Here is a 52,553-nt window from a genome sequence, read left to right as displayed (position 1 = left end):
ATCTTCAATTAACCAGGAGCTAAAACATGAACCAGCTTAAACAGCAGGAGCTGCGCTACGTCTTAAATAGTGACAGCTTCGCCCAAAAGACAGCTTAAAATTATCCCCACCGTGCTAATCATTGCGTTGGCAAGCCTCGTTTTATTGTTAGCAAGATAGGAATAACTCATGACTTTATTTGAATTAACTCAGTTGGTTAAGAAGCAAAGAAAAAGCAATGAGCTTAAGGAACATAACAAATATGAACATCAACGTGAGGTACTGGGGCAACAAAATGTTCCTGTTAGCTGGCAGGATTTTCGAGGAGATTTTACATGAAAATGCCGAGGCTAACGGATAAAAGGAGATGCCAATCAAAAGAAGACGCTATTGCCTATGCAATACAACAGATGGAGGCAACCAGGCAAGGAAAAGAACCATTGTCGCCATCGATGAAAGAAAAGCGTCAGGCAATGGAAATGTACGATAAAGAAGCAAAGGAGCTAGAAAAATTAATAATTCAATCCTCGCCAAATACTTACAATCCTATATATGTTCAAAATAAAGAATACAATCCTTTCCTTGATCAAGAACTAAGAGATGGACCGTTAGGTGGAAAAATAAGAGGTGATTAGATATGGCGACCGCAACACTAATACTGGGTGAGTCAGGGACAGGAAAATCCGCTAGCCTTAGACATCTAAGCCCTGAAGAAACTTTATTAATCCAAACTTTAAAAAACCTTTGCCGTTTAAATCAACTCAATGGCGAAATTGGGATCAAAAAGATGCCACAACCTCAATATTTGTCAGTGACTGTTGGCAATACATCATGAAAGCTATCGAAAAAGCCTCTAGTTACAGGAAGAAGATAGTTGTTATTGATGATTTTCAATATCTGATGGCAAATGAATTCATGCGCAGATCAGATGAAAAATCTTTCGATAAATTTACAGAAATAGGCGCTCACACATGGAATGTGATCAATGCGGCAGTAAAATCATCATCAGATGATCTAAGGATATATTTTCTCTCGCATACCGAAGAAACACCATTAGGTAAAGTCAAGATGAAAACAATTGGCAAAATGCTTGATGAAAAAATAACCGTTGAGGGCATGTTTACTATTGTACTGAAAACGGTAGTTAAGGATGGTCAATACTTATTTTCAACACAAAACAGCGGTTATGATACCGTCAAATCCCCAATGGGAATGTTTGAAACACCCGAAATTGAAAACGACATAAACGCAGTTGATACAGCGATTTGTGACTATTACAGCTTAAAAAAAACTAACATAACGGAGAAAACAGCATGAACCACAACATTATCTTTACCTACAGCGAGGAGTCAGCCTTATTAACCTATCAAGGGGGGTTCATTAATGAATCAGGCGCGTATGTGATCACAATTGCAGAGGCAAAATTAAGCAAAAGTGATAAAGGCGCTGAGTTTATTGAATTCTCAGGTGAATCGGAGGATGGCAGAAAAGTTAACTATCTGAGTATTTGTTGTAAGAAAAATGACGGCACGGTAAACCCTTTCGGTCAAAATATGGTCAATGCCATGATGGGATGCATTGGAATTCAGCGAGTAACCTCGGTTGCCCACAACAATAACCTGGTTGCGCCAGAATTCCATGGCAAAAAAGTAGGACTTGTTTTGCAAAAAGTTCTAAGAACGAAGAAAAATGGCGATGAAAGTTACAGCTTTGATATCCGTATGCCATTTGTAGCAAACACTGGACAAACGCTTTTAGAAAAAGTTGAAAACAAACCCGCACAAGCAGTTAAAAACTTGTTGCGCACTCTAAAAGATAGAGACGAGCGTAGACCAACCCATACGCCAGTAAATAATGAGTTTAATCCTTTCTAGACAAGGAGTTCCTACCATGTGGGTTTTAATCCTATCCATGTACGCCAGCCCTTACGCGTCAAATGACTTTGCAAGTGTTCATACTCAGGAATTTGACACTGAGAATATGTGCCAATTCGCCGCTAAACAGTTTGAGCGTGAATTTGAAACTTTCAAGGATATCAACGCAAAAGCAATTTGCATTAAGAAATAATCCAATGTTAAAAGGTTCAATCATGAAACTTAACATCATTAATTTACTAATCACAACATTTTTGTTTATCGGTGCAGCGTTTGCCTTTGAACTCATTGTTGGACATCTCGCGCACGCCGATGCCGTCATTGACCCGCAAATCAGGTTTAAACGTGGTGAATTAGGCAATATTCATTTAGGCGGACAAGAGCTACTGGTTATTGGTGTCATGCTGGTGCCAGCACTTATGATCATTTTGGGGGTGTTCCTTGATACCTTGAAGAAGTAGTTGCAACACAAGAAATCTTTACCCACCTAACCTATTCCACTTAATCAACTAAGTATGCATTCATCAATTAACTTTGAGGAATCATTATATGCAAAATTTAATCAACATCGAAACAAAAAATATCAATGGTGAATTAATACAGACGGTTAATGCGCGAGATTTACATTCATTTTTGGAGATAAAAAACCATTTTAAAGATTGGATAAAAGACCGCATTGAAAAGTATGGATTCATTGAAAACGAAGACTTTGTGACTTTTGCGGAAAAAACCGCAAAAGGTAGACCTTCGATAGAATACGCAATCTCTATCAATATGGCGAAAGAGCTATCCATGGTTGAGCGCAACGAAAAAGGGAAACAGGCCAGACAGTATTTTATTGAATGCGAAAGAAAAGCATTGGAAGCTGTCAACCCTGTTGAAATACTAAATAATCCATCAGCAATGCGAGGGCTGCTACTCAATTACACAGAAAAAGTTATTGCACTAGAACACAAAATCGATGAAATGAAACCGCAAGTCGAAGCACTAAAACGAATCAGTTATTCAGAAGGATCGCTTTGTATCACTGATGCGGCAAAATCACTCCAAATGAAACCCAAGGCACTTTTTTCATGGTTACAAGGACATGATTGGATTTATTGGCGTGTTGGTGGAAAAAGTTGGGTTGGCTATCAGGATAAAATCAAGCAGGATTTAATTGAGCACAAAGTGACTGTCGTTGCTAGAAATGACGGTTCGGAAAAGTTAACTGAACAGGTAAGAATTACGCCAAAAGGACTTGGAAAATTATCCATTCTTATTAGTGAATAATGCTACTAAAAAAGACACGCGCAAGGCGAGCCAACACCAGGGAAAATGTTGTGGATACAAACACAACAGCAACAATCTTACCACAGATAATTCATAACTGATCATATTTCAACACATAACAATGTGTGCTTAGGCTATCTGTTTTTGAATGAGGATAAATAAACATGATTACTTTAGCGGAATGGAATGCAAGGAGGGATAGACCAAGAAGAATGGACACAGTCAGGGGTTGGGTTAGAAATGGGCTAATTCAACCTCCCCCCATCAAGGATGGAAGAGAATATTTAGTTGAAGAGTGTGCAATCAAAGTTAACAGCATTAACGAAGTTAGTCATAAAAGTATGTTGCTGCAAAGGATAGGCCATGACCAGAATCAGAAAAACAAAAAATCGGGATTTGCCCCCTAACCTGTACAAAAGAAACGGGTATTATTCCTATAGGGACCCACGTACACGTAAGGAATACGGTTTGGGTAGAAACAAAGCCTATGCAATTAACGAGGCTATTAGTGCAAATCAGTTATTGATGAAAGCAGAGAAAGTAAAGCCACTAACAGAAAGGATCGACGGACAGGGAACTGTCTATTTTCATGAGTTTTTAGATAGATATGAAGAAATATTGAAAACAAGAGGATTAAGAGAGAAAACATTAAAAGACTATAAGCAAAGAATAGGTGTGATCAGAAAAGGATTTGTTAATGCGCCGATTCAAAACATAACCACAGAAACAGATTGCGGATTTTCTTCAGTTATCAATTAATGAAGAAAGAATGACAACTGCGAAACTAATGCGCAGTTTATTAAATGATTGTTTTAGAGAAGCAATATCATTAGGACTAATAGAAATAAATCCAGTGACATCAACAAAGACGCCAAAAATAAAAAATTCAAAGAGCAAGATTATCTTTAGAAGATTTTAATACTATTTTAGGTTTAATAAATAATGACCATCATTGGTTAACTCATGCTATGAAATTAGCGCTAGTTACAGGGCAAAGAGTATCTGATGTCTCTAAAATAAAATATAAAGATATTCATGATGGGAAATTATGGATAATCCAACAAAAAACAGGAGCAAAAATAGCAATCCCTCTTGATATTGAACTTTACGGAATTAAATTATCAAAGACTATTGCAGATTGTGTGAATAATTCAGAGTTTGTCATTAACAATAATGGAAATAAAATTACAGTAGAAAGAATATCAAAAGAATTTAGAAGGTTCAGAGATATTTCTCAATTAAATTGGGTAGGTGAGCCACCCTCTTTTCATGAAATTAGAAGCTTATCTGCTAGACTCTACACTGAAACAATGGGTAGCAATTTTGCGCAAAAGCTGCTAGGACATAAGTCGGCCACAATGACAGCAAAATATCAAGATGATAGAAATAATAGTTGGATTGAGATTTAAATTTTAATGGATGAATAGTGACTTATAGTGATAATTTTGTTTTATCATATTGATTTTTAAGGATAATTAATAATAGCAACTAATAACGCATTAGATGACTTTAAATACAAAAAACCATAAATATCAATCATTTATAAAAATATAGCTCACTTAATATACATATTTACACGTAAAAACAAGCGATTTCACTCACTATAAATCAATTAGTTACGGCTTATAGTGAGTTCTAATTTTAGCTCATTTCGGCTAAAATCTCAGTCTAAATTCACACTCATTTTCAATTCCAAAAACACCCTAACCATTCGTTTAACTACGATTACAAAATACCCATTGACGAAAGAAGAAATCATGCGCTATAGTTTGTGTGCATCTGCAAAATCAGATGTCGGGTTTGACAGCCCAAAAGCTTAGGCGCACGACGCCATTAAGAGGCGTTTTTTTATGCTCAATTATGGTGGATCGTGCGTGGGAGAGTATAATCTCTGCCGGATCCCTAAGCTCCGGTCTGTCAACCCGCGTACGGTCTACCGCCCATCGTTTGACAGCGATTTTGGTAGGCTCCATAAAGCTTAGGAGTCAAAATAATGAAAAATTTCGGTCCTGTTTTATTTAATTTTCATAATAACAATGTTCGTGTTTTATTGATAAACGATCAACCTTGGTTTGTTGCATCTGATATTTCAAATTCCCTTAATTATCTTTCAGCAAAGGATATGGTACGTAACTTAGATGATGACGAAAAGGATAGGCATATTGTGCCCACCCTTGGAGGTCATCAAGAAATGTTAATAATCAATGAGTCTGGACTATATTCATCTATACTGCGTAGCCGTAAGCCAGAAGCTAAGCTTTTTAAAAAATGGGTAACAAATGAAGTCCTTCCATCAATCCGCAAAACGGGTAAATATGAGCACCCAAAATACCAACCCGAAGCTCACGAAAAGTTCAGCAGCAAAGATACCCAAAATCTCGCCCGTATCATTGCACTGATGACACAAAACTTTCGTTTCAAACAAGCATGGAATAATGCTATCTGGTATGCATTGAGAGAAGTCACCGGCATTCCCTCACCTTATCCAATGGAAGTCAGACTGGTCCCTTCTATAGCTACAGAGTGTGAACGTATCTGGCATGTCACGGAAGCGCTTCAAGATGTAATAGCCGATGCAGAGAAGTTAGCAATTAAACGTATTATTCGCAAACGTGAAAATGCAGATAGAGTTATCACTGAGATTGAAAATTTACTATCTCAGACTACACAGGATAACCAGCTAATGCTTAATGGGGCGCTATCAAACTGGCATAAAGCGGAATTGACCCATTTCCTCCAACGCTGCTAATAGGATGCCCCTGTCATGGGGCTATTAGTTTTGCGCATGCTGCCGATTCCAGATTGAATCAACGGGCATTTCTACACGGATATCTAGCCATGTTGAAGGTGGAATATCAACTTGTTCACCGTCAGCGTAATAAACTGGTTTTTCGTTAATAATTTCTTTAACTCGCCAATTCTGAAAATCTTCTGGCAAATGACTGTGCTGACGGTGGAATGTTTGTATTTCAATATTACCGTCAGGTAGGATTTTATCTTTAATATAAATAAGCTCCAAACCATTATTATTTTTAGGTACTGATGCGCCGGAGTTTGTACCCCATCCACCATCCGAGTTATAGCCCATAACACCTGAGATGAAATAGACTCCTAATCCAGTTCGCTGGACATTGACTCCTGCTGATTCTTCGTTAGTTTCAAAGCTTCCGGATGGATGGATTTTGACTATTGGCGATGCTCTTTTTAAAACCCATTTGCATCAAATGTTGTATTTGCTTTAGTTAAAATATTTACCCATGCAGACCATACGTTTTTTTTCTTAATGCGCAACTTCAAGTCATTAGTTAAATTTTCCTTTCCTATTTGAAAACAATAATTATCACCATTGGACTGTATGAAATTTGTTCCGCCTGCGCCACTCGGTACACCAGTAGCATTTCCATTAGCACTATAAAATCCTGCTTCAAGTGTTACATTTATATCTTTAAGGGAGGCTGGATTAACAATACCGATGCCAAAATCTCCGACATGCATCAATGTACCGTTCTTATCTTGAAAAACATGATCAGTAACATTGTTTGCATTCTTTGCTTTTATTTTTCCTGTGTTTAATTGCACATCGCCGGTTATCTGACCGCCAGTTTTATCATACTTTTTATCTAAGTTTTCGCTAATTTCAGTAACACTACTCGCATCAGCTTTTCCTTCTACTGCTGTTTTATCTCTTCAACACTACTCGCATCAGCTTTTCCTTCTACTGCTGTTTTTATCTCTTCAACACTACTCGCATCAGCTTTTCCTTCTACTGCTGTTTTTATCTCTTCAACACTACTCGCATCAGCTTTTCCTTCTACTAACTCTTGTAGTGCTTTAATCGACTCTAACTTGACTGTTTTACCGCTCGGTAACGTTATTTCAACGACACCGTTGTCCCCCATCCAGGTATCCATGTTTTGCAGAAAGTAAAGGATGTAAGTGTTAGCTGCAACTAGTGCTCTTGCCGCATCAGAATTATTATTGGGTTCAGTGAGATTAATGCTGTAAGTGGTATCTGTTGCGCTAAAAGTCGGCTTATCTGCTAACGTTAATTCAGTGTCACTATTAACTGCCAATATCATGTAAGGATAGTTTATATCGCCGTTTTTAATCAGCATTAACATGCCTGGTGATACGAGTGGATTATTACTATTCCATTTCGTGCCTGTGCCTTTGACAACAGAAGACCCTGACGCGGTTGTAATTGTGCCTGTGTTGTATATCATGTTACATATCCAAATATATTTAGAAAAAGGAAAGTCTATGAAATCAGTTTTGATCTTGTTAATAGCGTATTTATACCACTCTTTTTGCACTGCCATTGAAGTTGACTACCCAGATAGAGCATGGCATTTAAACCAGAATGGATATGTTAAGGTTGTTTACGATATTGACGAAAATGGCTCAGTTGAGAACATAAAGATTTTAGAATCTAAACCAGCATTTATGTTTGATCAGGCTGTGAAAAAAGCTTTATACAAACAAAGATTTGAAAAAAACAAACCAAAAAAAATTTGTTAATTTAACTGTTGTTTTTGATAAAAAAGACATTAGTAATCGTAATTACTAGCTTTTATATAGTAGTAATTGTTAGAGTAAAATTGATCATAACCTGAGCTAGATGAATTAATATTGTCAACTATGTATGATGATATAACATTTCCATACGCCTTCCAGGCGTTAGTAATCCATATATAGACTGGGGGTTTACTGGGGATAAATCCTGCTGTGTAGGATGCAGAAAAATAAGGCGCAACTGCACAAGTAAATCCTACATCAACCTTGTAATTACTATCGTTAGGAGCTACTCCAGAATAAACTTCTAAAGGTATCATGTCTCCAGTCCAAGTTAGCTCTCCTTTCGCATTAAAGTATTGAATACCCCAGTCTGAACTTACATCTTTAGGGACAAAATTACTAAATATGTAAAACCTTATTTTCACTGATTCCGTTGTACCTTTTGCATTTCTTGCGGCTCTTATTTCTAAGCTCCATTGCCCATTACTATTGAGTGGCACTGCTGCTACTCCTATTTTGTCAGAGAAGACACGAGTAAAAAAAACAATGGGTCTATTATTTGGTATTTCTGTTTTTATAATTTGACCGAATGTGCCAGTTGTAATAGTCAAATCAACGCGTTTTACTAAATTAAGGGGCGTTACATCAGGCGATATCCACACTGTGCCTTTTTCTGAAATTATCTTTCCTCCATACATAATTTACTCCGCAATAACCAATAATGGTCTTTCTTCTGATGTGTTTCTGTAAGTTATTTTATTTCCTTTTATATCTGCTTCAGTTTTTTTAGCGCTACCATCACTAAAAGTATTTGAATGCAAGACTTTAAGGGATCGATTTTCTGGTATTGTGTATGTCTTTTCGCCATTTCCATTTGTTATAAAGTCTAAAAAGAAAACTGGCACGACTAATGTCTCTATGTTAGCACCATTTTTAAAAAAACTTGGCAACCAAAATTACTCATAACTTACCTATCCTCACTCTTAGCGCACCAGATCCATCAAACACATCAATTTTATTATTATTAATAACCATCCGACCCTGCCCTTCTTCATAACTATTCATCTCCATAATCCCATTAGCAAAATCAATTTTATTCCTTTTTTGTCTTTCTCATAATTATCTGATTCTAACGACTCTACTATTTTGGCTCTTGTGATTGCTCCATTTTTAATTTTTGCATTTGTTATCGTTCCATCACCAATAAAAACTGAACTCATAACAACCTGACCGTTTTGATGGCAAAACCGGCTCCATCTTGCCATTGGCCGGATTGTATACGATGAATGTTTGGGCGCTAAAGCCAATCTGTGTACTAACTTTACCGTTTTGAGCTCAGCGCCAATCACCATTCCTGCATCATAAGAGACGCCGTCATAGTGAATCTTGACTAACGATGTCCAAGTTGCAGAAGCCTCACCCTTTTCATGTCGTACTTAGCTTGTAGTGAATTCTGAGCGGCTGCCCATGACTTATCCGCTGTCGCTCTGACCTGATGGATAGACTCGGCTAAGGCTTTAGTCTCGGTTACCACATAATTATCAACCCTGACAATTTCCGCTTTCATTTTGCCGTTTTGACGCATGAAATACTGCGTATTGCCGTTGAGTCCCTTCGCGTTTTCCAGTATCGCTTCTGTGCTACTGTCTATCCCTTTCTTTAACTGCTTAATCGCTTCCGTATCGTTAATTTTTTTGTCTATTTCATCAATGATACTGCTAGCATCAAATTCTGCCTCACCCCGCACAAATTCTGTCCACGGTGACTGGTTACCGGATTTATCAACCAGTCTTGCGCGAAAATAAAAGTCTGTCCCTGCGGCCAACCCTGACATTTCATGGCTTTTTGAAGGATAAGGTATATCAGCCAGTAACATCAAACCTTCACCGTCATTGGTTTCGCTGTACTGAATCTCTGTTTTAACGTGTCTTCCGTATTTTCGTTAAATCCCCAGTCTAATTTTATCCCAAACACCAATGTGGAAGCCCTGAAGTTAACAGGTGCAGGAGGTTCGCCTTCCTTACCTTTCAGTATTGTCTCAGGAGCATTCGCCCAGATAGATGAGATATCCGATGAGTTTATGGCTCTTACTCTTACCTGATAGCGTCCGGCATATATCCCTTGAACTTCAAAACTCGGTGTTGACGTTCGAGGTATACTTACCCAGTTATTATTCCCTCTTCGCCATTGTGCCTCATAGGCAATCGCATTTTCTGTGGCATCCCAGTCAACTCTTAACGTTGTAACAGCAATCCCTTGATTGATATGGGTATAAGCAGAGATATGTACGTTCTTTGGAGGTAATTGGACACCAGGGGATGACAGTAATGGGTCTTTTATCAATCCTGGCTCCAGCATCAATATGCGCATATTTATCTGGATTATGGAAAGTCCCCGTGATGGTATAGGTATTATCGGCATTGTCCTGAATGCTAATTACGCGATAAAGCTGAATTGCCAGGTCGTTGGCATCTATTGTCCAAACCGCATTTTTTTCAATGGGTTGAGAATAACGGGCTGTTACAGTGATAATATTGTCGTTAACCGTCTGGACTGTTCTTGCTTCTGATTTTCCATCAGGTAAGTTAATGATAAGTCTGTCACCCGATTTAATATCTGCCTTCCTGTCGAGCGTAATTTTTCTCTCATCAACAGATGAAATCCTGCCACCAATAATACGGCCAGCAAGATTTGCGTCTGCCACGCCAATAATCTGCCCAGGCGTTGGGATAGCACCTTCCAGCCCAGTTGAAAAGGTTATCGTCCTGTCATAAGCATTCGTTAATAATATCCAGCGTCCGCGTCGGTTTGCTTCTGATTGTCGAGTGCAACCAATCGCCGAAATATCCGTTTTACGCACACCATAACGACGCTGCAGTTTGCTATCAGAGACCGCCTCAATAGCATCATGACTGTGATTATCGGCATCCGAATAGGAAACCAGTACCTGCGTATAACGGTTTTGCTGACTACCGCCTGAATAGGTCACCTTTCCATCGACGATATTTGCTTGCGTGAAAATCCGAAAGATATCCGATGGCATATCAGCCACCGCTTTGACAGAATTATCCGCCCAAAACGTCATACCCCTAAAAATACCCGCAATATCACGCAATACCTGATAAGCCGATTCCTGAGACTGAATATAAATATCACATAAAAAACGAGGCTCTTTACCTGAACCACCCTGACCGTCAGGGACGTATTCATCGCAATACTGGGCTATCTGGTATAAATCCCACTTATCTATCTGTGTGCTATTAATCCGTTCTCCACAACCGTAACGGTTATTTAAAACCAAGTCATAAAAAAATCCAGGCTGGATTGTTCGTCGCGGCTAGCTTGAAAGTTCCATTCCAGACACCCGAATAAGTTCGGTTTACAGGGTCATAGTTTGAGGGTACTTTTACCAGTAAACCACCTTTGGGACGCAAGCTGACTTTGGGGATGCGATTATTAAATTGTCTTGCGTCAAAGGTGATAAACAATAAAGCGGTATTAGGATATCTTAATTTTGCGTCAATCACCTCAGTAATGGCTGCAACAACCACTTTATCGGCAATTCGCGCCGTATTTTTGTTAGGAGTGAGGCGACGAACACGCAATTGCCAGCCGGTTTTGGCTACAGGCAAATCGATACGGTGCGTCCGCTGATATTCGCTGGTTGTTTTTCCATCAAAGGCAGCCCGCAACACTTCTTTGTAGCCACTCCCATCCGCTGACAGGTCAATGGCATAATCAATACGGTAACCGGAGGTATCGCCATTATCGTGTTGTTCTAGAAGTTGTGGTACAGAGAAACGTAACCGAATAGCTGACAGCTGGATATTATTTATCGACCTGATATACAGTTGTTCATCTTTTAATTCCCTGCTTATGCTAATCTCATTGTCAACTGACGGAATGCCTTTGATGTATTCTTGTTGCTCACTGCCCGGTCGAAACTCCCACGTCACGCCCTCGAAGTTTTTACTGCCGTCAGCATTACCAATAGGCGTACCATCAAGAAAAATACGGGTAGCATCTAGTCCGCCAGCAATTTCTCCCTCAGAGATAGCAAAGAGTAATTTTGCGGTTGATTCTGATAGCAAGCTATCGGGTGACTCTACGGGGTTATGCCCACCGCCATCACCACCTTTTGCCCCAAAAATAAGGTTTGTCATATTTTACCCATAGAAAAAGCCGCCTCAGCGACTCAAAGTTCTTGATTAATGCTATCTTTGGTCTTCGGTGTAAATCCCTGCGGATATAATTGCCCCACCTATCTCTTTTCTATCCAAGGTATACAGCAACGGCACTGGATTACCCTGGGCAGTCGTATTCACTGCACCACCAAACGCATAAGACGGTTTATTATCGGCATCCTGACGAACCGAAGCTCCTGGCGGTTGCGGTGACAACATTTGTGCTATACCGCCTAATGCCATTGATGCCCCACCTAACGCTAAAGCACCGCCCATAAAACCGCCTGCCCCAAAGGCTGCCCACCCAACAGGCCCCAACATCATTGCTGCGCCTATCATGGCTACCCCTAATATAGTTTGGAACAGTCCTCCGTTTTTGCTTCCCTTAATTATCGGGGCAATACGAATATCCTGTGTTGTATCAAGGTGAAACTCATCTTCGCCGATATTATGCTTTCCCTTGAAGACCGCAAACTCGACGCCTCTCAAATGGGCATCAGCCAGATAACGCTCAAAACCTGAGTAAAGCACACATAATGCTTTAATGGCTTCTTTTGGGGAGCTGATGGCCAGTTGATGGACGCGTCCATATTTTGTGCCCAGTTTTCCATATAACCTGACGGTTCTCAGTTCACTCATGCCCATTCTTTCCTTCTGACAATCTTGACGGTTCGGTCACGCCAGTAATCACTGTAGGGCGTGACACGGCTTAATTGCCCGTACAAATGATGCAGTAGCATGCCGTTATCCAGCAAAATACCTGCATGATTGGCGACATCAGACTGAACCTGCATAATGACCACATCACTGACTTTGGATATGTCATTAATTTCAACAAAACCTTCTTTGATGAAATTCTCCATATAACGATTTTCACCTTGCTCCCACCAAGGATAAGTGACACTATAATTATTCAATGTAATACCGTGTTCTTGCCGAAAATAATCAACAATCAGCGTCCAGCAATCGGAGTAACCCAAAACAAACGTTCTTCCCGTTAATTCACGCTCACCTCTTGGTTGAATTATACGCAAATCCCCCTCAGGCCACGACACAATTACCCACGGTAATTCACTAGCATCGCATTGCAGATTATCTATTTCACTTGGGTGTGTTGTCACGCCATCGCCACAATGAGAATGGACGATAGCAACCGGCAGTCCCCAGTCTTCCGCATTGGCATAGTCTTCTGGTGATAATTCGAATTGTTCAGTGGGATTTGCAGCAAGATTACGGCAAGGAAAATAGCGTTTCACACGACTCTTTTGGCAAATTACCCCACAGGCTTCCTGCGGAAATACCTTTTTAACGTGGTTGAATATTGCTTCAGTAAGACTTTTTGTTATCATCTTATCAAACCTGCCGCAGGGAATCCGCCAAAATCCAAGGGCACATTTTCACCAAATCGTTTTTTACAATCGCTCATCAGACCACCACAAACATCTAAGGCGGGGTCATCCACCGAATTGCCTTTCTCATCAAAATAGCGTTTACCATTATAGGCACACCCATTACCTGAACGATACCAACCCCGCATGCACCAGTAACAGAGATTATGAATTTGACGTACTGGCAACATAACGCCTTGTAAATCAAACGGGCAAGCCAGTTCAAACTGAATAATTCCCCCCGCTTCTTCATGACTTTTTCGGTCAACATAAAATACTTGCTTAAAGCATTCATCAGGATTCTCAGTAGGATTATCATCAGGGAAATTTTTCCTATCCAGATAATGCGAAAAGGTCTCATAAATGGTTACTTTTGCCTGAACCATATCATCAAATTCCAGGCACAGTGATGATATCAGACTATCAATATTACCCACTTTCAGTATCGGTCTGGCTTGGCTGCCTTCACTACTTTTTGATAAACCCGAAATTTCATAAGGCCATGCGCCATATTCGTTACCTTGCCACCAGATAGGCTTCGGTTTTAATTTATCTTCTGCCTTTTCAATTTCCTCGGGTGTGTAACGAAGGTTGTAAGCATGAAAACGCAAAACAGGGCCACCAAATGCATTGCCGTCTACTTCCACCAACTGGATTTTTTCACCGGGTTCTAATTTTTGCACATCTGAATGGATTATCATCAATAATGCCCTCTGGAAACCTTGCCCTTCAGGGGGAGGAGGAAAGAGGGAACTAACATTACTTTTACTATATACATTTACAACCTCACATATTTAATGTGATAATGTGAATATGAAGCGCGCCTATAAATATCGGTTTTACCCAACATCTGAACAAGTTGAGCTTTTAGCTAATACGTTCGGCTGCGTGCGTTTTGTCTATAACTCAATTCTTCGCTGGCGCACCGATGCCTACTACGAAAGAAAAGAAAAAATTAGCTATATTCAAGCCAACGCACGATTGACTGCCTTAAAGAAAGAAACGGATGTACAATGGCTTAACAGTGTTTCTTGCGTACCGTTACAGCAGGTTTTACGACACCAACAAGCAGCTTTTTCTAACTTCTTTTCAGGGCGCGCCAAATACCCGACCTTTAAAACCAAACACCACAAACAATCTGCTGAATTTACCGCTAGTGCGTTTAAATACCGTGACGGCAAGCTGTACATAGCGAAAAGTAAAGAACCTTTAGATATTCGCTGGAGTCGAGAACTACCTTCAGCACCTTCAACTGTTACCATCTCTAAAGACGCATCTGGACGATACTTTGCGTCCTGTTTGTGTGAATTTGAACCAATATCACTACCTGTTTCTGAAAAAATGACAGGTATTGATATTGGCTTAAAAGACTTGTTCGTCACCGACACCGGATTAAAAACCGGCAATCCCCGCCACACCACTAAATATTCGAAACGATTAGCTTTACTACAACGCCGTTTGAGCAAAAAGAAAAAAGGTTCAAACAATCGTACTAAAGCACGTTTAAAAGTTGCAAAACTCCATGCGAAAATAACTGATTGCCGACTGGATAACTTGCATAAGCTATCCCATAGACTGATTAACGAAAACCAAGTTGTCTGTGTTGAATCCCTGAAAGTAAAAAACATGATCCGAAATCCTAAGCTATCTAAAGCGATAGCTGACGCAAGTTGGGGCGAATTTGTTCGCCAAATTGAATATAAGGCTAATTGGTACGGGCGCACTATTGTTGCCATCGATCAGTGCTTTCCTTCGTCAAAACGCTGTAGCGATTGCGGATATACACTATCTAAATTAGCGTTAAATATTCGGTCGTGGCGCTGTCCTGAATGTGGCGTTAATCATGACCGAGATATTAACGCTGCTAAAAACATAAAAGCCGCTGGTCTAGCGGTGTTAGCCCTTGGAGAGCCTATAAGCCCTAAATCGCTTAATGCGGCTTAGGTTAGGCTCTGTGAATTGGGAATCCCCTTCCTTTAGGTAGGGGAGCAGTCAAGCTGAGAAAGCCTCCTCAAACGTGGCTGATATTTTCATGACATCACGCGCAACCGGAGTCATCTTGATCGAATCAGCTTTTACCCGATACACTCCCTTGACACCAAAAGGGGGAATCCAGATAAAAGACTTTGAAGTGTGTTGGCGAATAAAATCAAAGATAGGCATCACTTCGGCTTTTTTACCTAAATAAGAAAATGGCCAGGATTGCGATTCGGGATGAATGCCATCGGCTGCTACCTGTTTGTAACCATCACCAAATTCAACTTCTTTGATTCGGTGCCTGTACTCGCCCGTTGGGCTGTCTTGTATCTGGGTTCGCCATCTAAATTCATCCATTAACTTGACTCCATAAAAAAAGGCCACCTGAGCAGTGACCTGTAAATTATACGATGATTGATTTGTTACGTATTACCACTCATTGTGCAGTGACAACAGTTTATCCTTACGAATAATTAAGTACCCTGCACGATGAGCCAACTCCATCTTAACCTCCAAAGGGTACTCCCACCGACATAAGGTGGGAGGGGAATTTGGTCGGGCTTGAAAAGCCCGAAGAATGATCAGCCACGCTGATTTTGAATGTATTGCTTAACAACTTCCAGCGGTGCTCCCCCGCACGAACCTGCAAAGTATGATCGAGACCACAACACTGGCTTGCCGTAAGCCCCACGCAAGTCTAGAAACTCATTACGCAGACGACGAGACGTTACCGCTTTCAGCGAGTTTACTAGTACTGACAACTGCACTGTGGGCGGGTACTCGATCAGCATATGAACGTGATCGGACTCTCCGTTACTTTCCTTTAAATCAGCCCCAAAGTCGCGACACACTTCACCTGCATACTGATGAAATGCTTTGTAGTGCAAGCCACTGAGTACTTTCTTTCGGTACTTAGTCACAAAGACAAGGTGAACATGTAAAAGAAACGCTGCATGTCTTGAACGGTTGATTTTATATTTTTGCATTGAAATTAACCGGATATACGGTAAGATAGTGAGATAATTTACTACACACTGAGTAATAATGCTAATTCTAAAAGCCTACAAATTCAGACTCGAACCAACCGAAAACAGTCGCAACGTTTGCGGCAGTTGTGCGGATGCGCTCGTTTTATCTGGAATTACGGGCTAGCAGAGACGCAACGCATTATTGAATCCGGCGGTAAACTACCGTCAGCGTTTGAACTAAATCGGATGCTCACAGAATGGAAAAAAAAGCCGGAACATTCCTTTTGCAAGAAGCCTACACGGATAATCTTCAGCAGAAACTCAAAGATCTGCACGGGGCATGGAAACGCTGCTTTGATAAAAAACTGGCAGCAAAAGCTCCTGTATTTAAAAGGAAAAATGACGGGCGTGATTCAGTTCGTTTTGTTAATTTTGATAAATATTGTCAGCTCGATAATGGCAGAGTGAGATTACCGTCAGGTTTGGTATGGGTAAAGTTCCGGCAGTCGCAAAAGCTGTACGGTAAGATTAAAAACGCAACCGTTAGCCAACATGCGGGACACTGGTATATATCGTTTCAGGTCGAACTGGAAATGGACATTCAGCCTCATTCGTCAGCAACAATGATTGGTTTGGATGCAGGTGTAACCAGACTCGCCACGCTGTCAGACGGCACAGTGTTTGAACCTGTAAACAGTTTTAAAACCAACCAAAAAAAAGCTGGCGAAATTCCAGCGTCAGTTAAGCTGTAAAGTTAAATTCAGCAATAACTGGAAAAAACAGAAGCGAAAAATCCAACGTCTCCACTCGCATATAACCAATATCCGCAAAGACTACCTTCACAAAGTCACCAGTGAAATCAGCAAAACCACGCGATGATCGTCATTGAGGACTTAAAGGTCAGTAACATGTCGAAATCGGCAAAAGGTACACAAGAGCAGCACGGACGGAATGTCAGGGCAAAATCAGGACTTAACCGTTCGATACTGGATCAGGGTTGGTATGAAATGCGCCGTCAGCTTGAGTACAAGCAGCTATGGCGCGGTGGTCAGGTATTAGCTGTGCCTCCGGCATATACAAGTCAACGGTGTGCATGTTGTGGTCATACAGCGAAAGAAAATCGTCAATCACAAAGTAGATTCGAGTGCCTTGAGTGCGGGTATACAGAGAACGCAGATATCAACGGAGCTCGTAACATTTTAGCGGCAGGACATGCCGTGTTAGCCTGTGAAGTGAACGGTGCAGTAATGCCGTCAGCAGCAGGAACCAGGCTTCTGAGCGATCAGATAGTCTCCGACTAACGGGAATCCCCCTCCTGAGTCACGAAGTGTGAAGGTGGGGGAGGATGTCAATAGCATAAACTGTTGCAATTCCTTCAGGGTCTGGTTTTGTAGTATCCGCTTTCTCAGTTAATTCCTTCTCTCCGCCAGACTTCACATTCAAATAACCAAAAGAGAGCGTACTCTCACCGGCTTTTGCTAATACCGCGCCAGAAAATAGGGTTGGGATTAAAAACAGTAACGTTTTTTTCATTGTTTTTCCTTTGATTTTACGTTTGGCCAATACTGACTTAGTCTAAATTGATGCCAAGCATAACAAAAGTGAAATTTTTTCCTATCAAAAATGCGCTCATCGATTAATACCCCCGCCCATTGACTGCCTTGATAATTTTATGCAAATCACCTCCATCTCGACTCTCTGCCACTAAGACCGATTTGATTTTCTGGGTTAAGGATTGCTCCGCTGCGCGCATATCGACATTGGAAGGGCTGGACTGCTGCGGTTGACCGTCAACATGAATACCGCCTAAATTGACATTAACACCGTTTGTTACGGGTTGCATGCCGTACATGGGCGTTGAAGATGTGCTCACATATCCGCCAGACGCATAACCTCGCTTACTTCCATCCATCAGGCGATACAGGTTAGCGATACCTAACCGCTGAGTCGCTTCTTTGGTAAATACAAATTCCCCACCGTGAACGATACCTTTCGGGTCATATTTACCCCCACCGCCCACATATCCGCCTGATGAAAAACCAAAAATATTAGCAATCGCTCCTCCAACTCCGCCTGTTTGTCCACCAAAAGCCGCTTTCATCGCCTGAAGCATCGCCATTTGCGTCATTAACTTCACAATCATCTCAAGTAATGATTTAGTGAAGTCAGCAAAATTAGCCTTCCCCGTCACTAAAAAATCCGTCAGTGATTGACTCATTCCCTCAAAGGCAAATTTGGTAACATTAGCGACATTGCCATAAGCATCCCTCGCTTGTTGTTCGAAATTTGAAAATCCTTGCTTAATCCCTGCTTCCCAGTTTTTCCGCAATGACTCCTCATTTTTGTATTTCTCATCAATCAGTGAAAGTCCTCGACCATACTCAGGATTTTCTTGCTCAATCCCTTTACGGGCCATTTCTTCACGATATTTCTTTAGTTCTTGCTCCTTCGCTATTTGAATCTCGGTTTTGCCAATGCTCTCCAGCCTGAGTCTTATTTCTTCTTGCAATCCATCATTCGATAACCGCAAGGCATTGAGTTGTTTTTGTTTCTCAATTTTATCGCCTATCTGTGCAGCTTCACGCTTCTCAGAGAGAATGGCTTCTTTTTTTAATAATAATGACCGCTCATCTTCACTCAGACGGCGTTTGTTTGTGCCACTTTTGGCCTCTTCAAGAATGACTAGCTGGTTTTCTGTTTTGAAAAGTTCCCTGCGTTGCTGGCTGATAATCCCAACATATTGACTTTCATCCTGTAATGTTCGTAATTCTGCCTGCAGTGCTCTGTTTCTGGCTTGCGCTTCTTCTTCCCAACGTGTGCCTAAAGATGGGCGGTATGCATCAGCTTTTGAGTCTGAACTTGATTTTTCTTTCGCATAACGGGCATTTTCACGCCTTATCGCTTCATCGATAACGGATTTTGAACCACCCGAATTTCTTATTCTTTCAAGCTCACTTTGATGCTTTTCTTCCGCATTTTCAAATTTGTGTTTGAGCTCCTGGTCAACCCTAAAACGTGCTTTCTCTGCCTCTTGAGCCCTTACCGCCGCTTGTTTTCTCTGATTTTCAATATCCTGTTGATATTTTTTCTCTTTCAGTAAATCAAGTTCACGCCTTAAATCTGTCGCTGTTTTCCCTGAGGCATTATAATAATTTAATCTTGCAACCGGATTTACCTGGAATGCAACTAATTTTTCCTCGTAATCACGTATCTTCTGGTCTAATGTGTGTTCACGACCAATATCTAACATGCTATCCCAAGCGAGTCTTGCTTTATCTTTAACCACTGCCCAGGCTGACTCAAGATAACCTAAATTCGCTTTTATCTGCTGAGTTCTATTTTTCGTTGCAGTCGCATAGGCTTCCATGGCAACTTTAGCGGCTTCATGCTTTCTTCCCTGTTCCTGTAATGTCGATATTTGCGCTAGTTGCGTTGTAGTCAGAAAATGTAGGCTTTTGTCAAGTTCGTTAATCGCTTTAACTGGGTTATCTTTAATGCGCTGGAACTGTTTTATTGTTTCATCAACAGATTGACCCACCAATTTTTCCATTCTGGCAGCGACATTGGCAATATTATCAATTTCATTGCCAGAAAATGAACCTGACCCCACAACTTTAGTTATTACATCCGCCATTCCACCTTGTGTTATGCCATCTGCTGACAACTGTTTGGCCAACATAGCAAGTTGCCCTGCCGTTTTCCCTGCATACCCACCCGTTAAAATGAGTTTATTGTTAAATTCACTAAACTCTTGTGAGCCTTTATAAGCGGCGATGGCAACAGCTGCCGTAACACCTGCCAATCCTCCCATCAACAATCGGGTAGGGGTTAATATTGAGCCTATTGCTTTAAAGGCATTACCAACACCACCAAACGAGTCTTTAATCTGTCCACCTTGCTGCACCAATACCATCCAGGCCGGTATACCGGAAGCCAATGAGGTCACCACATCGGTCATCTGCATAGGTAACATACGCATTGCATGACGATATTGCCCCATCGTTACCGCGCCATTCATAAACGCTTTTTCTTGTTCTTTTAATTTGGCAATCATCGGCGCTGCCTGTTGAGAAATGCCCATCTGCGCCGCTTTTAGTTCAAGAACTTCAGTTCGCGTCTTGCCTATCGTGTCTGATTGCTGTTTTAATGTGTTTAGAAAATTATCAGCGGCTAACTTCGCTCGTTTTGAAGCTTCTTCCTGTGCAAGTAGCGCCCTCCCTTCTGCGGTCAGTGCCAGATTCATCCGGCTTAGCTTATCTCTCGACTCTTCCAGTATCGTGTTGTAATCAACAAACTGGTCAAGGGGGAGTAAACCTTTTTGATGTGAAGCGGCGAGTTTACGGCTAATTTTATCCAGTTCATCAAACGCTTTATTGGTGGGATTAATTCGATTTAACAGGTCGTTAAGTTCACTTTTTTGCGTCTTAATGGTTTCGACATTTCTCAGTGAGGCTAAGCTAACTTTTTTTAATCCACCCTCCAGATTTGAGGAAGCCTTTTCAACCTTTTCCGCTGTTCCCTGAAATGACTTTAACTTCTGTTCACCTCTTTCCAAATCCGCCGTGTTTACTTTTAATGAAATCGTGGCGATATCGGTCATACCGGATTCCTTGCAACAAAAAGCCAGCACAGGGCTGGCGTAGTAATTGATTTATACCTTAAGGTGCTCAATTGATTGATGTATCGTTTTCTCAGTTGATTAATCGCAAGAGATTCTCTTTGACAAAGTTTCGGCGTTCCGTTTCATCAGCAAGCACGACAACCCCGCGTCTTTCTAAATATTCCATTAATGTCTCAATATCCCCGATAAAATAATTAGAAGGGACGACTTCTGTCCGAGTTACACTACCGTTTTCATAGTCAAGAATAATTCTTCCACAAATAGCGGGTAAATTATTTTGCAAAGGAGCTTTGCCGATGAACTCACCCTCAATCGGTACACGAGCAGCAAGAGACAGTGCCTCAGTAAATTTTTCTTCGGCGATTTCTTTGTAGCTGCAACCAAAATGGCTTTTCAATGCTGACCAGAGTGTGATGGTTGCCTTGCCCTGATGTTCATGTGGCACGCTTTTACCACGCGTAAGCACCAGTTGTTTGATGGTCTCTTGCTGTTCTACTGTAATACATCCAGCAATTTGCTTAACTTTTTTACGTGGTTTAGCTTTAACCTCACCCGTAGTCCAATACTCATAGAGAACATCATCACACTCTTCTTGATACTGAATAACTTTATCACGGATTTCTGACTTAACTTTGTTTGGACTAATGGTTGCCAACCATCCAGCAAGTTTACGAAGAGGTAAGCAAACCATTTTGCGCTGATTTGCCATCATCTGCAACCATTGTCGATTTCCGAAATAGTTGAAATAAATCTTTGTTTTAACTTAACAAACTGAGCAGCCCAAATCCATTCCCATCCCTTCTACTATCGGCTTCATCGGGGTAAATGGTTCGCCGTTATAGTTGACGATATAAAGCTCAGCGCCATGGAACGGTACATTTATCGTGCAAACTGCTTTAGTTATTGATATATTATTCATGTTCGTTTCCTTCAGTGGTTCGGACAAACTTGAGGCCTTGACTATCCTAATTAGTCAAGGCTTCGCCTTTTCTACTAGACACAACATCAACCGCTTCTAGATTTAGCTATTAAATAAAATTTGATCAAATGTAAGTCTTTTTTAATCACGAGAGTTAATTAAATAATGTTAATCAACAACATTAGCTTTTTACCAATTATATTACCTTGCTTATTACTACATAAATAGCCATAATAATTCATAAAAAGGATATTAATGAACTTTTATGAATAAATCAAGTGCGAAAAAGATGAACATTAATGAAGAAGAGTTCTCAAGGCTTCCGTTTAGCCAAAAAATAACGATCCTTCGGGCGTATAAATCACTAACTCAAGCCCAACTTGCTTCATTGGTGGGTGTATCACAGAGACAAATAGCAGCTTATGAGTCAGGTAATGCTAAACCAAGAGGAAACACTTTGCTAAAGCTGGGATCTGTTCTTGGTAAATCTCCTATTCAATTAATGCATCCAGTTGATAATGTTAGTCGTCCTAGAATGAATGTGTCATTCATGCCAGTGCTAAAACATAATAGAATAATTGACTGGCTACACTATACTATGGATCCAACAGGGAAATCGGACGATTTATTAGATGAATGTGTAGAGCGCGAAATAAAAACCATCCAAAGCTCTGGTTCATTTGCTTTAGAAATCGATGAACCTGCTATGTCAACTGTTGGGTCCAATGGAATATGCTTTCCCAAAAAGGCAATAGTTATTTTTGATATATCTAAATGCAATGTACTTATGGATGGAGATTTTGTACTAGCAGTAATTAATCACAAACATACAATGTTTAGGCAATTTTTTATGGTTTAAAAGAATCTTCTTTAGCACCGTTTGATCAGCGTTACCCGATAGAAAAGATCGCTACCAATACTATTCCAAAACAAATTTACTTATACCTGCAGTACACATTGATATATCTCTGCCTGCAATGAATAGATCCAGTAAGTTAATCATATGAAATAATTAATAAACTTAAGGATTTTGACATGGCAAGAGATGACCCACAATTTAATTTCAGAATGCCCCATGAAATTAAAGAAAAAATTAAACAGCGCGCCAAAATGAATGGCAGATCTATTAATGCAGAATTGACGCAGATTGTCCTAGATGCCCTTGATAAATCAGTTACCCCACAAGATTACAAAACCGATATTGAAAAACTAGTCGATTCTCAAGCTGAAGAAGTTAAGAAAATGGTATTCAATACATTACTTAAATTGTATGATAATAAAAATTGATATCCTTCCCACTTCAAAGCCTGTGATAAAAATATCCGCTTTATTGGTGCATTATCGCTAAGGCTTTCGCTTCCATCACCCGTATATCATTAAATAAAGCGCCTTTATCCTGATTAATACCCAAATAATCGATGACGTCGGATAACACGCTGTAATCCAGCCCTGTGGGGCCATTCGCCCCCATTCGCCACTGAGTACGAAGCGCATTAAAAGTAAGATAAGCCTCCCAGACATCTGGCCAAACTTCGACCTCGCTGTCTTCCGGCGTAAAACCAAAGGCAGCTTCAAAGTTGCGGATATCGGTCTCGGTCATGCCGCCATACATGGCCTCAACGACCGCTAGAAGTTTTTTTCGCGTTGGCCTAATAGTTCGCTATAATACGTTGTACTAATGGCGCTCGCAGCTGAGGGATAGTTGTCAAATAGCAGCTTTAAATTATCAGCGTGATAAGGCTCTTCAATCGCCCAGTCAGCAATAATCTGCTGGTAGAACTCATCAATCGGCATTTCACGCATGGTTTCCAGTTCACTCATGGCTTTGTGATTAAAGGTGAAGGTCACCACCTCTGGCTCTTTTTTGCCTGCCACCGGAATGAGGACATTGGCTTTAAACGTTGGCTTGGGTATCAATGTAAATTTCGCCATGCTGCATCCTTAATTATACTGCATAGATTTGCAAATCAGATTTAAGTGAGAAACGGGCTACCACGTTTTCAACCTCGTTGATAGCTGTATTGGGCACGCGCTGGAAAGAGACCGAAGCAGTAAAATAACGATCCTCACTGGCACGTTTATTGAAAAAACGCATTGCCGTAATTTGCTTGCTGTCATCCAGTTTCATCAATAACTTACGAATAGGTAATTTTGCATCATGTGCAAAGGTATAAACCTGCGTGATACCGTTTTTAAAGGTATCAACGGTTTCTGCCTGTTCATCTTCCAAAAACTGAATTTCCTGCGTTTGCTGCTCACCGCCCTCCGTCGATAATGTCATGACTTGCGGCATCGCCTCCCATTCTTCCACTTTCTTCAAGCTTCCTTTAGCCCCACCAACGGGAAAAACGGCTTTATCGGTGGTATCGATTGATTCCAGTGTAATACTGGTATCAGCTGCTTTTTTCACTTTGAAAGCGCCTGACATTTTTTTCCAGCCACAATCAATCTGGACAATATCGCCCGTTTTAATACTGCCAATCGAATTGACAGTTAATACCGCCTCTGTCGCATTGGTAGCCGCCGTAATTGTTATCTCATCCGCATATTTACTAGCTACATAAACACGCGAACCATTAGGAATATTATATGCCATGATAAAACCTCATTATTGGCTGTTGAAAAACCACCATATGGCGGCAATGTTATATTGTAGAGTGACAACGATAAGCAACGCTGACGGGGAGAATATAATTAACCTGATCACAGATTGCTGGAAATAAACATGGCTCGCCGTTTAAAAAAAGATTATCGGTCAACGAAAAACCGTTTGTTAGAAAATTTATTAAACGATTAGCGACATTCATGACCAATGCGTCGCCCGTTCCTGCTTTGCCAACTACATTTATCTGTATGACACCGCTAAATACAGGCATATCGAGCGATAAACTCAAATTATTCGTTGTCGCTGGCATGGTGTGTAGTTGTAAATAGGGTTCATTGATATCATCGAATTCACAATTTGGCCAGGCAACCTTGATATTTTCAGACTCAGCAAATTGAGCAATATGTGCCCGTATCGCGGTATTAATGGTTAATGGGTTCATCCTTTACGCTCTGCGATGGCCTGATGAAAAAACTGCTGAAATTCTTGTGCCGTGAGCCGTACCATACCTTTCGGTGCCTGTTTTGAATGCCCCATCTCAAGTCGATAAGCATAAGGAACCACATTGGAAAAATAGACTGACTTCATGCCCACTTTAAACTGACCAATAACATGATTGCCCTCAGCTTGTGTTACCTCGCCACTTTTATCTATTCGTCCCGTTTCTTTCATTGGTACTTCATCAAACGTCACTTGCCAGTTGCCACGAAACCTTCCCCCCGTATACCCTGCAGGCTTCCTTTCTTTTCCTTTTCCCTTTCCGGCTATTTTAGCATTCACTTGCCAGATAGAAGGATTACCGACAGGCGACATCATGACTAACCTTGCAAGTATCTTAATGAATGTCACCTTTGTAACCACTTCCATTTTTTCTTCTGCTTTACTGACAAACGCATTAATGGCGGCTGTAAAATTGTTTGTCATATCAAGCTCTCAATTGTGCAATGAAACAAATAGTTTGGCGTTGGGGCTTTATCTCTTTTACAGCAATCACTCGATGATTTCTGTTATCGATGATAATGATATCCCCCTGTTGAATATTACTCTTTGCATGCGCAATGAATTTAATATCACTGGTTAAAACGAGGGAATTGTCCACTTCATTGATAGCAAACTGTGTCTTTACTCCGACCGCCTTTAATACCATATCGGGTTCGATAATTTCCTGACCCTTTTTATCAACATAAAATTTGCCTTTTCTTTTTAAGACATACTCCATGCCGTACTGCTTTATCAAGCGCTCAGTCGTTTTACCCATTCGAGTATAAAGATTCATCATCACCTCACCGAAAAGGTGTTGATGGCAAATCCAGAACGTATATCTAACAAGCCATTAAGCAAACCATTTAACCAGGCAAATTTGGGTAAACCCGAATTTGTCCCCGAGGCATATTGGACCGTGATAGCCCCTCAATACGTTCTGTGGTCACTTCGCCCCTAACGTTGGCTGTAAATCTTCGTTCTCTGACTCAATCGCCAGCCGACACTGGGCCATAATGAGTTGCTTAGGGATGGCGTCATTCTCAATAGGCACACCGTCATAAAATAACCCTGTGCGTGGGAAGGATAGCGGTTGGGTTAAGTGGGTTCGTTTTCCTAACCATGGCTGTGACGTTAAATAGTCCATCGCACTCACCAGCATCGACTCAATATGTGAGCCATCAGTGGGTATATCAATTCCTCTTTCACGGGCATAGCGCTTTAGATCCTCAACGCTGGCATAACTATTAAATGTTGGCGAATTTTTATCCGAATCAATCATATTCACCTCAAAAAAAGGGACAAAAGTCCCTTAACTTTATTTTTCTTTATGAAAAGTGATACTTTCTGTGGTGCGCATCTCACCATCTACTGTCGCAGTGACGGTAAATTGTCCTGCTGTACTGGCGGTTAATTTGACGCTGGACTTACCCTTTGCATCGGTTTTAGTCGCCGCTTTACTCAATTTTCCACCTGTGCTTGACCACTCAACATTGCCACCCTGAACAGGTTGATTATCTTTTGAGTAATCAAGTGAAATGGTCACCGCATCGCTGTTATTGGCTGTCGCGGTGGTTTTATCCACAGATAACCCTAAACTCGCTTCATGCTGCAATTTTATCATTACGCCTGCCGTTAATTTGTTACTGGTGAAATGTTTCTTCCAGTTGCCAGCTGTGCCCAATTTTGTCAGATCAGGATTAGTCCCTTTTGATTCATCCCAGCTGTAACCGAGCACGCCCACATTTACCACGCCTTCACCCCGATAGCCAACGCCTAAATTTTCCTGATCGTTGATTTCATAAGAGCGAAAATTAGGTTCCTGTGATTCCGTGATAGTGATAGCCCCTGGGACTAACCCAAATATAGCATCAACAGGCGCAGTATCGGTGACTAATACGGGTTTACCTAGCGTTCCAGGTTGGCCGCCGTAAATTACCACGCCTGCTTCTTCATAAACCTTGTTATCAATCGCCTGATCAACAATGTCAAAATAGGTTGTTGAGTGCATGACAAACAGATTGACACGGTTGAATTTATCCCCGTATTTGCGTAACCCCTTAGTGAGGGTCTTCTTGCCATCGGTAGCAATATTAGCTGTGACCATCATATCCGTATTAGCGCCAATCGCAGCCCCCAATGCTGCTAGGGAATACTTGATATAGCCCTCAAGCGAAGCATCAGCAGCATCCGTACCCACAAGCTCAGAAAATTCTGAAACATCCCTGCCACGTCGTTTAAATGACTCTTCGGTGATTTCATAGGGGCCATATTTCCAAGGGGCTTTAACGTCAACGGATTCTCCCGCACCAATTTTCTTACCGGTAACTTTATCCGTAGAATTCACGTCACGATGTTCAATCGAACCGCTTATCTGATAAAATGCCCGTTTACGTAAATCGCCTTCAATAAAAACATTATCCAGTACAATTGCGCCATTTGATGCCTGATTAAACACCTCAAGATTATCTTGTCTGCGCTCTAAAAATGCGGTTTGAGCCAAATCATTATAAATAATTAAATCACTATTAACCGTCGTTGCCATTATATTAATTCCTTACTTTGGTAATCCCAGATAAGCTTCACGACCGAATCGCCGGATATATGCGGCCTTATCAGATGAAGACATCTGAGAACGTTTAAAATGTGCGCCCCCTGACTTACTATCCCCTGAACCTGTACCGGATGCAGAAGGAAATAAATGGGGGGCACTTTCTTTTAGCGAATCAATCCACTCAGCGGGGGTTAAAGGTGTACGGCCATCTTTACCCATAATCGGATTGTTTTCCTCATCAACAGCGACGGCCTGACCTTCGTCATTGATTTTAAATATGCCCTTGGCACGTAATATTAAATCTTCCTGAGCACTGGCTAACGCGCCGGATTGACTTGCAGCTGCACGAATTTCATCGCCTAAAACCCGACTGCGGAATTTATTGGCAAATTCTTCTGCCTTTTCCGCCCGTCGCTTCTCAGATTGTAGTTTTTTTTCTACATCATGGCGCAATCGTTCCGTGCGCTTATTGATAACCTCGTCAATCTTGCCTTCGGCAATCAACTTCGCTTCTTCATCATTGTCAAAACGTTGCAAAATGCCTTTGACCTGTTCAGGATCGATTCCTTCAAAGCGCTTTAAATTATCAGTTTGCTTTTTGAGCAAACCGAGTAATTCACTATTTTTTGCCTTTAGTCCTGTCACCTGCTCATTAATCTGCTTATCAATAATAGCCTGAACTTCCGGTGTGATTGCTGTGCCGCTAGCCCCGCCACCACCATTCGGGTCTTCTACTGATGAATGATAGTTGCTACCGATGTTTAAAATGCTCATTATGTCCCCTTGGGATTTTATCTATGCGCCTTGCGCGTTAAATTACCTCAGCCCTAGGCCGAATTTAGCAAACAAAAAAGGCCACCGAAGTGACCTTGATTGCTATGTATACTGGTTAAATTCCCATCCCAGCTTCTTTAAATGCCTGTCCATCTATCTTTCGTAATTGTGCCAAAGTAATAAACTCACCTTTATCGCTATAAAACTGGGCCGGATGCATGCCACCCTCTTTCATTAGCCGGTAGCGTACTTCACCAAATACCTGCTTTTGTCGCCAAGCGGATTGTCGTTGTATCCATTGAAGAAAGGTTGTCTCGGCTGGTGTTTGTCCATCCATCGAGGCCCGAGTGTTTTCGTCCATTTCATCAACATCAATTCCCAATTGACGCCATGATTTAGTGATCAATGTTTCAGTCGAACGACAATTCCAGTGAATTTTTCCTGGTCCTTGCAAATAGGGCACTTTATGGCCGATTGGCTTACTTTCAAGGGTATATTTCAATCGATCGCGAACAATACAGGCATGAGAGGTTTTGTTGTCCAGCGTCGATAACCACTGCTTACCCTCAAGGAGTTTTTTATTAGCCTCTGCAAACTGATTTCGGGCGGTGGCTTGTAGGTGATTAATTGCGGTTTTGGCAATACTGGTTGCATTTGCCCGACTGATTTGTAGTGCACCGTCTTTATAGCCTTGCTTGACATTACCACGTATTTTACGACCCATTTCTACAGCGCTATCGCCATTCAAATACCCATTGCGAACGGTATTATTAATGCGCGTCATGCGGTCTTTTTCCAGACCCTCAGCCCACTCAGATAACAGTTTTCCCTGCAATGGGCGCGCCATCACCGCTGCATAAAGCATATCTGTGGTGAGACTCATCAATGGATATTGACGAAGAACAACCTCTGGCATTAGAAAATCAAATAAAGCGGGATAATAATCTACCTCATATTGTGCATGCGCCTTCATCTCGCCCTTTAAAAGGAAAACGCGTTGGCTACCGCATTTTTATTAATAGCCTTAACACTGGCGAGCAAAGATTCTAATCGCCTGACAGTAAAACTATCAGCATCGATATTGGCATCATCCAGTGCCACAATTAAGGATGCACTGAGCTGAGCGTCAAATGCATTCAGGGTGTTAACCATCTTTTTAGCAACCCCACTAGCATAACGACCAGAAAACAGCGAGTGAGCAAGTAATTCATCCATCAGGCGCTCATTCACCGTTCTCATCGCTCACCTATCATAGTGGGTTGCTGATTATTGAGTTCATCCACCACCACATCAACCTCATCAGCCGGATTGATAATGTCAAATTTTTTGCAAGTTACGCACCAGGTCAGATTGACGAATGGCGCTAGATTGCCAGGCTGACACTATCTCACGTATCATCGTGCTATCGGCAATGTGATTGACCAAGTCCCTATTAATTTCAAATACGCATTTATCAGGTTCAGCACCCGCATATTCAGCGCACCACTTTAACCCTTTAGTTAAACCTTCTGAGACATTCGCGCAACAGATACTCAGGACAGATGTTTGTGCACTTAATTCACCCACTGATTGAATAACGGTTTTCACTTTATTATCAGCAGAAACTAATTGAGCGCCCAACCCCACCATATAATCACGCTTACTGTCCATCGCTTCTTTCGCTAGCATGTTAGGCTGTGCTTGAATGTAACCACAGGAACCTTGCTCAGGTAACAAAATGGGTGAGCGGGAGCCGACTAATATACCCTTTTTCTCTAACCAGTCACGCCATTCATCTTTCAAGCCGCTAATATAGGGTTGCACCTGACCACAGAAAAAACCGAATCTTCATAATCGGCGGAATTTCGATAATGACCCAAATTGATTTTGGCGAGTCCAAGTAACGGCGCTTCATCAATAGTGTGATCATTATTTTGAGCACCTATAAAGGTAAACAGGATCTCCTCCCAAGCACCTGAGCCACCGCGATCAGGGATATATTCAACATCTATTTGGTAAACACTGTTTCCTGCAGGTTTTCGATAAACGCGACAGATAAATTTCCCTTTTCAATAGCCAGAACACGATATTGAATGGTATCCTTGAATCCAAAACCGTCTTGTTCTTCTACTGTTTCACGTAATACCACCAGAGTTAAGCGATTACGACCATTAATGCGTTGCATTCGCCAGTTGATAATATCTTCGGCTTTGTATTGAAAAAAATAGACTTGCTTTGACTCGTTATTATAATCGACATATAAGCCATGTCGTCCCACTTCCAAGACGGATTCCAATGACGATTGGGCTAACTGATAAAGACTTGAACCCGCTCCATCAGCATCCTCTTTCAGATAAGCCAGTCTTTCATCAATCTCAACCAGCGGATCTTTTTTTAAAAGCCATTCCTATCATCCCATTACGGGTATGACCGGTTATCGGATAAAACACCGCACGATCTTGATAATCGCTATTACGTTTCCTTTTGCGTTCTTTATTCGATTCTTCTAATATCGGCAGATAGTTTTTACTGAATCATCCCTTTACAAACTGTCCGAACTAATGCCCATTGCAACACAAACAATTTATATTCAGGACGGGTAAAATCAACACTAGACATACTCATTAGAATGTGGTTCCTAAATTAATCTCAAAGGCGGGACGCTGTTTATTTTTTCGGCTAATCGCAAAATATCGAAATGCATCAGCATCATGTGACGTAAAATCATGTAGGGTTTATCTTTCCAGCAACCCAGCTTGTCATCCCACTCTTTGCGATAAGCTTCTAAATGAGCAACTCCATCGGCACATCGATGTTCATCAAATACACAATTTGGCAATATTTCACGTACCGCCTCAATCCCTTCATCAATGGAAAGTTTTGGCACTACATCAAATCGTATTGCATATTTCTGCCCATCAATCTCATAGCCTTCTCTGGCAATTTCACGCCTGGATTTTGCGTCAGAACCAAATTCACGATTATCAATATCATGAGGTGCATTGTGACTGGCGTAGGTATAGCCTTTATCTTTCAGTATCTTCATGTAATGCCGCAACCCTTCACCACTATTTGAGTAATGATCAATAATATGAAATTCATTTCCCACTTCACGTACAAACCATATTGACGTTGAATCACCTACCCCAATATCCCAATATGTATGTACTGGCAAATGGCTGTTATTAGGCAATGTCCCAATGCGTTTATTTTGATAAAGATAACGAAACTGCCTGGCATAGTAGGCGCCTTCTACTGATTGTTGGAAAGCTTCAGCGGGAAGTGAGGGATATTCCCGCTTCATATCATCACCAAGCGTTTTCTCTTTTGCGTAATACCAGGCTTTCTGTTTGTCGGTTAACCAAATGCCATGTTTGCCGGACAGCTCAGTGAAATAATCAATTAGCCGCTTTGGAATGGGCTCAACCGGATCAATTGCATAATTATTGTTTTCCCACCATGGGAAGAAAAAAGAATTTCCAATCGAGCTGTGAAAGTTTTTTACTTGAAGTTGTGCTTTTTCAGCAGACTGACAATAATCATAAAAGTAACCAGATCTTCCCTCGCCCGTGCTTTCTATAGTGACAAAGCAATCATTGGATACCGCTTCAAAAGCACCAGTTACAATTTCACGTGCCTTATCAGGATATTTTGCACAAATCTTGCCAAATTCAGAAACATGCAGATAACGCAATGTACCACCGCGAAATGAAGTACTAATGTAAAGTGAACCCCCTTTATGGAATACCAGCTCACCCGCTGAATCATTACTGGCTGGGTTAGCCGCTTTTATTTCAGCCGGTAGTCGCTCATAAGCGTATTTGGTTTTTTCTCTGAATAATCGCCTAGCATCATTAAGAGTATGCGCAATTAATGCACACCTGGCAGATTCAAATAACGCCGCATCAAGCTGAATAATACACACTTCAGTCGTAAACCCTAGCTGACGCGCCTTTAGAATGATATTTCTGGTATGCATTCCTTCAAAATAGAATAACTGCTCAGGGGTCATGTCAAATCGAATTGGTTTTCCGGTTTTATCCGTTATCCAATAAAGATGATTTAGTCGCCAAAGCTTATCGCGCAATAAAGCTAAATGTTGTGGCTTCATAGTTATTTTTGTGAAAGTTCGTCCATAAGATTAGATAACGTTCCGACCACATCATGCTCATTTTTTACTTGTTCTCTAAAAGCCTGTACTGAGACATGCTTGCCAAGTAACTCAAGGTTTTTAACTTTATCTGGCCACTTTACTTTTTTGAGCAATGCTTCTGCACCATCAACTCGTATGGCTGCAATATCTAAACCGCTTAATGTTGTCCGCCAAACTTTAGGCCAATCTTTGATCGGTCTTAAATCGCCAGAATCGGTCAGAATATCGAGTACATCCATTTGGTCGATCTCAACCAGCCGCTTAAGCACGTAGTCAGCATTAACCTCAATGCGATTCTTACGTTCTTCCATGAGGGTTTGTATGCGTTTTTGAATGTTGAGTTTTGCTAAGTTTTGGCATGCGATATCTTTTGCTGTTTTTTCACTGTACCCGGCTCTAATTGCTGCCTGAGTCGCATTCAAATCAATCAGGTACTCGCGACAAAATGCTTCCTGCTTGTCTGTGAGTGCCATATCTTTACCTTGTTTGTTTTAATTTAAAAAATTTCACAATATGATCAGTGTATTTAATGAATGCCAATAAGAATATTATGCTGGTTTGATTTGTGTAACATCAGGAATATTTGAGACAGCACATCGAATAAACTTACATAAAATGCTGATAATTTCACTTTTATAGAATTTTTATTATTTTACAAAAAAGTTATTTAAATGTTAAATTAAAGAGATATTATTAGTAATAATATTCATTTTCTTCTGGGGATAAAACATGAAATCATTATCCAATGCATTGATTATTTCGATTGGTTTTTAAGCATTAGTCCTTTTTTTTGCTGTAACCCAAGAGCCAATAATCGATTATCCTACTGAAGGTACAAATAACGCTGAATGTTTAAAATTATATCATAAGAAACATAAGTGCTTTCTTTGTCCTGAAGGTCACGGTTATTGCGCTAGCCCATCTAGACAGAAACAATAATAAACCAATCATAACTATTCTTACTTTGAAGAGGTTCATCACAAATCTACCACTGTTTTACTGAATTTCTTCCCACCCACTGTTTAGCTACATCAAGACAGTTGGCCATCATTTTACCGCGTTGTGTTGATTTAGATTGTCGATAGTATCTAATAGCTTCATTTGTTGCTAAACTGGCTACAGATAGAGAAAACCAAGCTTCATTAACTCGGCCTTGACATTCGTCTCAATGAATTGTTCAGGAGTCATGCTTGACTTTCTCCATTTGGCGTATCATCAAATCCTGGTAGTCTTAATTGAGAAAGTGCCATAATTGTTTTTTCTGCTTTACGTATCTTATTCAGATGACGCTTACGTAGGTTCATTAAGTCGCTTCCCTTTCTACCAAAATTGTCAAACGACCATTTATTTGCAGCAACCAACCTGTTTTGCATTTCGCCAATCGTTAATGATTTCAATCCTTCCATATCTAACAGAGCAAGATTTGCTGGGTGGCTTTCTTTTTCCGCTAAATCCAGTAACCACTTACGCAGTGCTTTAGCAACTTTGGTTTTAGATAACATTCCGATTAGATGAGCGCCACGTAAAGAAAATATCCTAACTTCCGTTTCCCAATTATCGTAACCCTTTGATTTATCGCAGGTGGTCATTTTGACCACCTGAGACATCTCATCAGTAAACTCATCTTTGTTTCTGCTATAAATCTTACTCACTGACTTAACGTCTGCATATTCGAGTAGGGATGCTAGCGATGTAGAAGTAAACCAGATTTTTCCATCCCTATTATCAAATGGCATAACTTCAATGTTTTTAAATACTAATGTTTTAGACATAACGTATTACCTTCTTTATAAAATGAACCTTTGACGAAATAGGAATGCCAGCCCACCGAGGCTCGCCAGCTCTGCTGACACCCTCAAAGGCTCATTTCTATAAAGTCAGGTTCGGTGGAGTATTTAGATGCGCTTTCGTTGCGCTAGAATTGTTAAGATTTGAACCTGCCAATGACCGATTCATTGACATTGTGTATTGATGTACTGCTGTAGATATTCCGTCTGCTTCTCATTCTCAATCATCATCGCTCTGAGACGGAAATAATCTTGTCTAGCTGCTTCGCCAAATTGTGGGGTGGCTTCATCATATCGGCTCTTGGCGGTAGTGGTTTTGGATGTATGACACACGGCGTTGACCCGCAACCGCTTAGTGCCAGCACGAACAGCATCATTGAGCTTGGTAATTTGAGCTTTTGCATTATTGAGTTCCTCGGTGTGTTCAATATCGAGTTGGTGCAAGGCATCTATCTTCTGCTGCTGCAATTTCAACGCTTCAATTTGCGCTTGATATTGCTGTTTTAGCGTGTGGTAGTTTTGCTTGACGGTTTGATAACGGCTGTTGGTGAAAATGAGTGATAAAACCAATCCAATAATCGCTACGCCAAATGCGTAAGGTCTCCATAACATATTACGCTCTCTATTTCCCGACGGGTCATTAATCCTTTCCACTTTCTGCCATCGACATAAACCCAGCGTTTCATTTCTTCACAAGCGCCTTTTCGGTCATCAGCGTTGAGCTTTTTGAGTAATGTCGATTTGGCAAAATTTCCCACACCCACGTTGTAAGCAAATGAATAAAGCGCTGCTTGAGTCAGTGTGTTGATATTGACCTTGACCAGCGGGTCAACATACCGTTTAACCACCTTCAAATCGTCATCAAGCCACTTATCACAATCTTCTTGTGTGTAAGTCCGGTTACGGTGAATATCGTTACCTGTGTGACCGTAACAAACAGAAAGCACACCGCCACCATCGAAATAGGGCTTAAGTCTCAGCCCTTCGAAATGGGTTATCATGCTTGACGCTAAAAGCAATGCACTACCGCCTGTTGCCATCAATATTTTTTTCGGTATTTTCATATTGACGCTCCTTAAGTTTGTACTCCTTTTTGCGGTAGTACACGTTGATTAAAAATGTCCCTATCGTGCAGACAATACCGATTACTGCCACCCACTGCTCAAGGGTAAAGAAACCTAGAACAGTCGTCATGATGCCCCAAAGGTAGGCGGTAGGTGTTGAGTATTTTTCAGACATACGCATATACCCTCCTATTGAGGGTTCCATTGCTTTGAATAAATGTTAATTTGATTAAATTAAGCTAAGATTGCGATACAGCTAATTGATGAATTAGCTGATACTTAAATTAATAAACTAGAGAATGAAAAAATGATTGAGAAAAAATTTTACCCATTTAAATTTAACATGAATAAATCTATTCCAGAACCCATTGCACACGAGCTTGTAGCTATTAAGCAAGTTTTATTGGCGATAATTGCAACTGACTATGAGAAAAGACAAGTTGTGTTAGATGGGCTGTCAGAGATTAACTCACCAATAATGAAAGACGTAGTTAAAAATATTAAGCTGATTGACGCAAATCAGCTTTAATACACATCCCGCATCGACACTGTGTTGATAATTGACTTTACAATTTGTTTTAAAATTGGATGTAGCCTTTTTTACTCGGGTTAAATCTAAAACGTTTTGAACAATAGCATTAACACCATGTTCTGATTTAGTACAGCAGTTCACCTTATTCATCTCTGTGAACTGTTTTTCCAATTCAGCTATTCTACTTTCTAATACTTCTATACGTTCGTCCATACTTTAACCTCATGTTTAACAATTAAACAGGAAGACAGCCGCCTTACTTGTTTAAGCTATTTGAACTGACAGTTTTGCGGCGGCGTAAACGAAATGCCCCACCATCAACAAGGGGTGTTTCTTCGTAAGTCGATCTTTTCGTTGATCTTTTTTTGCTCAAGAATATAATAACGACATATAGTATATGTTTTGAATACTAAATACTATATATAGGAATCCCTGATAGCGACAACTATCAGGGACGGAAGATAAAACGACAAGGTTTTACATGTGATCACGCATTTAGTTTATTTCACTTGGTGATCTGTGTAAAGCCCTGTTTATATACAGGACTGATTTTAATGAATAAGAATATTTGTCAAAAGCCTCATCGCTACAACCAGTTATTTACATCTCTTTCTAATAATCAAGGTCAAAATAGTCGTCATAAATGTGCGGGATGCGCCTATGAATTAGGTCGTCACCATGCGCTTACTGGAGCGCAAAAAGCTTATGACGACTCAGTTTTAACTCAAATTTCAGATAGTCAAGCTGGCGCTGTTCGTCATAAAGATGCTTTTGAGTCATATAATCACGGCTATCAATCCGTTTTCAAAATAGCATAAAAAGTAAAACCCCACGCTTTCACGTGGGGCTATGCACTACTGCCTTATTTACCTATATGTACCATACGAGCTTACAAAAAGTAGTGCGTTGATAGGATATTATTATTTGGTTAATGAAGCAACAAAAAACCCCGCAAAAGCGAAACTTTATGATTTTTTTATACAACTACATCAGCTTACCTTGAAATTGTTGCTCATTTGCTCATTAAAGTCAAGCCATAATTAGGTATAATTAATCATTTTATCAACAGTGTTTGGATTTTTCATGACTGTTATTAGCCGATTGTGTATTAAATACACGCTGGCATTGAGAATGTCATCAATCTCCCTTCGACATGTTATGCGTGATGGCTTTTTCCACCTGCCCCCCGCTCTGGTCTTCATCCTTCTGGGTTTCGCTATATTATGATAATAGGTGGCTATGCTTAATTTTGATTTTCCGTAAACGTAATAACTTAATAGAATTTGGTAGGCTTTTTCATCAATACGCATGACAGCATCAACCACTTGAGAAATGAGCAATCCTTCATCATCGTTACACATTGGCCTGGAAGGTATAACTTCCCCTTTCGCTTTTTGCATGAATCGCCAGATAATATTGAATTGCCGTTTATCAAGCTCTCCTGAGCTTACCCAAGCCCCCCATAACTCAAGCCAACCATTTACCCAGTCATGCTGTGCTTTGGTTAGTTCCAGTGACTTAACCGCTCTCATCTCTCCTCCGGCAAAACAGGAATAGGGGCATGGTTTAAATGCCCTGCGTTGAATAGTAATGGTGGTTTAAAGTGTGTGGGCTTTTTCTTCGCCCATTCGAAAGGTAATGCCTGCCTGATACCAATCCGGTAAGAAAAACTCAATGCGCCCTATAAATCCATCAAGTCGCATCGTTTTCATTCTTTTTAGCTCACTTTTCATTTGACGGTAGATTTCATCCATTTCACCCACCTTGAACCTTACAGGGGTATTTGCTAGCATCGCTATTTTGGCAATGGTCATCTCACCATAAGTTATCTCTGCATGCGCGGTAAACTCGTAAGGGTCTTCGCCTAATTTACGATGACAGCCTTGACAGTGCGAAAAACTATTTAAGGGGTGATAACGGGTGGCTTTATGTCGTCTTGATTTGAAGTGTGAGCAGTGCAGCTTAGCGCGTTCATGCTGAAAATGTCGTCCGCAATAATCACATATCCAGTTTGTTCTTTCGCGAACTAATTCAGAGAACACAGCATCGTATTTATCCCTTTTTAGTGCCATTAAAATTATTTCTCCCAATAAAAAACCCCTCATTTGAGGGGCTATAAATGATGATTAAATTTAGGGTGATTGATTATTCAGAGAGTTTTTTGATTAATTCATCTTTGTGAATAATCATGTAACCAGCACGACGACCAATTTCGAACAATGACTCTAGTGAAGCGACATATTCATTATCATGAATCACTCTTGCGCTATCTACTTTGCCATTGGGTAGTAAAGTGAGAAGAACTTTATTGGATGCTCCAGTTACAGCGATCGCACTATTGAGTTCTGATTCCATTTTATCAAACTCAGCAATGTATGCCTCTTTAAATTGGGCTGCCTTTTTGCCTGTGAATCCCATCACCAAGAAAATAAAGCCGTTTTTTGTCATTTCATAAGCATCATAAGTATTACCTTTGTGTTCAAATTGAACCCGCCAAAATTGCGGGTTAAAAATTGCTCAGAACAATCAAGGTTAGATATTTTAAAACAACTTTTTGATGCTCTTTACCAAAGTAATCAGCGACGTCTTTAGACGTGGTTACAGCTTTATTATTGTTAATAGTAACTTTAGGGGTGATAGTAGAAAGCTGAAGTGTCATATGACCCCCGATGGTTTCGTCTGTGAAACACCACCTGAGAGGCTAATCTCGTATGGTGGTGAACTGAACAGGGTTAGCCTTACCAGTGAAACCAACTGGCGGATCTTTACGATCCCCATCCAGCCCACCATTGAGATGTAACTGAATTTTATCAATAAAAACACGCTCACGGCGTGTACATTGACGTGGTCTCACTTATCAGGAGGCTAACCCTGACATCTGATTTTGCAGATGTACTGAAAATATAACCTGAACTATTGATAACGTCAAATTGAATACTCACTGCTCCTATTTTGTATTGCATAAAAGTCTTTTCCTGCTAACATTGCTAATGTCTCCTGCGTTAATCAGATTGATGATTAGCTGACAGGCTCCAAGACTACTCTACGGTGCGTCCATTGTAGCCAGCGTGACAGAAAGCGATTGCAAACGAAGTCAACGCTGAGAATAAGCCCCTTTCATGGGGTTTTGCTTTGACTGCTCACTGTTCCTGCCCCTGTTTTAATTTCATATACTCCGAGCTTTCCGGTACTGTCACGAAACAACGTATGCCAATTGCCCAGCATTCCACTTTTTGCATAAAGATATGCATCTCACCCGTATCTAGCTTTGATGTCCTCCTGAGCGTTCTGACGCGCTCTGGCTGCTGTGTGGTCACATCGATACGCTCTACCACTTCATAGCCTAAGAATGTATGTTTCAGCATTTCCTTCACCTGCTCTGGAGTGTAATTAGCGTCATTTGCACACAGATATTTACTTATCTCAGATGTCCACAAATGAAAAAGTGCATTTTGCGATAGGCTTCGAGTCTGCTTGAAGGGCTTGATAATAAGTTGATGCGGTTGGTTTGTTGCAAGAACAGCTTTTAGTGTTTGCCAGACGGATTGTTTCGTTGATTCGTGTAAGAGTAATTTGTCTTCCAGATATACCTCCTGTTCTTTTTCATTTCAAGAAAACATGGTTAAACAAGAAAGAAAGGATATATACCATTGTGATAGCTAATGATGTGACTGCCACTATTGATAAGAGCCTCAAAGAAGCAATAAACCACGTACTGTTGTCAATTTTGATAGTCAACATTATCATTGATATCACAACACCTAAAAAACAAAAGATATTCATGCTAATTTTGTAAATAAAGTTAATTATTTCATGCATTACCAGTCTTCCTTAGGCGGCTCAGGTAATGGCATCCAATAATCCGGCTCGAAAGTTAATTTTTCATCTTTATTACAATGATAAATGAAAGTACTATTCTCATTCTCTCGCCAGCCAACTTCAATTTCAAAGTCATCATTACAACGCTTACAAATTAAAACCAGTTCGTCTACTAATGGCAATCGTTCTTCACATTTAATCCACTCCATCATTAATCTCCTTACAGATAAAATTTATCAACTTGATTTGAGCTTGCTTTCCAGCTTTTACATTGATAGCAGTCCAGTAGTAACCTATCTCGCTAAATTGCATTTTGAACATGGACGGCTGGGATAACATTTTCAGGCAATCTTTTTCTGATAGTGCTTTGTCGCTAAAGCGCTGCCAATGCACAGGTTCGCCGCCATCCTTAACAAGGGTTGCTTCAATTTGGTATTTCATTGGGGGTGTCCTGATTATTTGAAGATGTTAAAGCTGAGTTTAATCTCTAGATACATTGTTATTCATCCAAACCTGGTCATAATCACTGTTTGGCATGTTGGCGATGTAATTATAAGGGCTTGTATTTTCTTCTGCTAAAAATTGATGCGCCTGTTTATCCAGATACAATGAGATTTTTCCTTCCCACCCCTCACCATTGCGCTGTTTTTCTAAACACAATATGGAAGCTGGCTCTTTTAGATATTCCTGCTCTTTTTCAGTTAATAGTTGACTGGCTTCTAGCTTCTGTAGCGCTCGCTCTCTGCGTTTATTTCGCCAAATAATGAAAAGGTTATCGGCAAGGTCGGTGATTGAACCTGAGCCTTTTACGTCCATTTTCCCTGTGGGTTTCTCCTCACTTTCCGATTTACGGCTGTGTGTCACTAGAATAACGTGGCATGAGGTTTTGTTTTTAAAATCACATAGTGCATCCATGAAGGCTTTTTGCCCGTTGTAATCATCATCTGCAAGCCCACACTTCATCAGGCTGTCAATGATAAACAGGTTGATACCATATCGGCGGTTAGCATATCTGAAGATTTCCAATAATCGTGATGATTTCGCTGTCCCTGTTAAGCCAAATAACCAGAGCCTATCTTCATAAAACTTAAAAGCGGACTCAATTTCTAATTGTGAGGGTAATTTAGCACATGTCGCCTGACGGGTCAGACGCTTTAAAAACGTTGCGGGTTTTAACTCAAACGAAGCAACACAGGCTCTCATTCCCTGACGCATTGCTTCACACAGAACATGCCCCAAAATTTCACTCTTACCGTGCCCATTGACTCCATTAAGTAGCGTTAACTCAGATTCACGATAACTGAAATGCCGATTTAATGACTCCCAAGGTGTTTTGAACAAATATTCCTCTTTGCCGTAAAATGCATCAAGCGTGCTTTGATAAAAATCTCGCGCTGTGCAGAGTTCTTCTGGGTCAAAATAAGCTGCTGTTTCAAGGCAATGTACAATTTCCTGCTGCGTCATACCAGCCTGTAAACATTCGTTGATGTCCTTGTGGGGCAGTTTAACTAAACGACACCGATATTCTCCTAATCGACGGGCGATTTCCAGGGCTGCCTGTTGTCCCACTTCGTCATTGTCCATCGACAACCAGATTTCAGTAAAGCGGTCAAGGTTGTGAAATTCATATTCAATCCACTGTTGTTTGGCTCCGCAGCCACCGCCAAAAGGAACCGACAATGCACTCAACCCATACTGGTGATAACTCATGCAGTCAATTTCACCCTCGCACAATATGACTGCACGGGTTGCTTTGGGTAGCGCTTGCCAGCCGAACAAACACGGTTCACAATCCGCTTCAACTGAAATAACTTTCTTCCCATCAGGTCTTGCTGTGCTAATGCGTTTAACCTGTATCAGCTCGCCATCTCGCTTGTAAGGGAACGCGATAGCGGGTAATTCCCTGTTATCTTCAGGTGACCAGACAATCCCATCACTGACCTGAAATTCTTTCGCCGTTTTTCGGCCTATGCCTCGTGATTGAAGATATTCGTAACAGTCTTGTGGTTTACGGACGGTTTTTTTTAGTGATGCGGGTTGTGGACGTTTAAACTGTTTTTTCCGTTTTGCTTCAAATGTACCCGATTCATCCGCTATCCCTAGAAACTGCTTTGCTTCCGCCATCGCCTGATGCAAACTACAGCCCCTGACCTGAACCCACAAATCGAGTAAATCGCCCCCTGTTCCCTCTGCAAAATCTGACCAGACCTTTTTGCCAGAGAGATTAACTTTTAAACTTTTTCCCTGCTCACCATGCACAGAGCCAGCCACCCACTCGTGCCCCTCTTTTTTGCCTTCAGGTAAAAGATATTTAGCCACTCTGACAACATCAAGCCACAACCTCTCAGATAATTCCGTAATGCTAATCATGCTTCCCTCAGATTAAATTTGTCAAACCCGTATTGTACAATGCCCGCGCTCAGCCAGCCGTGGTTGTACCCACGGATGAGTATTGATTTGATAATTGATTTCATGATGATTTTGTTAGAAAAATACCAAGCCGTTTTTAGCGATGGTCATTGTTGATTGATTGGGTATAGGTTGTCTTTGCTGCTTGCGTTTGCGTGCCGTCTCGTTTTGATAATTCAATTTTGCACTCAGTGCTGAAAACCAGTTTTTAGGTTTTTCTTTGCTGAATTCAACATCAAACCGTTTCAATTCCTGCAATAAATCAATATCTGAAAATATCGACGCCCATTGTTCAAAATCTTTTTGGTTGAGTCGAATCACTTCACCTTCAAACGCATAACGAGATATTTTTTCAATCGATTTTTTTTGAACAGTTTTTTGGGTGTTAAGATCTTTAGATTCTATGTTAGGTTCTACTGATAGATTCTGAGTACCGTTTTTGGGATCCTTCAAAGTACCGTTTTTGGTACTGTTCAAAGTACCGTTTTTGGGATCGTTACCAATTTCGGTACTGTTCCCATTTTGGTACTGTTTATCATCCCGTTTTTGGTACTCTTCTTCGGTTATATTTAACCGTAAAACTTTAACTTGTTTTGTTGCTCCTTTTCTCTCTCCAGTATCGATTATTAACCCTTCAGCTATCATTTGGTTAATTTGTCGGCAAATAGTTTTTCTATCTAACCCAGTATCATTTGATAGCCTCTGAATACTGGGATAGCAACAATGATGTTCATCAGCTCTGTCAGCTAGAGCTAGTAATAACAACTTCTGAGAAGCTTTTAAATTAATTTTCCATACCCAATTTGTTGCTATTCTACTCATACTGATTACCTCTAATGGATTCTTCGCGATGTTTAAGCCTTAATTTTGCATTTTCTAATGCGGCTTTTAGCTTCTTGGCGGCTAACTCTGTGAAAGAGCGATTGACTCTCTCTCTAATAATGTTTTTATGAATATTTGACTGGTAAAATCGGCGTTTATTTGCCATAATGACCTCGCTGAAATTGAAAGAAAAAAGGGAAAACTGGCGTTTCCCTTCTCCTTGAAAGGTAACCCAAACTTAAAGTTGGATATGATGTTTGCAGGCTCCATTGTTTTTTAACTCTGGAGCTTCTTTTTTTGGCAATCTCAAATGTTCCAGCATATCTATCAGCTTGCGTATCTCTTCACCTGAGATATTTGTTATGACTAAATCCTGCTTCGGTGAATCGTACCCTATGCAATCAAGCAGTCTTGCCATCTTAGGAATTATTCCATCCTCTGACTGCCATCTCGTGATTTGAGAAGGATTTATGCCAATAGCGTGAGCAATTCTTATTGCTGAATGTGCCTGAATGCCATTGCGTATTTTGGCTTCAATATTTTTTGCATTTGATTTGCGTGTAATTGTGGTTTCCATGTCTATAATTAATTCCATAAGTTTCAGATAATAGTATTCCCTCCCGATGGGCTGGGAATTTATAAATCTCCCAATTTCAGGGAGGCCAAGTTGTTAAAGAGCGGTGTAAATTAGTTCGATTTTTGCTTGTTACTATTTGATGGAAAAGGTTTTATTTCTATTGCCTCAATTCCATTCTTAGTGAAATTTAAAAAAATTTTCCGATGTTGCTTCAATGCTCTGCTAACGGCTCCTTAGGTAATACCAAGTTCCTTAGCAGTTGTTTCTTGTCCATGTCGGTTTACATAATCCTCAATAGTAATTTTGTTCATCCGAATCTCCTTTTAGATATATTATTACATTCGGTAATAACGCATGTCAATACCGAATGTATTTCTATAATATGATCAACGGTAATAAAATAAGAGCATGAATAAGAAAAAACCTTTGACAAAAGAACAGCTAGATGATGCAAAAGATTGAAATCAATCTACATGCTAAAAAAAATGAACTTTGCATCACTCAAGAAGATATAGCAGATCAATTAGGTATTGGTCAGGCTGCGGTTAGTCATTATCTAAATGGTGTAAATCCTTTAAATGCAAAAACTGTAGCTCTATTTGCAAAACTATTAAAAGTAAAACCAAATGAGATCAGCCCATCGATAGCTTTAGAGTTAGAAGAAATAGCAAAATTAATGCTACCAACAGATCATAGTTATATGATACCTGATAATTCATATACCAAATTAACAAAAACAGAAGAAAAGCTTTTAGATATGTTCAATGCATTAACAGAAGATGAACAAAGAAATTATCTAGAAGAAATTGCTGAGACTCAGGCTAATCTTGAACGAATCTATAAAGAAATGAAAGAAAAAGAGAAAAAATCCAAAAGAGCATCGTGATGCATTTTTTAGAAATACAACCATTAAACTTATCTAAACAGGCATGACTATTTAGATTTTTTATACAAAAGGACACTCTATGAAGGTTAGTTTTGGGCTTATTATGCAAAAAATGATATCACTGATATAACAAGTAGAATTAATTTAACTCAGGCGATCAATGACAAAATAATAAATAAAAATTCTCATTCGCTTGAGTCTGGTAGTGACTATATATACTTACATCCTATAAATGCACAAACCTTTTTGTTTACTAAAACAAATGATTCTGAGCTAATAAAAAAATTAACCAAACAAATAATTCAATTAACGATATCCGCGAAAGTTTAGCTGATGATGAAATACTAGGGTTTTCTTCTTTTGTTTTTATTGAAAATAGCATTTTAGGTTTTGTATCGACAAATTGGAGCCCTAGAACGCGAGAATTTTGTGATTTTATAAAAAGTAAAGAATTGCTACAGCCTAACGAAAGCCTAATAGTTGAGCCTTTAATGCAAGGGATTACTAAAGTTGATGCATTAAATATGAATTTTATCAGCAGAACGACTTTGAGGATTGAATCAGAAAACTCATTAACTAACAACATCCTCAGAAGTATTGGAGCTAAAATGTAAGTGATGTGCTATTGAATGAAATTGAAATAATCATCAAACCTAAATATCGTAAAAATATTCAAAATTAACAAAAGAAATTCTAGCAGCTAGCTATGATAAAATTGATGACATAAAAATTAAAGGCAAAGAATCAGCAGCTGATAAACTCACAGAATATTACTTAGATGGTAAAGGTCACATTGGCGCTAAAATAATAAAGAAAAGTTCTAACGCTGACATTGCTGAAGAAATTTTAGCTACGTACATTAGACTTAAACCATCTATACTTGAGTCTTTTAGAAAGATAGAATGTGAATTATAGCCGTATAAATTATATCATAGTGGGAAATATTTAATGAACAAGTTGATAAAAATAGCATCAGCTATAATTCTATTTTCAATCCCATACTTAATTACATTCCCAATTTTTTGTTGGTTTAAATATTCATTAACACCAAATCTATCTTTCTCCCTACACAGGGATGTTCTTGGTGCCACAGTTAGTTCTTATTCAAGCGCTCTTATTGCGGTACTTATAGTTGGACTCACATTTCTATTAGGGATAAAAATAATAACTTCATTAAATTGCAGCAATACGGATACATGTTACCAATAATAACACTCTATGCTCTTACCTTTGTAGAGTTGGGAATATTGTTTTTTGCGGGTATAATTCTAATATCGAATTTTAAAGAATTACCATTACCATCAATGGCTGCAATCATGGTTGTAACCTCATTTATGCACTTATGTTTATTGATACTTCAGCTGTATAATTTATCAAATAGAAAATAACCCTCCGCCCGAGGGTTTTTATCGCCCTCTCACCACCCTCTACCTCACATACACTCTAATATCAACATAACTAACCCATACCCTAATATTCTCCATAGCTTTACTCTTCTTATTTGTTTTAACCATCTCTTTATATCGCTGACAAAATAATCCTTTTAAAATCATTCAATAAAAATGAAATAATGAATTTATAATATTTTCGGTATTGACTTTATTTATTACCGAATGTAATATCACCCCATCAACTCACTGCAACAGGCAAACGCCAGACAATACCACGAGTTATCTGAAACTTTGCCAGACGTTGCTAAGTAGCCAGCCTGAGGCATATGAACATGAAGGCAAGTGTAGTTCATCAGTACCTAAGTCATTCGCTCTTTAACATATTGGAATCACCGCTCTGAATAAGCGTTAGAGCAACCCCACCAAGTGAGTTTTAGGGTGTGTGAATATAACAGAACAGTCAAATCTCGTTTTTACATCAGGGAATAAACAGACTGTGAGTAAAAACCGTAAGCATCCCGGCACACACCACTAAAACTTATTTAGGAGAAACAAAATGGCAACCATTATCTTTAAACCTAAAAAAGACAATGCTAAATCCCGTCGCCTGGCAAAACAAATGGCATTCTGGGATAGAAAACGCGCTGAATACGAAGCGAAACCTAAGCCACGTTCTACAGAGCAAATCCTTGATTCCATATTCAGCAAGCAAGATGACACCGTTAATACCATTGCATCACTCACTCTCAATCTAAAAGACAAAAAGCCTCAGCCTTCATTTGATAACTGTTGCTTACCGAATACTTATCTCTATTCTGCGAGAAGATACTCAAAAAACCGCAAATCAAATAGCATACAGACAAAATGATTTGATAGTCTTTGCAGCAATCATGTTCTACACTTAATTCCATAAGTTTCAGATAATAGTATTCCCTACCGATGGGCTGGGAATTTAAAAAATCTCCCAATTTCAGGGAGGCCAGGTTGTTAAAGAGCAGTGGTGTTAAAATCGTAGTTATTTATTATTCGCTTTCAGGATGATGGAATAGCTTTGTAAATCAGGTCTAAAAGGTAGTTGAACTTCCTCAGCTTCAGTAGCTTCCACGTCAATCATGGATAAGAACTCAGTGATATTCGCTTCTTACTCATAACCAATCGCTTAGATAGTACCACTTTGAGTATAAACCTAGCATTCTTTAGCTAAGGCTTTTCCTTGTCCATGCAGTTTTACATATTGCAGGTTTGACAGATAATCGTTTCATTAATATCATCTCATCTATTTAGCTTTGGTGATTTTATTTATCACTATGAAGAGATTTTATTGTCAATACCGCTATAGGCTCTTGCTGTTATATCGCTCTAGGTGATAAAATTATGTACATGAAATATGAAACCATTAAATCATAGAACAGCTAGTTGACGCTGAATTGTTTCAAAGCGATTGAATTTTACTATGCGAAAAGCAAAAGATATTCAAGGAGCTTTATCTCAAGTCCGTTAGTATGGCTCAATCTAGCATTTGGAAATTATACATCAAGTGCAGTAAAGCTCTACAAAGTAGTTGAAATAGCAAAGGTATTAGGTGTACGACCAGAATGGCTCGCCAGCGGTATCGAACCAATGACTGATAATAATAATAAATTAAAGCATTCAGAATTAAAAAATACGCGGTTAAAACTAAACATTTTCGAAGAAATGAAGAATCAAGATTTAGAAGAATTTGTCGAAATTCCTCTTTAGATGTAAAATTATCAGCAGGTAATGGATCCTATGAGACTGACGAAAGATCAAAAATTTGTTTATTATTTAGACGTTATTCACTGAAGAAAATGGGAGTTCATCCTCAATCTGCTAGATTAGTGAGAATTTCTGGTAATAGCATGGAACCAGCCCTAAATGATGGCGATGTAGTTGGAATTAATACCGACAAGACCTCTATTGAAGATGGAAAAACATATGCCATATCTCATGATGATGTGCTACGAGTAAAAACTTTAATATCAGCTCCAGGAAAATAATTATCCGATCCGTAAACAGAGAAGAATACCCTGATGAGATTATGACGTTAATAGATTTTAAACAATACATTCGAATTATCGGCCAAGTATTTTGGTCTTCTCACGCTTGGTAGCTATTTTAGTACCATAACATATTCCTTTCTTTTTAATTTTTTTAAATTAATTTCACCTACCCTAAAGCTATTATTTGTTACTACATGTCTTGTTTTTTTAGTCTAAAAATCACTATATCTAATAATTAAACCCCAAAATAAATCACTTTAGGCTTGACTTAATTTATCGCTATAGCTATTATTCATCCCATCAACTCACTGCAACAGGCAAACGCCAGACAATACCATGAGTTATCTGAAACCTTGCCGGACGTTGCCAAGTAGCCAGCCTGAGGCATATGAACATGAAGGCAAGTGACGACAGTTGAATACTACCGCTCTTTAACACTCTTTCGCTGAAAAAGCGTAACCACAAAACACCCAAACAGTCGGTTTTGGGGTGTGTGAAATTGCCAAAATACAGTCATTCTTCTAATGCCAATACCAGGGTACCACCAAGATGACTGTAAATTTGACTGCTTAGCCCTATCACACACCACCAAAACTTATTGTCAGGAGGTAATATGTGTAACTTTCATGGTTATGATAATGCTCGTCGTCGTAGAAATGAGCGTAGAAGAGCCAGGCAAGCAGCTTATGAATATAACAAAGCACTTAATATGGCACTGAAAGCAGCCTTAAATCGAAGCAAACCCTCTCAGCAACAAACACCAACAAACACTAAACGCCCTATCCTTTCACTAAAAAGAAAAGTGATAAATCGTGTAGAAAAAGCAATATCAATTCGTCCTACTAAAGTTTATGACGCATTTAATAACTGCTGTTTGCCTATAGCAGCTTTGTATACTTCTAGACGTTTTCACAGTAAACCTAAATCCAACTTTGGAGTCACTGCTAACTGTTAAAGGTATAAAAATGATTTTGACGGTCGATAAAAAAGCACTTCTCAGTGCAATGATTTTTCAGGCTAAATGTGATATCAGATATTATCTAAACGGCATTTGTTTTGCCCCTGATAAAAAAGCTGTATGCTGCTGACGGTTATCGAGTTTTTATTGGTGAGCATGAGACTGAATCGCTACATGAAAGCGTGATAATTTCAATTAAAGGCGCAAAATTTACTCGCTTTGACAAGGCACAGATTGATACCCAATATAGAATTGTGACCTATCTTGATAAAGACGGGTTACGCGTTGGTGCAGCAATCTGTGAGGTTATTGAAGGAAATATCCTGACATTAACAGAGTAATTCCTAAAGAAAGCAAGCCCGTTTCAGAGATTGGCTTCAATGCCAGCTATCTTGCGGATATCGAGAAAGTAGCAAAAATTTATAACCCGAAATATAAATCAATAAAAATTAAACCTAACGGTAATGACAGTGCCGCAATTGTCGAGTTAAACAAAAACACATCCGTAATCATCATGCCGATGAAGATCTAATTACCGTTTGACATCTTCCTCGCCCTGGACGACAGGATTTTACGGCATATATGATAAACCTGAATCACATTTTGGAGTCACCGCTAATGGATGAAAACAAAAAAATAATACAAGTTCAAATTGTTGCTGATGTTAGCGCAAAATGTAACTATATCGTAGATATGACCGAAGAAGATTATAGAAAATTTGAAAAAATTATTGATTCACAAATGACATCCAGAGAGATGAATAATGCAATTCTTGATATAGCCTGCAAATATGGAATTTATGACAATATCGACTTCAACGAACCTGAGGACACTGAATTCCATCGGATTGGCGCATCAACAATCTATTAATATTTTGGAGTAACATCAAAATTATAAATTTGAGCCATTGTTATTTTAGCTCATTGGTATTGATAAAAATTATTGCATGAGTGATTATTAATATTGTCAGGTGAAAAAATGAGTAAAAATATGCCAACAATGAATTTTGATACTAAAAATCAATCTTTTAATGAATTATTAAGTCCTTCATATAACTACATTGTCCCTCCTTTTCAACGTGATTATTCTTGGGAAGAGTCTGACTGGAATGAACTTTGGCAAGACATAGTAAGTTTACTAAACGATGAGCCATATTCTTTTCATTATATGGGTTACCTGGTACTACAAAGCGAAGATACAAAAAATTTTAAGATTGTTGATGGGCAACAAAGGATTACAACCATTAGTATAATAATTCTAGCTGCATGTTCCATATTTGATGATTTAATAAATAATAATATTGATACAGAACAAAACAAAACAAGGAAAGAAAAATTTATAAGTAGTTATATAGGTTATACAGATCCTGTTCTAATCTGTGAACATACTAAATTACAACTAAATAAAAATAATGATAATTACTATCAAACTTATTTAGCTACATTAGCAAAGTTACCACAAAGAAACTTAAATAACTCAGAGCATAAATTAAGGAAATCATTCTTTTTCTTCAAAAAGAAATGGAAAATTATTTGTCTGAAATTCATGATAAAGGAACAGGATTAGCAAAATTAATTGTTTTATAACAGAAAAGCTTTGCTTTACAACAATTACGGTAAGTAATGAAATCAATGCATTTAAAGTTTTTGAAACTCTAAATGCCAGAGGAGTAAAATTATCATCTACTGATTTATTAAAAAATTATATATTTTCAATTATTACTAACGAAAGTACTCATAATAATGAACTACGCCACTTAGAAAATAGATGGGAAAGAATTGTATCTATATTAGGAAACGATGAACTTACAGAACTTGTTCGCATTTATTGGAATAGCAAAAATAAATTAGCAAGAAAAAAAGAATTATTTAAAACGATAAAATCAACAATCAAAACAAAAGAGGACGCCTTTAATTTATTAAAAGAAATAGATAATTGCGCAGAAGTATACTCTGCTTTAAAAGATACTAAAGACTCCAATTTTTGGGATGATGAAGAAAAACATTACCTTGAATTACTATTCAATATATTCAATGTCAAACAACCATTTTCAATGCTTATTGCCTGCTATAATGCATTTTATAACAATGACAGGAAAGGATTTAAAAAAATATTAAAATATATAACAATAATAACATTTAGATATAATATAATTTGTGGAATGCTTCCTCATGAACAAGAAAGATTATATAGTTCAATATCACAAGGAATTTCATTAGAAAGTTATGGTGTTTCAAAAGTATTGAAAAATTTAAAAATTAAATTATATCCATCAGATGATACATTCAAAAATGATTTTTCAAATAAAATAATAAAGACTGGTAATAATAGAAATACAAAACTTATAAAATATATACTTACTGAAATAGAAAAAAGTATAACAAATAGTACATCATACTATGATTTAAATACGGTAACTGTAGAGCATATTTTACCAAAATCTCCATCTGATGAATGGAATATTGGAAACGATTATCATTTTGATAACCTAGTACATAGGATAGGTAATATGTGTTTATTAGCTAGCAATGACAATAAAAAGATAGGAAATAAATCCTTTGAGTATAAAAAACCATCCTATATCAATAGTAAATTTGATATAACAAAATACATTGGGAGTAATTATGAAGAATGGAATGAAAATTCAATAATAGAACGCCAAAAATTCTTAGCAAAAAAAGCATTAAATATCTGGTCACTGAATGACGAATAAAATAAATCATCCTTGTACTCAGTTAACACAAAACGCCGCCGCCCTATTCTGTTCTGGGGACAGTCAAGACTATAAATTATCTTTCAAATAGCTAAATATAGTTTGATTGCGTTTACCCGTCCGTGATGACTGTAATCGGACACCAAGAGGCACTTGGGCACACGTCCTAACTCATGCATAAGACCTAATTAGGTCTTTTTTTTCACCTGAAGGTAATTAAATGAATAACGATGAATTAAGAAAAATTCTTGATGAGCATAAATTTTGGGTAGATTCGATGGGCAAGAATGGTCGTAAAGCCAATCTAAGTGGTGCCAACTTAATTAGAGCAGACCTACAGGGAGCAGACCTATGGGGAGCCAATCTACGTGGAGCAGACCTATATGAAGCCAATCTACGTGGAGCAAACCTATGTGGAGCTGACTTACCCCATGATACATTCGTTATTATGGGTGAACCCTATCCAATAATGATTACAAATGGAGAAAATCTTCGTGCAGGATGTCAACATCATTCGGTAGAAAAGTGGCGACAATTTAGCAAAGAAGACATCGTGAACATGGATGGCAGAAAAGCGCTTGAGTTCTACCCTCGCTTACTGGATATGCTGGATTTTTACCTGGGAAAAGGTGAGCGCCCTGACTGGTTAAACCAAACGGCACAATAAGAAGGATTAAACACGATGAGATTGGACAATCCACGCATTGTAACAGCAAAACACCCTAATATGGGTAATCTGGTTGGCGTAACTAATGGCAGTCGTGATTTGAGCGATTCAATATACTTAAGCAGTATTGATATTCGTGATGACGATGACAGAGAAGTACGCACTTTTAAGACAATCATACAGTGCTTAACAAATGAAAATGATCGTCTTAAGAAAGAGAACCGGAGACTGATGAAGATATACCGTGAAATTGACAAAAAGCGAAATAATTTTTCTTTTATCAATTTAACTTAAATTAACGCTTATTTTAATAATTCAATCTTAAAGGAAAATATAATGAACATGAAACTCATCGAATTAGCTATTCCAGCTAACCGTAAATTTGTACTCTATTTTGGTATTAAAATGTCTATCAATGAAGACCATCACTTTATTGCAACAGATGAATGGGGAGACGTGATGTCTTTCAAAAAAAGACCCATAAAAAAAGATTTTCGCTTTGGTTGGGAAAACGATGGAACTGATGATAGCGAACTACCTGAACTCGTTGCTAAAGTTGATTTGAATGGAATCGACTGGAATAACACGCTCAAAACAGTTGAAGAGTGTCTGTTCACTTAAATACCCATCGAAAAACCTTCCGCCTAAACCCCTTTTTTAATTCA

Annotated in this window: 67 protein-coding genes and 10 pseudogenes; 31 read left to right on the top strand and 46 right to left on the bottom strand. The window is 39.4% G+C overall.

Annotation, left to right across the window (positions count from 1 at the left end; translation table 11 throughout):
* Positions 1-168 precede the first annotated feature (168 nt).
* From LDL57_RS16910 to LDL57_RS16865, 10 genes and pseudogenes are all read left to right on the top strand, one after another.
* Positions 169-318, top strand: coding sequence for a hypothetical protein (locus tag LDL57_RS16910; protein ID WP_225505451.1), 150 nt, complete (start codon positions 169-171; stop codon positions 316-318).
* Positions 315-614, top strand: coding sequence for a hypothetical protein (locus tag LDL57_RS16905; protein ID WP_225505452.1), 300 nt, complete (start codon positions 315-317; stop codon positions 612-614). Before LDL57_RS16910 ends, LDL57_RS16905 begins: the two co-directional genes overlap by 4 nt.
* A 2-nt stretch (positions 615-616) precedes the next feature.
* Positions 617-1,296: pseudogene (locus LDL57_RS16900) on the top strand (DEAD/DEAH box helicase family protein).
* The gene (locus LDL57_RS16895; RefSeq protein ID WP_225505810.1) at positions 1,293-1,853 is read left to right on the top strand and encodes a DUF669 domain-containing protein; all 561 of its coding nucleotides are present in this window, start codon (positions 1,293-1,295) and stop codon (positions 1,851-1,853) included. Before LDL57_RS16900 ends, LDL57_RS16895 begins: the two are co-directional and overlap by 4 nt.
* Before the next feature lie 197 nt (positions 1,854-2,050).
* Positions 2,051-2,314: a hypothetical protein gene (locus tag LDL57_RS16890; RefSeq protein WP_225505454.1), complete on the top strand. Its 264-nt coding sequence runs from the start codon at positions 2,051-2,053 to the stop codon at positions 2,312-2,314.
* 88 nt (positions 2,315-2,402) lie between these two features.
* Entirely contained in the window at positions 2,403-3,125 is a 723-nt protein-coding gene (locus LDL57_RS16885) for an antA/AntB antirepressor family protein (protein WP_225507889.1), read from the top strand.
* Between the two features lie 164 nt (positions 3,126-3,289).
* Positions 3,290-3,532: an excisionase gene (locus LDL57_RS16880; RefSeq protein WP_225505456.1), complete on the top strand. Its 243-nt coding sequence runs from the start codon at positions 3,290-3,292 to the stop codon at positions 3,530-3,532.
* Positions 3,489-3,884: a phage integrase Arm DNA-binding domain-containing protein gene (locus tag LDL57_RS16875; protein ID WP_225507887.1), complete on the top strand. Its 396-nt coding sequence runs from the start codon at positions 3,489-3,491 to the stop codon at positions 3,882-3,884. The genes LDL57_RS16880 and LDL57_RS16875 overlap by 44 nt, the downstream gene beginning before the upstream one ends.
* A 125-nt stretch (positions 3,885-4,009) precedes the next feature.
* Positions 4,010-4,534, top strand: a complete 525-nt coding sequence (locus LDL57_RS16870; RefSeq protein ID WP_225507510.1) for a tyrosine-type recombinase/integrase — start codon at positions 4,010-4,012, stop codon at positions 4,532-4,534.
* A gap of 584 nt (positions 4,535-5,118) precedes the next feature.
* A complete protein-coding gene (locus LDL57_RS16865) occupies positions 5,119-5,874 on the top strand; it encodes a BRO-N domain-containing protein (RefSeq protein ID WP_225505385.1) in 756 nt (251 codons plus the stop codon).
* Between the two features lie 24 nt (positions 5,875-5,898).
* Here the strand turns inward: LDL57_RS16865 and LDL57_RS16860 are convergent, their stop codons facing one another.
* From LDL57_RS16860 to LDL57_RS16850, 3 genes are all read right to left on the bottom strand, one after another.
* Positions 5,899-6,306, bottom strand: coding sequence for a phage tail fiber protein (locus LDL57_RS16860; RefSeq protein ID WP_445661350.1), 408 nt, complete (start codon positions 6,304-6,306; stop codon positions 5,899-5,901).
* Between the two features lie 23 nt (positions 6,307-6,329).
* Positions 6,330-6,704, bottom strand: a complete 375-nt coding sequence (locus LDL57_RS16855; protein ID WP_225507885.1) for a hypothetical protein — start codon at positions 6,702-6,704, stop codon at positions 6,330-6,332.
* A gap of 89 nt (positions 6,705-6,793) precedes the next feature.
* Entirely contained in the window at positions 6,794-7,348 is a 555-nt protein-coding gene (locus LDL57_RS16850; protein ID WP_225507883.1) for a hypothetical protein, read from the bottom strand.
* A 37-nt stretch (positions 7,349-7,385) separates the two neighbouring features.
* On the opposite strand from LDL57_RS16850, the gene LDL57_RS16845 reads away from it, so the two are divergent.
* Positions 7,386-7,643, top strand: coding sequence for a TonB family protein (locus LDL57_RS16845; protein WP_225507227.1), 258 nt, complete (start codon positions 7,386-7,388; stop codon positions 7,641-7,643).
* A gap of 29 nt (positions 7,644-7,672) precedes the next feature.
* Here LDL57_RS16845 and LDL57_RS16840 read toward each other — a convergent pair whose 3' ends face one another.
* The 7 genes and pseudogenes from LDL57_RS16840 to LDL57_RS16815 form a co-directional block, all read right to left on the bottom strand.
* Entirely contained in the window at positions 7,673-8,338 is a 666-nt protein-coding gene (locus tag LDL57_RS16840) for a hypothetical protein (RefSeq protein ID WP_225507882.1), read from the bottom strand.
* Between the two features lie 3 nt (positions 8,339-8,341).
* Positions 8,342-8,590 carry a hypothetical protein gene (locus LDL57_RS16835; protein ID WP_225507879.1) on the bottom strand — a complete coding sequence of 83 codons (249 nt, stop codon included), beginning with the start codon at positions 8,588-8,590 and terminating at the stop codon, positions 8,342-8,344.
* Between the two features lie 111 nt (positions 8,591-8,701).
* Positions 8,702-9,025, bottom strand: a complete 324-nt coding sequence (locus LDL57_RS18330; RefSeq protein WP_445661349.1) for a phage tail tip fiber protein — start codon at positions 9,023-9,025, stop codon at positions 8,702-8,704.
* 316 nt (positions 9,026-9,341) lie between these two features.
* Positions 9,342-11,803: pseudogene (locus tag LDL57_RS18325) on the bottom strand (TipJ family phage tail tip protein); the annotation flags it as partial.
* 51 nt (positions 11,804-11,854) lie between these two features.
* Positions 11,855-12,463 (bottom strand): tail assembly protein, encoded by a 609-nt coding sequence (locus LDL57_RS16825; RefSeq protein ID WP_225507321.1) that lies wholly within the window; start codon positions 12,461-12,463, stop codon positions 11,855-11,857.
* Positions 12,460-13,173, bottom strand: a complete 714-nt coding sequence (locus LDL57_RS16820) for a C40 family peptidase (protein ID WP_225505393.1) — start codon at positions 13,171-13,173, stop codon at positions 12,460-12,462. The genes LDL57_RS16825 and LDL57_RS16820 overlap by 4 nt, the downstream gene beginning before the upstream one ends.
* Entirely contained in the window at positions 13,170-13,913 is a 744-nt protein-coding gene (locus LDL57_RS16815) for a phage minor tail protein L (protein WP_180559777.1), read from the bottom strand. The genes LDL57_RS16820 and LDL57_RS16815 overlap by 4 nt, the downstream gene beginning before the upstream one ends.
* Positions 13,914-14,025: 112 nt before the next feature.
* Between LDL57_RS16815 and LDL57_RS16810 the strand changes: the two genes are divergently transcribed.
* The gene (locus LDL57_RS16810) at positions 14,026-15,156 is read left to right on the top strand and encodes an RNA-guided endonuclease InsQ/TnpB family protein (protein WP_180559779.1); all 1,131 of its coding nucleotides are present in this window, start codon (positions 14,026-14,028) and stop codon (positions 15,154-15,156) included.
* Positions 15,157-15,204: 48 nt separating this feature from the next.
* Here the strand turns inward: LDL57_RS16810 and LDL57_RS16805 are convergent, their stop codons facing one another.
* The gene (locus LDL57_RS16805; protein ID WP_180559778.1) at positions 15,205-15,546 is read right to left on the bottom strand and encodes a phage tail protein; all 342 of its coding nucleotides are present in this window, start codon (positions 15,544-15,546) and stop codon (positions 15,205-15,207) included.
* Positions 15,547-15,770: 224 nt separating this feature from the next.
* Complete coding sequence (gene tnpA / locus LDL57_RS16800; RefSeq protein WP_225505529.1) at positions 15,771-16,175, bottom strand: IS200/IS605 family transposase; 405 nt, start codon at positions 16,173-16,175, stop codon at positions 15,771-15,773.
* Between the two features lie 48 nt (positions 16,176-16,223).
* Between tnpA and LDL57_RS16790 the strand changes: the two are divergent.
* Positions 16,224-17,458, top strand: a pseudogene (locus LDL57_RS16790) (RNA-guided endonuclease InsQ/TnpB family protein).
* Between the two features lie 19 nt (positions 17,459-17,477).
* On the opposite strand, the gene LDL57_RS16785 reads toward LDL57_RS16790, so the two are convergent.
* From LDL57_RS16785 to LDL57_RS16775, 3 genes and pseudogenes are all read right to left on the bottom strand, one after another.
* Positions 17,478-17,690: a hypothetical protein gene (locus LDL57_RS16785; RefSeq protein ID WP_180560429.1), complete on the bottom strand. Its 213-nt coding sequence runs from the start codon at positions 17,688-17,690 to the stop codon at positions 17,478-17,480.
* Positions 17,691-17,793: 103 nt separating this feature from the next.
* Positions 17,794-20,757, bottom strand: a complete 2,964-nt coding sequence (locus tag LDL57_RS16780; RefSeq protein WP_225507223.1) for a phage tail tape measure protein — start codon at positions 20,755-20,757, stop codon at positions 17,794-17,796.
* A gap of 91 nt (positions 20,758-20,848) precedes the next feature.
* A pseudogene (locus LDL57_RS16775) lies at positions 20,849-21,697 on the bottom strand (phage antirepressor N-terminal domain-containing protein).
* A gap of 265 nt (positions 21,698-21,962) precedes the next feature.
* Here LDL57_RS16775 and LDL57_RS16770 point away from each other — a divergent pair.
* Both LDL57_RS16770 and LDL57_RS16765 read left to right on the top strand, forming a co-directional pair.
* On the top strand, positions 21,963-22,556 hold the full coding sequence (locus LDL57_RS16770) for a helix-turn-helix domain-containing protein (RefSeq protein ID WP_225507877.1): 594 nt from the start codon (positions 21,963-21,965) through the stop codon (positions 22,554-22,556).
* 176 nt (positions 22,557-22,732) lie between these two features.
* Positions 22,733-22,984: an Arc family DNA-binding protein gene (locus tag LDL57_RS16765; protein ID WP_225507875.1), complete on the top strand. Its 252-nt coding sequence runs from the start codon at positions 22,733-22,735 to the stop codon at positions 22,982-22,984.
* Between the two features lie 40 nt (positions 22,985-23,024).
* Here the strand turns inward: LDL57_RS16765 and LDL57_RS16760 are convergent, their stop codons facing one another.
* From LDL57_RS16760 to LDL57_RS16675, 18 genes and pseudogenes are all read right to left on the bottom strand, one after another.
* The gene (locus tag LDL57_RS16760; RefSeq protein ID WP_225505409.1) at positions 23,025-23,297 is read right to left on the bottom strand and encodes a DUF1799 domain-containing protein; all 273 of its coding nucleotides are present in this window, start codon (positions 23,295-23,297) and stop codon (positions 23,025-23,027) included.
* A gap of 26 nt (positions 23,298-23,323) precedes the next feature.
* A complete protein-coding gene (locus LDL57_RS16755) occupies positions 23,324-23,629 on the bottom strand; it encodes a phage tail assembly chaperone (RefSeq protein ID WP_180560424.1) in 306 nt (101 codons plus the stop codon).
* Between the two features lie 13 nt (positions 23,630-23,642).
* Positions 23,643-24,293 (bottom strand): phage tail tube protein, encoded by a 651-nt coding sequence (locus LDL57_RS16750; protein ID WP_180560423.1) that lies wholly within the window; start codon positions 24,291-24,293, stop codon positions 23,643-23,645.
* Positions 24,294-24,342: 49 nt separating this feature from the next.
* On the bottom strand, positions 24,343-24,744 hold the full coding sequence (locus LDL57_RS16745; protein ID WP_180560422.1) for a phage tail terminator-like protein: 402 nt from the start codon (positions 24,742-24,744) through the stop codon (positions 24,343-24,345).
* The gene (locus LDL57_RS16740) at positions 24,741-25,226 is read right to left on the bottom strand and encodes a hypothetical protein (protein WP_180560421.1); all 486 of its coding nucleotides are present in this window, start codon (positions 25,224-25,226) and stop codon (positions 24,741-24,743) included. The genes LDL57_RS16745 and LDL57_RS16740 overlap by 4 nt, the downstream gene beginning before the upstream one ends.
* Position 25,227: 1 nt before the next feature.
* Positions 25,228-25,581: a hypothetical protein gene (locus LDL57_RS16735; protein WP_225507219.1), complete on the bottom strand. Its 354-nt coding sequence runs from the start codon at positions 25,579-25,581 to the stop codon at positions 25,228-25,230.
* A 147-nt stretch (positions 25,582-25,728) separates the two neighbouring features.
* Complete coding sequence (locus LDL57_RS16730) at positions 25,729-26,064, bottom strand: DnaT-like ssDNA-binding protein (RefSeq protein WP_225507873.1); 336 nt, start codon at positions 26,062-26,064, stop codon at positions 25,729-25,731.
* Between the two features lie 36 nt (positions 26,065-26,100).
* Positions 26,101-27,327, bottom strand: a complete 1,227-nt coding sequence (locus tag LDL57_RS16725) for a major capsid protein (RefSeq protein WP_225507309.1) — start codon at positions 27,325-27,327, stop codon at positions 26,101-26,103.
* A gap of 12 nt (positions 27,328-27,339) precedes the next feature.
* Positions 27,340-28,110 carry a hypothetical protein gene (locus tag LDL57_RS16720; RefSeq protein ID WP_225505417.1) on the bottom strand — a complete coding sequence of 257 codons (771 nt, stop codon included), beginning with the start codon at positions 28,108-28,110 and terminating at the stop codon, positions 27,340-27,342.
* Positions 28,111-28,225: 115 nt separating this feature from the next.
* Positions 28,226-29,349 (bottom strand): annotated as a pseudogene (locus tag LDL57_RS16715) (putative phage head morphogenesis protein).
* A pseudogene (locus tag LDL57_RS16710) lies at positions 29,346-30,714 on the bottom strand (DUF4055 domain-containing protein). Before LDL57_RS16710 ends, LDL57_RS16715 begins: the two co-directional pseudogenes overlap by 4 nt.
* Positions 30,714-32,200 (bottom strand): annotated as a pseudogene (locus tag LDL57_RS16705) (terminase). Before LDL57_RS16705 ends, LDL57_RS16710 begins: the two co-directional pseudogenes overlap by 1 nt.
* 2 nt (positions 32,201-32,202) lie before the next feature.
* Complete coding sequence (locus tag LDL57_RS16700) at positions 32,203-32,715, bottom strand: terminase small subunit (RefSeq protein WP_180560413.1); 513 nt, start codon at positions 32,713-32,715, stop codon at positions 32,203-32,205.
* A gap of 711 nt (positions 32,716-33,426) precedes the next feature.
* Complete coding sequence (locus LDL57_RS16695; RefSeq protein ID WP_225507906.1) at positions 33,427-34,014, bottom strand: BRO-N domain-containing protein; 588 nt, start codon at positions 34,012-34,014, stop codon at positions 33,427-33,429.
* 180 nt (positions 34,015-34,194) lie between these two features.
* Entirely contained in the window at positions 34,195-34,641 is a 447-nt protein-coding gene (locus tag LDL57_RS16690; RefSeq protein ID WP_225505420.1) for a lysis protein, read from the bottom strand.
* Positions 34,611-35,093, bottom strand: coding sequence for a lysozyme (locus tag LDL57_RS16685; RefSeq protein ID WP_225505422.1), 483 nt, complete (start codon positions 35,091-35,093; stop codon positions 34,611-34,613). Before LDL57_RS16685 ends, LDL57_RS16690 begins: the two co-directional genes overlap by 31 nt.
* The gene (locus LDL57_RS16680) at positions 35,053-35,274 is read right to left on the bottom strand and encodes a phage holin family protein (protein ID WP_180560102.1); all 222 of its coding nucleotides are present in this window, start codon (positions 35,272-35,274) and stop codon (positions 35,053-35,055) included. The genes LDL57_RS16685 and LDL57_RS16680 overlap by 41 nt, the downstream gene beginning before the upstream one ends.
* A 288-nt stretch (positions 35,275-35,562) precedes the next feature.
* Entirely contained in the window at positions 35,563-35,838 is a 276-nt protein-coding gene (locus LDL57_RS16675; protein ID WP_225507904.1) for a hypothetical protein, read from the bottom strand.
* 341 nt (positions 35,839-36,179) lie between these two features.
* On the opposite strand from LDL57_RS16675, the gene LDL57_RS16670 reads away from it, so the two are divergent.
* Complete coding sequence (locus tag LDL57_RS16670; RefSeq protein WP_225505424.1) at positions 36,180-36,443, top strand: hypothetical protein; 264 nt, start codon at positions 36,180-36,182, stop codon at positions 36,441-36,443.
* A 222-nt stretch (positions 36,444-36,665) separates the two neighbouring features.
* Here LDL57_RS16670 and LDL57_RS16665 read toward each other — a convergent pair whose 3' ends face one another.
* The 6 genes and pseudogenes from LDL57_RS16665 to LDL57_RS16645 form a co-directional block, all read right to left on the bottom strand.
* Positions 36,666-37,157: an antiterminator Q family protein gene (locus LDL57_RS16665; RefSeq protein ID WP_225507506.1), complete on the bottom strand. Its 492-nt coding sequence runs from the start codon at positions 37,155-37,157 to the stop codon at positions 36,666-36,668.
* A 66-nt stretch (positions 37,158-37,223) separates the two neighbouring features.
* Positions 37,224-37,697, bottom strand: a complete 474-nt coding sequence (locus LDL57_RS16660; protein ID WP_225505425.1) for a hypothetical protein — start codon at positions 37,695-37,697, stop codon at positions 37,224-37,226.
* Positions 37,698-37,965: 268 nt separating this feature from the next.
* A pseudogene (locus LDL57_RS18250) lies at positions 37,966-38,079 on the bottom strand (Rha family transcriptional regulator); the annotation flags it as partial.
* 52 nt (positions 38,080-38,131) lie between these two features.
* Positions 38,132-38,284, bottom strand: a complete 153-nt coding sequence (locus tag LDL57_RS18245) for a hypothetical protein (protein ID WP_375141970.1) — start codon at positions 38,282-38,284, stop codon at positions 38,132-38,134.
* A gap of 42 nt (positions 38,285-38,326) precedes the next feature.
* Positions 38,327-38,479, bottom strand: coding sequence for a hypothetical protein (locus tag LDL57_RS16650; RefSeq protein WP_225507902.1), 153 nt, complete (start codon positions 38,477-38,479; stop codon positions 38,327-38,329).
* Positions 38,480-38,765: 286 nt separating this feature from the next.
* Complete coding sequence (locus tag LDL57_RS16645) at positions 38,766-39,209, bottom strand: recombination protein NinB (RefSeq protein WP_225507508.1); 444 nt, start codon at positions 39,207-39,209, stop codon at positions 38,766-38,768.
* On the opposite strand from LDL57_RS16645, the gene LDL57_RS16640 reads away from it, so the two are divergent.
* Complete coding sequence (locus tag LDL57_RS16640; protein WP_225505426.1) at positions 39,137-39,421, top strand: hypothetical protein; 285 nt, start codon at positions 39,137-39,139, stop codon at positions 39,419-39,421. The two genes, LDL57_RS16645 and LDL57_RS16640, sit on opposite strands and share 73 nt — an antisense overlap.
* A gap of 22 nt (positions 39,422-39,443) precedes the next feature.
* Here the strand turns inward: LDL57_RS16640 and LDL57_RS16635 are convergent, their stop codons facing one another.
* From LDL57_RS16635 to LDL57_RS18375, 7 genes are all read right to left on the bottom strand, one after another.
* Positions 39,444-39,656, bottom strand: coding sequence for a DUF551 domain-containing protein (locus tag LDL57_RS16635; RefSeq protein ID WP_225505427.1), 213 nt, complete (start codon positions 39,654-39,656; stop codon positions 39,444-39,446).
* Positions 39,640-39,885 carry a DUF1187 family protein gene (locus LDL57_RS16630; RefSeq protein WP_225505769.1) on the bottom strand — a complete coding sequence of 82 codons (246 nt, stop codon included), beginning with the start codon at positions 39,883-39,885 and terminating at the stop codon, positions 39,640-39,642. The genes LDL57_RS16635 and LDL57_RS16630 overlap by 17 nt, the downstream gene beginning before the upstream one ends.
* Before the next feature lie 39 nt (positions 39,886-39,924).
* Positions 39,925-41,814 (bottom strand): bifunctional DNA primase/helicase, encoded by a 1,890-nt coding sequence (locus LDL57_RS16625; RefSeq protein ID WP_375141969.1) that lies wholly within the window; start codon positions 41,812-41,814, stop codon positions 39,925-39,927.
* 114 nt (positions 41,815-41,928) lie between these two features.
* Entirely contained in the window at positions 41,929-42,675 is a 747-nt protein-coding gene (locus LDL57_RS16620) for a helix-turn-helix domain-containing protein (protein ID WP_225505771.1), read from the bottom strand.
* Positions 42,668-42,841, bottom strand: coding sequence for a DUF2740 family protein (locus tag LDL57_RS16615; RefSeq protein ID WP_225505431.1), 174 nt, complete (start codon positions 42,839-42,841; stop codon positions 42,668-42,670). The genes LDL57_RS16620 and LDL57_RS16615 overlap by 8 nt, the downstream gene beginning before the upstream one ends.
* Positions 42,842-42,913: 72 nt before the next feature.
* Positions 42,914-43,252 (bottom strand): CII family transcriptional regulator, encoded by a 339-nt coding sequence (locus tag LDL57_RS16610; protein WP_225505775.1) that lies wholly within the window; start codon positions 43,250-43,252, stop codon positions 42,914-42,916.
* Between the two features lie 233 nt (positions 43,253-43,485).
* Entirely contained in the window at positions 43,486-43,563 is a 78-nt protein-coding gene (locus LDL57_RS18375) for a Cro/CI family transcriptional regulator (protein ID WP_510516332.1), read from the bottom strand.
* 134 nt (positions 43,564-43,697) lie between these two features.
* Between LDL57_RS18375 and LDL57_RS16605 the strand changes: the two genes are divergently transcribed.
* The 14 genes and pseudogenes from LDL57_RS16605 (at position 43,698) to LDL57_RS16540 (ending at position 52,509) form a co-directional block, all read left to right on the top strand.
* Entirely contained in the window at positions 43,698-44,138 is a 441-nt protein-coding gene (locus LDL57_RS16605) for a helix-turn-helix domain-containing protein (protein ID WP_225507900.1), read from the top strand.
* Positions 44,139-44,240: 102 nt separating this feature from the next.
* Positions 44,241-44,752 (top strand): annotated as a pseudogene (locus LDL57_RS18240) (RexA family antiphage protein); the annotation flags it as partial.
* Between the two features lie 334 nt (positions 44,753-45,086).
* Positions 45,087-45,526: pseudogene (locus LDL57_RS18235) on the top strand (hypothetical protein).
* 559 nt (positions 45,527-46,085) lie between these two features.
* Positions 46,086-46,397 carry a hypothetical protein gene (locus tag LDL57_RS16590; protein ID WP_225507898.1) on the top strand — a complete coding sequence of 104 codons (312 nt, stop codon included), beginning with the start codon at positions 46,086-46,088 and terminating at the stop codon, positions 46,395-46,397.
* 548 nt (positions 46,398-46,945) lie between these two features.
* Positions 46,946-47,269 (top strand): hypothetical protein, encoded by a 324-nt coding sequence (locus LDL57_RS16585; RefSeq protein WP_225507897.1) that lies wholly within the window; start codon positions 46,946-46,948, stop codon positions 47,267-47,269.
* On the top strand, positions 47,170-47,547 hold the full coding sequence (locus tag LDL57_RS17995) for a S24 family peptidase (RefSeq protein ID WP_310740200.1): 378 nt from the start codon (positions 47,170-47,172) through the stop codon (positions 47,545-47,547). Before LDL57_RS16585 ends, LDL57_RS17995 begins: the two co-directional genes overlap by 100 nt.
* A 616-nt stretch (positions 47,548-48,163) precedes the next feature.
* Positions 48,164-48,505: a hypothetical protein gene (locus LDL57_RS16575; protein ID WP_225505440.1), complete on the top strand. Its 342-nt coding sequence runs from the start codon at positions 48,164-48,166 to the stop codon at positions 48,503-48,505.
* Positions 48,506-48,606: 101 nt separating this feature from the next.
* Complete coding sequence (locus tag LDL57_RS16570; RefSeq protein ID WP_225507895.1) at positions 48,607-48,849, top strand: hypothetical protein; 243 nt, start codon at positions 48,607-48,609, stop codon at positions 48,847-48,849.
* A 241-nt stretch (positions 48,850-49,090) separates the two neighbouring features.
* Positions 49,091-49,378 carry a hypothetical protein gene (locus LDL57_RS16565; protein WP_225505446.1) on the top strand — a complete coding sequence of 96 codons (288 nt, stop codon included), beginning with the start codon at positions 49,091-49,093 and terminating at the stop codon, positions 49,376-49,378.
* A 108-nt stretch (positions 49,379-49,486) separates the two neighbouring features.
* Positions 49,487-50,074 carry a DUF262 domain-containing protein gene (locus LDL57_RS16560; protein ID WP_225507893.1) on the top strand — a complete coding sequence of 196 codons (588 nt, stop codon included), beginning with the start codon at positions 49,487-49,489 and terminating at the stop codon, positions 50,072-50,074.
* Between the two features lie 487 nt (positions 50,075-50,561).
* A complete protein-coding gene (locus LDL57_RS16555) occupies positions 50,562-51,221 on the top strand; it encodes an HNH endonuclease family protein (RefSeq protein ID WP_225507891.1) in 660 nt (219 codons plus the stop codon).
* Positions 51,222-51,441: 220 nt separating this feature from the next.
* A complete protein-coding gene (locus tag LDL57_RS16550) occupies positions 51,442-51,888 on the top strand; it encodes a pentapeptide repeat-containing protein (RefSeq protein ID WP_225505448.1) in 447 nt (148 codons plus the stop codon).
* A 15-nt stretch (positions 51,889-51,903) separates the two neighbouring features.
* A complete protein-coding gene (locus tag LDL57_RS16545) occupies positions 51,904-52,182 on the top strand; it encodes a hypothetical protein (protein WP_225505449.1) in 279 nt (92 codons plus the stop codon).
* 42 nt (positions 52,183-52,224) lie between these two features.
* Positions 52,225-52,509, top strand: coding sequence for a hypothetical protein (locus LDL57_RS16540; RefSeq protein ID WP_225505450.1), 285 nt, complete (start codon positions 52,225-52,227; stop codon positions 52,507-52,509).
* Positions 52,510-52,553 lie beyond the last annotated feature (44 nt).

Origin of the sequence: Arsenophonus apicola, assembly GCF_020268605.1 — a bacterium.
In the GTDB taxonomy this organism is placed as follows: domain Bacteria; phylum Pseudomonadota; class Gammaproteobacteria; order Enterobacterales; family Enterobacteriaceae; genus Arsenophonus; species Arsenophonus apicola.
This window is presented reverse-complemented; position numbering and strand designations above follow the sequence as displayed.

What these genes read in the sequence shown, in the direction of transcription:
- LDL57_RS16910 (WP_225505451.1), top strand. Translation starts at nt 169, where the DNA reads ATGACTTTATTTGAATTAACTCAGTTGGTTAAGAAGCAAAGAAAAAGC.
- LDL57_RS16905 (WP_225505452.1), top strand. Translation starts at nt 315, where the DNA reads ATGAAAATGCCGAGGCTAACGGATAAAAGGAGATGCCAATCAAAAGAA.
- LDL57_RS16895 (WP_225505810.1), top strand. Translation starts at nt 1,293, where the DNA reads ATGAACCACAACATTATCTTTACCTACAGCGAGGAGTCAGCCTTATTA.
- LDL57_RS16890 (WP_225505454.1), top strand. Translation starts at nt 2,051, where the DNA reads ATGTTAAAAGGTTCAATCATGAAACTTAACATCATTAATTTACTAATC.
- LDL57_RS16885 (WP_225507889.1), top strand. Translation starts at nt 2,403, where the DNA reads ATGCAAAATTTAATCAACATCGAAACAAAAAATATCAATGGTGAATTA.
- LDL57_RS16880 (WP_225505456.1), top strand. Translation starts at nt 3,290, where the DNA reads ATGATTACTTTAGCGGAATGGAATGCAAGGAGGGATAGACCAAGAAGA.
- LDL57_RS16875 (WP_225507887.1), top strand. Translation starts at nt 3,489, where the DNA reads ATGACCAGAATCAGAAAAACAAAAAATCGGGATTTGCCCCCTAACCTG.
- LDL57_RS16865 (WP_225505385.1), top strand. Translation starts at nt 5,119, where the DNA reads ATGAAAAATTTCGGTCCTGTTTTATTTAATTTTCATAATAACAATGTT.
- LDL57_RS16850 (WP_225507883.1), bottom strand. Translation starts at nt 7,348, where the DNA reads ATGATATACAACACAGGCACAATTACAACCGCGTCAGGGTCTTCTGTT.
- LDL57_RS16845 (WP_225507227.1), top strand. Translation starts at nt 7,386, where the DNA reads ATGAAATCAGTTTTGATCTTGTTAATAGCGTATTTATACCACTCTTTT.
- LDL57_RS16840 (WP_225507882.1), bottom strand. Translation starts at nt 8,338, where the DNA reads ATGTATGGAGGAAAGATAATTTCAGAAAAAGGCACAGTGTGGATATCG.
- LDL57_RS16825 (WP_225507321.1), bottom strand. Translation starts at nt 12,463, where the DNA reads ATGAGTGAACTGAGAACCGTCAGGTTATATGGAAAACTGGGCACAAAA.
- LDL57_RS16820 (WP_225505393.1), bottom strand. Translation starts at nt 13,173, where the DNA reads ATGATAACAAAAAGTCTTACTGAAGCAATATTCAACCACGTTAAAAAG.
- LDL57_RS16815 (WP_180559777.1), bottom strand. Translation starts at nt 13,913, where the DNA reads ATGATAATCCATTCAGATGTGCAAAAATTAGAACCCGGTGAAAAAATC.
- LDL57_RS16810 (WP_180559779.1), top strand. Translation starts at nt 14,026, where the DNA reads ATGAAGCGCGCCTATAAATATCGGTTTTACCCAACATCTGAACAAGTT.
- LDL57_RS16805 (WP_180559778.1), bottom strand. Translation starts at nt 15,546, where the DNA reads ATGGATGAATTTAGATGGCGAACCCAGATACAAGACAGCCCAACGGGC.
- tnpA (WP_225505529.1), bottom strand. Translation starts at nt 16,175, where the DNA reads ATGCAAAAATATAAAATCAACCGTTCAAGACATGCAGCGTTTCTTTTA.
- LDL57_RS16785 (WP_180560429.1), bottom strand. Translation starts at nt 17,690, where the DNA reads ATGAAAAAAACGTTACTGTTTTTAATCCCAACCCTATTTTCTGGCGCG.
- LDL57_RS16780 (WP_225507223.1), bottom strand. Translation starts at nt 20,757, where the DNA reads ATGACCGATATCGCCACGATTTCATTAAAAGTAAACACGGCGGATTTG.
- LDL57_RS16770 (WP_225507877.1), top strand. Translation starts at nt 21,963, where the DNA reads ATGAATAAATCAAGTGCGAAAAAGATGAACATTAATGAAGAAGAGTTC.
- LDL57_RS16765 (WP_225507875.1), top strand. Translation starts at nt 22,733, where the DNA reads ATGGCAAGAGATGACCCACAATTTAATTTCAGAATGCCCCATGAAATT.
- LDL57_RS16760 (WP_225505409.1), bottom strand. Translation starts at nt 23,297, where the DNA reads ATGACCGAGACCGATATCCGCAACTTTGAAGCTGCCTTTGGTTTTACG.
- LDL57_RS16755 (WP_180560424.1), bottom strand. Translation starts at nt 23,629, where the DNA reads ATGGCGAAATTTACATTGATACCCAAGCCAACGTTTAAAGCCAATGTC.
- LDL57_RS16750 (WP_180560423.1), bottom strand. Translation starts at nt 24,293, where the DNA reads ATGGCATATAATATTCCTAATGGTTCGCGTGTTTATGTAGCTAGTAAA.
- LDL57_RS16745 (WP_180560422.1), bottom strand. Translation starts at nt 24,744, where the DNA reads ATGAACCCATTAACCATTAATACCGCGATACGGGCACATATTGCTCAA.
- LDL57_RS16740 (WP_180560421.1), bottom strand. Translation starts at nt 25,226, where the DNA reads ATGACAAACAATTTTACAGCCGCCATTAATGCGTTTGTCAGTAAAGCA.
- LDL57_RS16735 (WP_225507219.1), bottom strand. Translation starts at nt 25,581, where the DNA reads ATGATGAATCTTTATACTCGAATGGGTAAAACGACTGAGCGCTTGATA.
- LDL57_RS16730 (WP_225507873.1), bottom strand. Translation starts at nt 26,064, where the DNA reads ATGATTGATTCGGATAAAAATTCGCCAACATTTAATAGTTATGCCAGC.
- LDL57_RS16725 (WP_225507309.1), bottom strand. Translation starts at nt 27,327, where the DNA reads ATGGCAACGACGGTTAATAGTGATTTAATTATTTATAATGATTTGGCT.
- LDL57_RS16720 (WP_225505417.1), bottom strand. Translation starts at nt 28,110, where the DNA reads ATGAGCATTTTAAACATCGGTAGCAACTATCATTCATCAGTAGAAGAC.
- LDL57_RS16700 (WP_180560413.1), bottom strand. Translation starts at nt 32,715, where the DNA reads ATGGCACTCACAGACAAGCAGGAAGCATTTTGTCGCGAGTACCTGATT.
- LDL57_RS16695 (WP_225507906.1), bottom strand. Translation starts at nt 34,014, where the DNA reads ATGTCTAAAACATTAGTATTTAAAAACATTGAAGTTATGCCATTTGAT.
- LDL57_RS16690 (WP_225505420.1), bottom strand. Translation starts at nt 34,641, where the DNA reads ATGTTATGGAGACCTTACGCATTTGGCGTAGCGATTATTGGATTGGTT.
- LDL57_RS16685 (WP_225505422.1), bottom strand. Translation starts at nt 35,093, where the DNA reads ATGAAAATACCGAAAAAAATATTGATGGCAACAGGCGGTAGTGCATTG.
- LDL57_RS16680 (WP_180560102.1), bottom strand. Translation starts at nt 35,274, where the DNA reads ATGCGTATGTCTGAAAAATACTCAACACCTACCGCCTACCTTTGGGGC.
- LDL57_RS16675 (WP_225507904.1), bottom strand. Translation starts at nt 35,838, where the DNA reads ATGGACGAACGTATAGAAGTATTAGAAAGTAGAATAGCTGAATTGGAA.
- LDL57_RS16670 (WP_225505424.1), top strand. Translation starts at nt 36,180, where the DNA reads ATGAATAAGAATATTTGTCAAAAGCCTCATCGCTACAACCAGTTATTT.
- LDL57_RS16665 (WP_225507506.1), bottom strand. Translation starts at nt 37,157, where the DNA reads ATGAGAGCGGTTAAGTCACTGGAACTAACCAAAGCACAGCATGACTGG.
- LDL57_RS16660 (WP_225505425.1), bottom strand. Translation starts at nt 37,697, where the DNA reads ATGGCACTAAAAAGGGATAAATACGATGCTGTGTTCTCTGAATTAGTT.
- LDL57_RS18245 (WP_375141970.1), bottom strand. Translation starts at nt 38,284, where the DNA reads ATGACACTTCAGCTTTCTACTATCACCCCTAAAGTTACTATTAACAAT.
- LDL57_RS16635 (WP_225505427.1), bottom strand. Translation starts at nt 39,656, where the DNA reads ATGATGGAGTGGATTAAATGTGAAGAACGATTGCCATTAGTAGACGAA.
- LDL57_RS16630 (WP_225505769.1), bottom strand. Translation starts at nt 39,885, where the DNA reads ATGAAATACCAAATTGAAGCAACCCTTGTTAAGGATGGCGGCGAACCT.
- LDL57_RS16625 (WP_375141969.1), bottom strand. Translation starts at nt 41,814, where the DNA reads ATGATTAGCATTACGGAATTATCTGAGAGGTTGTGGCTTGATGTTGTC.
- LDL57_RS16620 (WP_225505771.1), bottom strand. Translation starts at nt 42,675, where the DNA reads ATGAGTAGAATAGCAACAAATTGGGTATGGAAAATTAATTTAAAAGCT.
- LDL57_RS16615 (WP_225505431.1), bottom strand. Translation starts at nt 42,841, where the DNA reads ATGGCAAATAAACGCCGATTTTACCAGTCAAATATTCATAAAAACATT.
- LDL57_RS16610 (WP_225505775.1), bottom strand. Translation starts at nt 43,252, where the DNA reads ATGGAAACCACAATTACACGCAAATCAAATGCAAAAAATATTGAAGCC.
- LDL57_RS18375 (WP_510516332.1), bottom strand. Translation starts at nt 43,563, where the DNA reads ATGAACAAAATTACTATTGAGGATTATGTAAACCGACATGGACAAGAA.
- LDL57_RS16605 (WP_225507900.1), top strand. Translation starts at nt 43,698, where the DNA reads ATGATGCAAAAGATTGAAATCAATCTACATGCTAAAAAAAATGAACTT.
- LDL57_RS16590 (WP_225507898.1), top strand. Translation starts at nt 46,086, where the DNA reads ATGGCAACCATTATCTTTAAACCTAAAAAAGACAATGCTAAATCCCGT.
- LDL57_RS16575 (WP_225505440.1), top strand. Translation starts at nt 48,164, where the DNA reads ATGTGTAACTTTCATGGTTATGATAATGCTCGTCGTCGTAGAAATGAG.
- LDL57_RS16565 (WP_225505446.1), top strand. Translation starts at nt 49,091, where the DNA reads ATGATAAACCTGAATCACATTTTGGAGTCACCGCTAATGGATGAAAAC.
- LDL57_RS16560 (WP_225507893.1), top strand. Translation starts at nt 49,487, where the DNA reads ATGAGTAAAAATATGCCAACAATGAATTTTGATACTAAAAATCAATCT.
- LDL57_RS16555 (WP_225507891.1), top strand. Translation starts at nt 50,562, where the DNA reads ATGCTTATTGCCTGCTATAATGCATTTTATAACAATGACAGGAAAGGA.
- LDL57_RS16550 (WP_225505448.1), top strand. Translation starts at nt 51,442, where the DNA reads ATGAATAACGATGAATTAAGAAAAATTCTTGATGAGCATAAATTTTGG.
- LDL57_RS16545 (WP_225505449.1), top strand. Translation starts at nt 51,904, where the DNA reads ATGAGATTGGACAATCCACGCATTGTAACAGCAAAACACCCTAATATG.
- LDL57_RS16540 (WP_225505450.1), top strand. Translation starts at nt 52,225, where the DNA reads ATGAACATGAAACTCATCGAATTAGCTATTCCAGCTAACCGTAAATTT.